General features: G+C 72.0%; 54 protein-coding genes (2 of these 54 only partly in view). 16 read left to right on the top strand and 38 right to left on the bottom strand.

The window, feature by feature from the left end:
• From ilvN to JNO54_RS06825, 3 genes are all read right to left on the bottom strand, one after another.
• On the bottom strand, nt 1–218 hold the 5' portion of the coding sequence (ilvN, locus tag JNO54_RS06835) for an acetolactate synthase small subunit (RefSeq protein ID WP_204143219.1). 295 nt of this gene lie to the left of the window's left edge; 218 of the gene's 513 nt are visible here — the first part of the coding sequence; its start codon is at nt 216–218; its stop codon lies off the left edge, out of view.
• A gap of 10 nt (nt 219–228) precedes the next feature.
• Entirely contained in the window at nt 229–2049 is a 1821-nt protein-coding gene (locus JNO54_RS06830) for an acetolactate synthase large subunit (protein ID WP_233703553.1), read from the bottom strand.
• Between the two features lie 310 nt (nt 2050–2359).
• The gene (locus JNO54_RS06825) at nt 2360–2881 is read right to left on the bottom strand and encodes a SixA phosphatase family protein (protein ID WP_204143218.1); all 522 of its coding nucleotides are present in this window, start codon (nt 2879–2881) and stop codon (nt 2360–2362) included.
• Nucleotides 2882–3055: 174 nt separating this feature from the next.
• Here JNO54_RS06825 and JNO54_RS06820 point away from each other — a divergent pair, with 174 nt between their 5' ends.
• Complete coding sequence (locus JNO54_RS06820) at nt 3056–3724, top strand: DUF937 domain-containing protein (RefSeq protein WP_204143217.1); 669 nt, start codon at nt 3056–3058, stop codon at nt 3722–3724.
• 74 nt (nt 3725–3798) lie between these two features.
• Here the strand turns inward: JNO54_RS06820 and JNO54_RS06815 are convergent, their stop codons facing one another.
• From JNO54_RS06815 to gatC, 4 genes are all read right to left on the bottom strand, one after another.
• Entirely contained in the window at nt 3799–4719 is a 921-nt protein-coding gene (locus tag JNO54_RS06815) for a 2-hydroxyacid dehydrogenase (protein ID WP_204143216.1), read from the bottom strand.
• Nucleotides 4719–6284, bottom strand: a complete 1566-nt coding sequence (gene gatB, locus JNO54_RS06810; protein ID WP_204143215.1) for an Asp-tRNA(Asn)/Glu-tRNA(Gln) amidotransferase subunit GatB — start codon at nt 6282–6284, stop codon at nt 4719–4721. The genes JNO54_RS06815 and gatB overlap by 1 nt, the downstream gene beginning before the upstream one ends.
• Before the next feature lie 3 nt (nt 6285–6287).
• Entirely contained in the window at nt 6288–7802 is a 1515-nt protein-coding gene (gene gatA, locus JNO54_RS06805) for an Asp-tRNA(Asn)/Glu-tRNA(Gln) amidotransferase subunit GatA (protein ID WP_204143214.1), read from the bottom strand.
• Nucleotides 7803–7874: 72 nt separating this feature from the next.
• Entirely contained in the window at nt 7875–8171 is a 297-nt protein-coding gene (gene gatC / locus JNO54_RS06800) for an Asp-tRNA(Asn)/Glu-tRNA(Gln) amidotransferase subunit GatC (protein ID WP_204143213.1), read from the bottom strand.
• 210 nt (nt 8172–8381) lie between these two features.
• On the opposite strand from gatC, the gene JNO54_RS06795 reads away from it, so the two are divergent.
• Complete coding sequence (locus JNO54_RS06795; protein ID WP_204143212.1) at nt 8382–9314, top strand: DUF559 domain-containing protein; 933 nt, start codon at nt 8382–8384, stop codon at nt 9312–9314.
• Between the two features lie 119 nt (nt 9315–9433).
• On the opposite strand, the gene JNO54_RS06790 is transcribed toward JNO54_RS06795, so the two are convergent.
• Together JNO54_RS06790 and JNO54_RS06785 are read right to left on the bottom strand one after the other, a co-directional pair.
• Entirely contained in the window at nt 9434–10234 is an 801-nt protein-coding gene (locus JNO54_RS06790; protein ID WP_307818092.1) for a carbon-nitrogen hydrolase family protein, read from the bottom strand.
• Nucleotides 10227–10760: an SRPBCC family protein gene (locus JNO54_RS06785; protein ID WP_204143211.1), complete on the bottom strand. Its 534-nt coding sequence runs from the start codon at nt 10758–10760 to the stop codon at nt 10227–10229. The genes JNO54_RS06790 and JNO54_RS06785 overlap by 8 nt, the downstream gene beginning before the upstream one ends.
• 30 nt (nt 10761–10790) lie before the next feature.
• Between JNO54_RS06785 and JNO54_RS06780 the strand changes: the two genes are divergently transcribed.
• The 3 genes from JNO54_RS06780 to tpx all read left to right on the top strand — a co-directional run bounded on the left by JNO54_RS06780 (nt 10791) and on the right by tpx (nt 12622).
• Complete coding sequence (locus JNO54_RS06780; RefSeq protein ID WP_204143210.1) at nt 10791–11228, top strand: HIT family protein; 438 nt, start codon at nt 10791–10793, stop codon at nt 11226–11228.
• 61 nt (nt 11229–11289) lie between these two features.
• Nucleotides 11290–12075 carry a hypothetical protein gene (locus tag JNO54_RS06775; RefSeq protein WP_204143209.1) on the top strand — a complete coding sequence of 262 codons (786 nt, stop codon included), beginning with the start codon at nt 11290–11292 and terminating at the stop codon, nt 12073–12075.
• A gap of 52 nt (nt 12076–12127) precedes the next feature.
• Entirely contained in the window at nt 12128–12622 is a 495-nt protein-coding gene (gene tpx / locus JNO54_RS06770; RefSeq protein ID WP_204143208.1) for a thiol peroxidase, read from the top strand.
• Nucleotides 12623–12746: 124 nt separating this feature from the next.
• On the opposite strand, the gene JNO54_RS06765 is transcribed toward tpx, so the two are convergent.
• Nucleotides 12747–13241, bottom strand: a complete 495-nt coding sequence (locus JNO54_RS06765) for a DinB family protein (protein WP_204143207.1) — start codon at nt 13239–13241, stop codon at nt 12747–12749.
• Nucleotides 13238–15448 (bottom strand): NAD-dependent DNA ligase LigA, encoded by a 2211-nt coding sequence (ligA, locus tag JNO54_RS06760; RefSeq protein WP_204143206.1) that lies wholly within the window; start codon nt 15446–15448, stop codon nt 13238–13240. The genes JNO54_RS06765 and ligA overlap by 4 nt, the downstream gene beginning before the upstream one ends.
• Before the next feature lie 217 nt (nt 15449–15665).
• Here ligA and JNO54_RS06755 point away from each other — a divergent pair, with 217 nt between their 5' ends.
• The gene (locus JNO54_RS06755; RefSeq protein WP_204143205.1) at nt 15666–17165 is read left to right on the top strand and encodes a long-chain-fatty-acid--CoA ligase; all 1500 of its coding nucleotides are present in this window, start codon (nt 15666–15668) and stop codon (nt 17163–17165) included.
• A gap of 72 nt (nt 17166–17237) precedes the next feature.
• On the opposite strand, the gene JNO54_RS06750 is transcribed toward JNO54_RS06755, so the two are convergent.
• Together JNO54_RS06750 and JNO54_RS06745 are read right to left on the bottom strand one after the other, a co-directional pair.
• A complete protein-coding gene (locus JNO54_RS06750) occupies nt 17238–18227 on the bottom strand; it encodes a uroporphyrinogen decarboxylase/cobalamine-independent methonine synthase family protein (protein WP_204143204.1) in 990 nt (329 codons plus the stop codon).
• Nucleotides 18220–18594 (bottom strand): MerR family transcriptional regulator, encoded by a 375-nt coding sequence (locus tag JNO54_RS06745; protein WP_204143203.1) that lies wholly within the window; start codon nt 18592–18594, stop codon nt 18220–18222. Before JNO54_RS06745 ends, JNO54_RS06750 begins: the two co-directional genes overlap by 8 nt.
• 173 nt (nt 18595–18767) lie before the next feature.
• Between JNO54_RS06745 and JNO54_RS06740 the strand changes: the two genes are divergently transcribed.
• Complete coding sequence (locus JNO54_RS06740; RefSeq protein ID WP_204143202.1) at nt 18768–20294, top strand: SulP family inorganic anion transporter; 1527 nt, start codon at nt 18768–18770, stop codon at nt 20292–20294.
• 4 nt (nt 20295–20298) lie between these two features.
• Here the strand turns inward: JNO54_RS06740 and JNO54_RS06735 are convergent, their stop codons facing one another.
• From JNO54_RS06735 to JNO54_RS06680, 12 genes are all read right to left on the bottom strand, one after another.
• Nucleotides 20299–20694, bottom strand: coding sequence for a hypothetical protein (locus JNO54_RS06735; protein ID WP_204143201.1), 396 nt, complete (start codon nt 20692–20694; stop codon nt 20299–20301).
• Between the two features lie 351 nt (nt 20695–21045).
• Nucleotides 21046–21960 carry a DMT family transporter gene (locus JNO54_RS06730; RefSeq protein WP_307818091.1) on the bottom strand — a complete coding sequence of 305 codons (915 nt, stop codon included), beginning with the start codon at nt 21958–21960 and terminating at the stop codon, nt 21046–21048.
• Between the two features lie 35 nt (nt 21961–21995).
• Nucleotides 21996–23075 carry a tRNA 2-thiouridine(34) synthase MnmA gene (gene mnmA, locus JNO54_RS06725; RefSeq protein WP_204143200.1) on the bottom strand — a complete coding sequence of 360 codons (1080 nt, stop codon included), beginning with the start codon at nt 23073–23075 and terminating at the stop codon, nt 21996–21998.
• 3 nt (nt 23076–23078) lie between these two features.
• On the bottom strand, nt 23079–24263 hold the full coding sequence (locus JNO54_RS06720; protein WP_204143199.1) for a cysteine desulfurase family protein: 1185 nt from the start codon (nt 24261–24263) through the stop codon (nt 23079–23081).
• A 64-nt stretch (nt 24264–24327) separates the two neighbouring features.
• Nucleotides 24328–25146 carry an undecaprenyl-diphosphate phosphatase gene (locus JNO54_RS06715; protein WP_204143198.1) on the bottom strand — a complete coding sequence of 273 codons (819 nt, stop codon included), beginning with the start codon at nt 25144–25146 and terminating at the stop codon, nt 24328–24330.
• A gap of 122 nt (nt 25147–25268) precedes the next feature.
• Nucleotides 25269–26129 carry a VldE C-terminal domain-containing protein gene (locus JNO54_RS14450; RefSeq protein WP_233703199.1) on the bottom strand — a complete coding sequence of 287 codons (861 nt, stop codon included), beginning with the start codon at nt 26127–26129 and terminating at the stop codon, nt 25269–25271.
• A gap of 169 nt (nt 26130–26298) precedes the next feature.
• A complete protein-coding gene (locus JNO54_RS06705) occupies nt 26299–27258 on the bottom strand; it encodes an electron transfer flavoprotein subunit alpha/FixB family protein (protein WP_204143197.1) in 960 nt (319 codons plus the stop codon).
• Between the two features lie 36 nt (nt 27259–27294).
• A complete protein-coding gene (locus JNO54_RS06700) occupies nt 27295–28074 on the bottom strand; it encodes an electron transfer flavoprotein subunit beta/FixA family protein (protein WP_204143196.1) in 780 nt (259 codons plus the stop codon).
• Between the two features lie 214 nt (nt 28075–28288).
• Nucleotides 28289–28951: an acyltransferase gene (locus tag JNO54_RS06695; RefSeq protein ID WP_204143195.1), complete on the bottom strand. Its 663-nt coding sequence runs from the start codon at nt 28949–28951 to the stop codon at nt 28289–28291.
• The gene (locus tag JNO54_RS06690) at nt 28948–29907 is read right to left on the bottom strand and encodes a class I SAM-dependent methyltransferase (protein WP_204143194.1); all 960 of its coding nucleotides are present in this window, start codon (nt 29905–29907) and stop codon (nt 28948–28950) included. The genes JNO54_RS06695 and JNO54_RS06690 overlap by 4 nt, the downstream gene beginning before the upstream one ends.
• Nucleotides 29907–30686 carry an enoyl-CoA hydratase/isomerase family protein gene (locus JNO54_RS06685; RefSeq protein ID WP_204143193.1) on the bottom strand — a complete coding sequence of 260 codons (780 nt, stop codon included), beginning with the start codon at nt 30684–30686 and terminating at the stop codon, nt 29907–29909. The genes JNO54_RS06690 and JNO54_RS06685 overlap by 1 nt, the downstream gene beginning before the upstream one ends.
• Complete coding sequence (locus JNO54_RS06680) at nt 30683–31231, bottom strand: T3SS (YopN, CesT) and YbjN peptide-binding chaperone 1 (protein ID WP_204143192.1); 549 nt, start codon at nt 31229–31231, stop codon at nt 30683–30685. Before JNO54_RS06680 ends, JNO54_RS06685 begins: the two co-directional genes overlap by 4 nt.
• A 35-nt stretch (nt 31232–31266) precedes the next feature.
• On the opposite strand from JNO54_RS06680, the gene glgX reads away from it, so the two are divergent.
• Nucleotides 31267–33444 (top strand): glycogen debranching protein GlgX, encoded by a 2178-nt coding sequence (gene glgX, locus JNO54_RS06675; RefSeq protein ID WP_204143191.1) that lies wholly within the window; start codon nt 31267–31269, stop codon nt 33442–33444.
• A gap of 114 nt (nt 33445–33558) precedes the next feature.
• Here the strand turns inward: glgX and glgP are convergent, their stop codons facing one another.
• Entirely contained in the window at nt 33559–36138 is a 2580-nt protein-coding gene (gene glgP, locus JNO54_RS06670; RefSeq protein ID WP_204143190.1) for an alpha-glucan family phosphorylase, read from the bottom strand.
• A 174-nt stretch (nt 36139–36312) separates the two neighbouring features.
• Between glgP and JNO54_RS06665 the strand changes: the two genes are divergently transcribed.
• Genes JNO54_RS06665 through glgB form a run of 3 tightly spaced genes read left to right on the top strand, consistent with a single transcriptional unit; the run spans nt 36313 to nt 42037 of the window.
• Nucleotides 36313–38388, top strand: coding sequence for an alpha-1,4-glucan--maltose-1-phosphate maltosyltransferase (locus JNO54_RS06665; protein WP_372430711.1), 2076 nt, complete (start codon nt 36313–36315; stop codon nt 38386–38388).
• On the top strand, nt 38388–39788 hold the full coding sequence (locus JNO54_RS06660) for a maltokinase N-terminal cap-like domain-containing protein (RefSeq protein ID WP_204143189.1): 1401 nt from the start codon (nt 38388–38390) through the stop codon (nt 39786–39788). The genes JNO54_RS06665 and JNO54_RS06660 overlap by 1 nt, the downstream gene beginning before the upstream one ends.
• Nucleotides 39785–42037 carry a 1,4-alpha-glucan branching protein GlgB gene (glgB, locus tag JNO54_RS06655; protein ID WP_307818090.1) on the top strand — a complete coding sequence of 751 codons (2253 nt, stop codon included), beginning with the start codon at nt 39785–39787 and terminating at the stop codon, nt 42035–42037. Before JNO54_RS06660 ends, glgB begins: the two co-directional genes overlap by 4 nt.
• Before the next feature lie 82 nt (nt 42038–42119).
• Here the strand turns inward: glgB and JNO54_RS06650 are convergent, their stop codons facing one another.
• The 4 genes from JNO54_RS06650 to JNO54_RS06635 all read right to left on the bottom strand — a co-directional run bounded on the left by JNO54_RS06650 (nt 42120) and on the right by JNO54_RS06635 (nt 46313).
• Nucleotides 42120–43085, bottom strand: coding sequence for a co-chaperone YbbN (locus tag JNO54_RS06650; RefSeq protein WP_204143187.1), 966 nt, complete (start codon nt 43083–43085; stop codon nt 42120–42122).
• Nucleotides 43086–43119: 34 nt separating this feature from the next.
• Nucleotides 43120–44094: a hypothetical protein gene (locus JNO54_RS06645; RefSeq protein ID WP_204143186.1), complete on the bottom strand. Its 975-nt coding sequence runs from the start codon at nt 44092–44094 to the stop codon at nt 43120–43122.
• Entirely contained in the window at nt 44091–44786 is a 696-nt protein-coding gene (locus JNO54_RS06640; protein WP_204143185.1) for a hypothetical protein, read from the bottom strand. Before JNO54_RS06640 ends, JNO54_RS06645 begins: the two co-directional genes overlap by 4 nt.
• A gap of 108 nt (nt 44787–44894) precedes the next feature.
• Complete coding sequence (locus tag JNO54_RS06635; protein WP_204143184.1) at nt 44895–46313, bottom strand: serine/threonine-protein kinase; 1419 nt, start codon at nt 46311–46313, stop codon at nt 44895–44897.
• Between the two features lie 66 nt (nt 46314–46379).
• Here JNO54_RS06635 and JNO54_RS06630 point away from each other — a divergent pair, with 66 nt between their 5' ends.
• On the top strand, nt 46380–46943 hold the full coding sequence (locus tag JNO54_RS06630) for a hypothetical protein (protein ID WP_204143183.1): 564 nt from the start codon (nt 46380–46382) through the stop codon (nt 46941–46943).
• Nucleotides 46944–47054: 111 nt separating this feature from the next.
• Here JNO54_RS06630 and JNO54_RS06625 read toward each other — a convergent pair whose 3' ends face one another.
• Nucleotides 47055–48254, bottom strand: a complete 1200-nt coding sequence (locus tag JNO54_RS06625; protein WP_204143182.1) for an acetyl-CoA C-acetyltransferase — start codon at nt 48252–48254, stop codon at nt 47055–47057.
• 169 nt (nt 48255–48423) lie between these two features.
• Between JNO54_RS06625 and mce the strand changes: the two genes are divergently transcribed.
• Nucleotides 48424–48858 carry a methylmalonyl-CoA epimerase gene (gene mce, locus JNO54_RS06620; RefSeq protein ID WP_204143181.1) on the top strand — a complete coding sequence of 145 codons (435 nt, stop codon included), beginning with the start codon at nt 48424–48426 and terminating at the stop codon, nt 48856–48858.
• A 130-nt stretch (nt 48859–48988) separates the two neighbouring features.
• On the top strand, nt 48989–50329 hold the full coding sequence (gene ccrA / locus JNO54_RS06615) for a crotonyl-CoA carboxylase/reductase (protein WP_204144589.1): 1341 nt from the start codon (nt 48989–48991) through the stop codon (nt 50327–50329).
• A gap of 66 nt (nt 50330–50395) precedes the next feature.
• Here ccrA and JNO54_RS06610 read toward each other — a convergent pair whose 3' ends face one another.
• Entirely contained in the window at nt 50396–50674 is a 279-nt protein-coding gene (locus JNO54_RS06610) for an Rv1322 family protein (protein ID WP_204143180.1), read from the bottom strand.
• A 170-nt stretch (nt 50675–50844) separates the two neighbouring features.
• Complete coding sequence (locus JNO54_RS06605) at nt 50845–52074, bottom strand: 3-hydroxyacyl-CoA dehydrogenase family protein (protein WP_233703198.1); 1230 nt, start codon at nt 52072–52074, stop codon at nt 50845–50847.
• A 97-nt stretch (nt 52075–52171) separates the two neighbouring features.
• On the opposite strand from JNO54_RS06605, the gene nucS reads away from it, so the two are divergent.
• A complete protein-coding gene (nucS, locus tag JNO54_RS06600; RefSeq protein ID WP_204143178.1) occupies nt 52172–52867 on the top strand; it encodes an endonuclease NucS in 696 nt (231 codons plus the stop codon).
• Nucleotides 52868–53009: 142 nt separating this feature from the next.
• Here the strand turns inward: nucS and JNO54_RS06595 are convergent, their stop codons facing one another.
• The 3 genes from JNO54_RS06595 to JNO54_RS06585 form a co-directional block, all read right to left on the bottom strand.
• Nucleotides 53010–53609 (bottom strand): hypothetical protein, encoded by a 600-nt coding sequence (locus tag JNO54_RS06595; protein ID WP_204143177.1) that lies wholly within the window; start codon nt 53607–53609, stop codon nt 53010–53012.
• A complete protein-coding gene (locus JNO54_RS06590) occupies nt 53606–53962 on the bottom strand; it encodes a PadR family transcriptional regulator (protein ID WP_204143176.1) in 357 nt (118 codons plus the stop codon). The genes JNO54_RS06595 and JNO54_RS06590 overlap by 4 nt, the downstream gene beginning before the upstream one ends.
• 65 nt (nt 53963–54027) lie before the next feature.
• Nucleotides 54028–54363, bottom strand: coding sequence for a hypothetical protein (locus JNO54_RS06585; RefSeq protein ID WP_204143175.1), 336 nt, complete (start codon nt 54361–54363; stop codon nt 54028–54030).
• Between the two features lie 32 nt (nt 54364–54395).
• On the opposite strand from JNO54_RS06585, the gene JNO54_RS06580 reads away from it, so the two are divergent.
• Complete coding sequence (locus JNO54_RS06580; protein ID WP_204144588.1) at nt 54396–55028, top strand: cob(I)yrinic acid a,c-diamide adenosyltransferase; 633 nt, start codon at nt 54396–54398, stop codon at nt 55026–55028.
• On the opposite strand, the gene JNO54_RS06575 is transcribed toward JNO54_RS06580, so the two are convergent.
• Together JNO54_RS06575 and JNO54_RS06570 are read right to left on the bottom strand one after the other, a co-directional pair.
• On the bottom strand, nt 55025–55456 hold the full coding sequence (locus tag JNO54_RS06575; RefSeq protein WP_204143174.1) for a DUF2550 family protein: 432 nt from the start codon (nt 55454–55456) through the stop codon (nt 55025–55027). The two genes, JNO54_RS06580 and JNO54_RS06575, sit on opposite strands and share 4 nt — an antisense overlap.
• 10 nt (nt 55457–55466) lie before the next feature.
• A protein-coding gene (locus tag JNO54_RS06570) for a F0F1 ATP synthase subunit epsilon (RefSeq protein WP_204143173.1) crosses the window boundary here: on the bottom strand, nt 55467–55566 show its 3' end. Its footprint extends 164 nt past the window's final position; 100 of the gene's 264 nt are visible here — the last part of the coding sequence; the start codon falls outside the window, past its right edge; the stop codon is at nt 55467–55469.

Here is a 55566-nt window from a genome sequence, read left to right as displayed (position 1 = left end):
AGCACCTCGACGAGCTTGTTGAGCTGCTTGGTGACCTGCTCCAGCGGCAGCTTCTCGACCTCGACGACGACGGTCATCCGGGAGACGTCGGGCTGCTCGGTGGGGCCGACGGCGAGGCTGTCGATGTTGAAGCCACGGCGGGAGAAGAGCGCGGAGATGCGCGCGAGGACGCCGGGCTTGTCCTGGACGAGGACCGAGAGGGTGTGCCTGCTGCTCATGACTGTCCTGTCACTTCCCGTCGTGGTCCGCGTCGAGGTCCTGCTCGATCGCCTCGGACTCCTCGCGGTCCCACTCGGGGGCCGCGTCGCGGGCGATCTGGATGGCGTCGTTGCTCACGCCGGCGGGGACCATCGGCCACACCATGGCGTCGCGCTCGACGACGAAGTCGACGACGACCGGGCGGTCGTTGATCTCCATGGCCTGGCGGATCGTCGCCTCGACGTCCTCGGGTCGCTCGCAGCGCAGGCCGACGCAGCCGTAGGCGTCGGCGAGCTTGACGAAGTCGGGGATCCGGCGACCGACGGAGGTGTGCAGGTCGGTGTTGGAGTAACGCTCGTTGTAGAAGAGCGACTGCCACTGGCGGACCATGCCGAGGCTGGAGTTGTTGATGATCGCGACCTTGATCGGGATGTCGTTGATGACGCAGGTCGCGAGCTCCTGGTTGGTCATCTGGAAGCAGCCGTCGCCGTCGATCGCCCACACGACACGGTCGGGCTCGCCGACCTTGGCGCCCATGGCGGCCGGCACCGAGTAGCCCATCGTCCCGGCACCGCCGGAGTTGAGCCACGCGTTCGGGCGCTGGTAGCCGATGAACTGGGCGGCCCACATCTGGTGCTGCCCGACACCGGCGGCGTAGATCGCCTCGGGGCCGGCGATCTCGCCGAGCTTCTCGAGGACGTACTGAGGAGCGAGCGCCTCGGGGTCCTCGCTCGGGGTGTAGCCGACGGGGTAGCTCTGCGCCCAGCCCTGCGTGCGGGTCACCCAGGCGGAGTAGTCGCCGCGGCGCGCGTCGGGGGCGCTCACGGCCGCGGTGAGCTCGGCGATGATCGCCTTGGCGTCACCGACGATCGGCACGTCGGCGACGCGGTTCTTGGAGATCTCCGCGGGGTCGATGTCGGCGTGGATGACCTTGGCGTCCGGGGCGAAGGAGCTCAGCTGGCCGGTGACACGGTCGTCGAAGCGGGCACCGAGGGCGATGATGAGGTCGCTGCGCTGGAGGGCGGTGACGGCGGCCACGGAGCCGTGCATGCCGGGCATGCCGAGGTGGAGCGGGTGCTCGTCGGGGAAGGCGCCGCGGGCCATGAGCGTGGTCACGACGGGGATGCCGGTCGTCTCGGCGAGGGCCTTGAGCTCCGCGTACGCGCCGGCCCGGATGACGCCGCCGCCGACGTAGAGGACCGGCTGGCGGCTCTTGGCCATGAGCTTGGCCGCCTCGCGGATCTGCTTGGCGTGCGGCTTGGTCACCGGGTGGTAGCCGGGCAGGTCGATGCGCGGCGGCCAGGCGAAGGTCGTCTTGGCCTGCAGCGCGTCCTTGGAGATGTCGACGAGCACGGGGCCGGGCCGGCCGGTGCTCGCGATGTGGAAGGCCTCGGCGATGACGCGCGGGATCTCGGCGGGGTCGGTGACGAGGTAGTTGTGCTTGGTGATCGGCATGGTGATGCCGCGGATGTCCGCCTCCTGGAAGGCGTCCGTGCCGATGGCGGCCGAGGCGACCTGGCCGGTGATGGCCACCATGGGGACCGAGTCCATGTGCGCGTCGGCGATCGCGGTGACGAGGTTCGTCGCACCCGGGCCGGAGGTGGCCATGCAGACGCCGACCTTGCCGGTGGCGCTGGCGTAGCCCTCGGCCGCGTGGCCGGCGCCCTGCTCGTGGCGCACGAGGATGTGGCGGACCTTGACGGAGTCCATGAGCGGGTCGTAGGCGGGCAGGATCGCGCCGCCCGGGATGCCGAAGACGACCTCGGCGCCGACCGACTCGAGCGAGAGGACGAGGCTCTGCGCCCCTGTCACGGTCGCAGGGGGCGCGCTGGCCTGCGCCTGCCGGGCCATGCTGGCCGGGCTCGGCGCCGCGCGCCCCGCGGTCGACTGCTCGCTCACGGTGTCGCTCACGACTGACTCCACTTCTCGTCCGACTCGGTCGGTCCATCATCCGCCCCATGAAAAAGCCCTCCAGTCCCGGGGTCAGGACGTGAAGGGCGCGCGCTGCTGGTGAGCGTCTCGCTCAGGCAGCGCGCCGGGGAACTACAACGATGAGGGCCATGCGGCAACTCTCGCCCTCACGCCGCCACCGTGTCAATAATTGAGACAACCCCGTCCACGATGCGGGACGCGGTCTACCCAACCCCAACACCAGGACCGGTCAGGGGGCGCGGAAGCCGACGAGGGTCGCCTGGCCGAAGTCGAGGTCGGACCAGTGCCCCTGGTAGCGCAGGACGGCCGCGGCGCCGGGCGGGAAGCCCTGGCAGAGCTGCTCGTGGGCCGCCTCGTCGCCCTCGCCGTCGGCAAGCAGGCTCGCGGCCGCCGGGACCGACGGGGCGTGACCGACGACGAGGACGATGTCGGCGTCGCTCGTCGCCTCGCGCAGGACCTGGAGGACGTCGGACTCGCGTCCGTTGTACAGCTTCTCCTCCACCTGGATCTCGGCCTCCGAGCAGCCACCGCAGGCAAGCCCCTCGACGGTCTGCCGGGCCCGCAGCGCCGTGGAGGTGATGACCTCGTCGCAGCCCATGCCCTGGTCGTGCAGCCAGCGACCGAACTCCTCCGCGGCCTGCTGGCCCTGCGCCGTGAGCGCGCGTCCGTGATCTGCCTCGCCCGGCGGGGAGGACACCGCCTCCGCATGACGCACCAGCACGATCGTCCTCGGCTCCGCTGCACGGGTCATGACCCCAGTCTCGCGCTACGGGGGCCGTCTGCGCCAGAGAACCACCGACGACCAGACCACGACCGTGGCCGCAACCCCCGCACGGCCGGCCCGGCGGGTAGCGTCGGCGAGCAACGGCAGCGCACCCCGCTGCCCCGCACCCGGGCCCGCCCGGACCTCACCGAGGAGAGATGTATGTCTGACATCGACCGCCTGCTCCAGCAGCTCCCCACCGACGCCATCGCGGCTCAGCTCGGCGAGGACCCTGCCTCCGTCGACGCCGCGGCCCGGGCCGCGCTCCCCGCCCTCTTCGGCGGGCTCCAGGCCAACGCGGCCAACCCGGCCGGCGAAGCCTCGCTCCTCGAGGCGCTCCAGCAGCACGACCCCTCGCTCGTCGAGGGCGGCATCGACCTGAACGCGGTCGACACCCGTGACGGCGAGGCCATCACGCACCACATCTTCGGCCCGAACGAGGACGAGGTCGTCAACCGCCTCGGCGCGGCCGGCGGCGGCGGCGCGGGCTCGGCCCTCGTCAAGAAGCTCCTGCCGATCCTCGCCCCGATCGTCCTGTCCTACCTCATGGGCAAGCTGCAGCAAGGTGGCGGCGGCGCGAGCTTCCCCGGATCCGCGGGAGGCGGCCAGGGCGGGCGCGAGGGCGGCGTCCTCCCGGGCACCAACCCGCCGGCCGACACCGGTGCCGGGCCGGCGGCCGGTCCCACCGGTGGCGGCCTCGGCGACATCCTCGGGTCGATCCTCGGCGGCGCCGCGGGCGGCGCCCCGACGCAGCAGCAGGGTGGGATGCCAAGCACCGGCTCGATCCTCACCGACCTCCTCGGCGGGCTCCTCGGGGGCGGCCGCCGCTGACCCCTTCGAGGACGAGGACGAAGGGGGTGGACCGTCCGGTCCACCCCCTTTCGTCGTACCGTGCGCGGCGGACGTCAGGCCGGATGGACCACGTTAAGCGGGTCGCCCCCGCCCACGAGCGCCTCCAGCTGACGGCGCAGCAGCCGCACCGCACGCGGACGGAAGGCGGTCGTCACCCCACCGACGTGCGGGGTGACGAGGACACCCGGGGCGGACCACAGCGGGTGGTCGGCCGGCAGCGGCTCGGGGTCGGTGACGTCGAGGGCGAAGGAGAGCCGCCCCGCGTGCCGCAGCATCGCGTCGGTGTCGACGACCGGGCCGCGGGCGACGTTGACGACGAGTGACCCGTCGGCCAGGGCCGAGAGGAAGTCGTCGTCGACGAGGTGCCGGGTGTCGTCGGTGAGCGGCACGACGAGCACGACGACGTCGTGGTCCGGCAGCAGCCCGGGCAGCTCGTCGATGCCGTGGACGCGCTCGACGAGGTCGTCGCCGCCGCGCGCCCGGGAGGCCACCGCGGTGAGCGACACCTCGAAGGAGCCGAGCCGGCGCGCGATGGCCCGGCCGATCGATCCGTAGCCGACGACCAGGACCCGGCTGTCTGCGAGCGAGCGGCGGACGCGACGACCCGGCCACTCCCCCTTCGTCATGTCCCGGGCGGCGTCGTCGATGCCGCGCAACGACGCCAGCGCCAGGCCGACGGCAAGCTCGGCGGTCGAGTCGTCATGCACCCCGGCGGCGTTGGCCAGCGCGACGCCCTCCGGCAGCACCGGCACGACGTTGTGGTACCCCGCGGACAGCAGCTGGACGAGACGCACGGAGGGCTTCTCGGCGACGACCGCGACCTGGTCGGGGCCACCCATGTACGGCGCGACGTAGACGTCGACGTCCTCCTCCGGCACCGGGCCCTCCGGGGCCCAGACGACCGAGGTCACCCCGTCGACCGGGCCGACCGCGTCGAGCCACTGCTCGTCGGGGAAGGACGCGACGAGCGCCATCAGCTCGTCAGCTTGCCGAGGATGAGCTCGCGCGCCTTGCCGGCGTCGCCCTGGCCGCGCATCTCCTTCATCACCTGACCGATGAGGGCGCCGACGGCCTGGACCTTGCCGTCGCGGATCTTGTCGGCGATGTCGGGGTTCGCGGCGATCACGTTGTCGACGGCCGCCTCGAGGGCACCGTCGTCCTGGACGAGCTGGAGGCCGCGCGCGTCGGCGACCTGGGTGGGCCCCCCTTCGCCCTCGAGGACGCCCTCGAGGACCTGACGGGCCAGCTTGTCGTTGAGGCGACCGGCGGTGACCATCGAGTCGAGCTCGGCGACATGGGCCGGGGTGAGCCCGACCTGACCCGCGTAGGTCACGAGGTCGACGCCCTCGGTGTTGGCCCGGCGCGACGGCTCGCCGAGCCACCACTTCCGGGCAGCCTGCGGCGTCGCGCCCGCCGCGACCGTCTCCTCGATGAGCTCGACCGCACCGGCGTTGAGGACGTCACGCATCTCGAGGTCGCTGTAGCCCCAGTCGCCCTGGAGACGCTTGCGGCGCTCGGCCGGTGGCTCGGGCAGGGTGGCCCGCAGCTCCTCGACCCACTCGCGGCTCGGCGCGACGGGGACGAGGTCGGGCTCGGGGAAGTAGCGGTAGTCCTCGGCGTCGGACTTGGCCCGGCCGCTCGTCGTCATCGAGGTGTCCTCGTGCCAGTGGCGGGTCTCCTGGAGGATCGAGCCCCCGCCGGAGAGCACCGCGGCGTGCCGGCAGATCTCGTAGCGGACCGCACCCTCGACGCTGCGCAGGCTGTTGACGTTCTTCGTCTCGGTCCGGGTCCCCATCGGGACCGCGAGCTGCTCGGCGCTGCGCGGGCCGTCGCCGGCCTTGGGGCGCAGCGAGAGGTTGACGTCGCAGCGCATCGAGCCCTGCTCCATCTTGACGTCGGAGACGTCGAGCGCCCGGAGCAGGTCACGCAGCGCGGAGACGTAGGCCTTGGCGACCTCGGGGGCGCGCTCGCCGGCACCGACGAGCGGCTTGGTGACGATCTCGATGAGGGGGATGCCCGCCCGGTTGTAGTCGACGAGGGAGAACTCGGCGCCGTGGATGCGGCCGGTCGACCCGCCGATGTGCAGGCTCTTGCCGGTGTCCTCCTCCATGTGCGCGCGCTCGATCTCGACCCGGTAGATCTCGGTGCCCTCGCCGCCCGCCGCCGGGATCTCGACGTCGAGGTAGCCGTCGAAGGCGATCGGCTCGTCGTACTGCGAGGTCTGGAAGTTCTTCGGCATGTCCGGGTAGAAGTAGTTCTTCCGGGCGAAGCGGCACCAGTCGGCAATCTCGCAGTTGAGCGCCAGCCCGATCCGGATCGCCGACTCGACACCCGTCGCGTTGACGACGGGCAGGGCGCCGGGCAGGCCGAGGCACACCGGGCACACCTGGGTGTTGGGCTCGGCGCCGAACGTCGTCGCGCAGCCGCAGAACATCTTCGTCGCGGTGCCGAGCTCGACGTGCACCTCGAGCCCCATGACGGGGTCGAAGGAGGCGAGCGCCTCGTCGTAGCCGAGGACCTCGTCGGTCGTGGTGCTCATGGGTCAGGCTCCCTTGGTCTGCAGGGCGGGCAGGCGGTCGAGGAGGTGGCCGCCCCAGGCGGTGACGAGGCGCTGCTCGAGCGCGGCCCCGACGGAGTAGAGGCGGTCGTCGGCCATCGCCGGCGCGAGGATCTGGAAGCCGGCGGGCAGCCCGTCCTCGTCGGCGAGACCGCTCGGGAGGGACATGCCGGGGATGCCGGCGAGGTTCGCAGGGATGGTCGCGATGTCGTTGAGGTACATCGCCATCGGGTCGTCGGTCTTCTCGCCGAAGCGGAAGGCGGTCGTCGGCGCGGTCGGGCTGATGAGGACGTCCGCCTGGCCGAAAGCCGCGGCGAAGTCGTCGGCGATGAGGCGACGCACCTTCTGGGCGCTGCCGTAGTACGCGTCGTAGTAGCCCGACGAGAGGGCGTAGGTGCCGAGGATGATCCGGCGCTTCACCTCGTCGCCGAAGCCGGCGTCACGGCTGGCCGCCATGACCTGCTCCGCGGAGGGCGCGTCGACCCCCTTCGGCCCGACGCGCCGGCCGTAGCGCATGGCGTCGAACTTCGCGAGGTTGCTGCTCGCCTCGCTCGGGAGGATGAGGTAGTAGGCGGCGAGGGCGTACTCGAAGCTCGGGCAGGACACCTCGACGACGTCGGCACCGGCGTCGATGAGGTGCTGGACGGCCTCGTCGAAACGGGCCTGGACGCCGGCCTGGAAGCCCTCACCCGTGAGCTCCTTGATGATGCCGATCTTCATGCCGGACACGTCGGCGCGCTCGGCGGCGGCGACGACTCCGGGCACAGGAGCGTCGATGGAGGTCGAGTCCATCGGGTCGTGCCCGGCCATGACCTCGTGGAGCAGGGCGGTGTCGAGGACGGTCCGCCCGCACGGGCCGGCCTGGTCGAGCGAGGACGCGAGGGCAACGAGCCCGTAGCGCGAGACCCCGCCGTAGGTCGGCTTGGCGCCGACGCTGCCGGTGACGGCCGCGGGCTGACGGATCGAGCCGCCGGTGTCGCTGCCGATCGCGAGCGGCGCCTGGAAGGAGGCGACGACCGCGCTCGAGCCACCACCGGAGCCGCCGGGGGTCCGGTCGAGGTCCCACGGGTTGCGGGTCACGCCGTAGGCGGAGTGCTCGGTGGAGGAGCCCATCGCGAACTCGTCCATGTTGGTCTTGCCGAGGATCGGCATGCCCGCGGCCTTGAGCTTGCTCACGACGGTGGCGTCATACGGCGGCACCCAGCCCTCGAGCATCCGGCTGCCGCACGTCGTCGGCATCCCGGTCGTCGTCATGACGTCCTTGACGGCGATCGGCACGCCGGCGAGGCGGTGCAGCTGCTCGCCCTGGGCCCGACGGCCGTCGACCTCACGGGCGGTGGCAAGCGCGGACTCCCCCGCGACGTGGAGGTAGGCGTGGACGCCCTCGTCGACCTCGGCGATCCGGTCGAGGTGCGCCTGGGTGGCGTCGGCGGCCGAGAGGTCGCCGGAGGCGAGCGCGGCGGCGAGGTCCGCCGCGGGGAGGCGGGTGATGTCGGTCAAGTCGGGTCCTTCGTCGAAGGGGGCGTGGCTGGGTCGGCAGGGCGAAGGGGGTCCGTCACGGTCCCCCGTCGGTCACTCCTCGTCGAGGATGCGCGGGACCGAGAAGCGCTGCTCCTCGGCGAGCGGGGCGCCGGCGAGCGCCTGCTCGGGGGTGAGGGAGGGACGGACCTCGTCGGGCCGGGTGACGTTGACGAGCGGGAGCGGGTGGCTCATCGGCTCGACGCCGTCGGTCGGCGCCTGCTGGACCCGGGCCACCGAGGTGAGCACGACGTCGAGCTCGCCGACGAGGCGGTCGAGCTCCTCGGGCTCCAGCTCGATCCGGGCCAGCGAGGCGAGGTGGGCGACGTCGTCGCGGCTGAGGTCAGGCATGCCCGCCAGTCTACGGACCCCCGCACCGTCCTCGCCCCACCCCCGATGCCTCAGGTGACCCGCGGGTACAACGACCGTTGCGCATCTCGATCCCGGCTGCTGTCCCTACCCAGAGGGCCGCCGCGCACGCGTAGGCCGGCAATGGTCGTCGTTGCAGTGCCTGTGGATGACGACATCCCGGCATCGAGCAATGTCGGCAGGCTGGGTCACGTGCTGGTCGAGGACGTGCTCACGCAGCAGGGTGGGGTGGCCACGCGGAGCGAGATCCTCCGCGAGGTCACCGAGGCGTCCTTGCGTGCCGCTCTCGCGCAGGGACGCCTGGTCCGCCTCTCGCGTGGTCGATATGCGCTGCCCTCCGTCGACGTCGGCGCGCCCCGCTGGGACGAAGCCCTCAAGGTCACCGCGGAGCGGTCCCGTCGGGCCGCCCACGAGCTGAGCGGAACCTCGGTCCTGCTCAGCGCGGCCGCCCGATGGGGCTGGCGCTGCAAGTGGGTGCCGAGGCGGCCGCAGGTCGTCGTCCCCCGGGGGCGCAAGGTCACCGCGACGAGACAGCAGCGGTATGAGATGCACTGGCGCGCGATCCCGCGGGGAGATGTCGTCGACGGCTGGGTGACCGACCGTGTGCGGACCGCTGTCGACTGCGCCGCGACCCTGCCCCCGGACGAGGCGCTCTGCGTCCTGGACTCCGCTCTGCGCGAGGGGATGGTGACCCGTGACGAGATGCTCCTCGCGTGCGCGGGGCTGGCCCCGAGGTTCCGACGCAGGGCAGAGGAGAGCATCCGCCTGGCCGACGGGTCGTCCGACAACCCCTTCGAGTCGGTGCTGCGGTGGATCGCGCTCGGGGTCCCCACCCTCGCGGTGCAGACCCAGGTACGGATCGATGACCCCGCAGGTTTCGTGGGTCGGGTGGACCTCGCCGACGAAGAGCTCCGGATCGTGCTCGAGGCGGACTCGGTCGAGTTCCACTCCGAGCCGGAGCAGCTGGAGCGCGACTGCATCCGGTACACCCGCCTCGTCGCCGACGACTGGCTCGTCCTGCGCTTCACCTGGAAGCAGGTGATGAACGACCCGGAGTGGGTGCGCGACGTCATCATCCGTACGGTCGCGGTCCGGCGGGCACAGCGCGCGCTGCCGGCAGCCTGAGGACCGCGCGGGACGAACGACCGTTGCCACGACCCACGCTCGGCGTGGCCTCGCAGCGACACGGGTGATCGCCCGCAGGTCCCAGGCAATGGTCGTCGTACCCGCGGGTCACGTCTGGCTCAGAGGATGGGGACGCGCTGACGGGTCTCGGCGACCTTGTCGCGGTCGATGTCCGCGAGCAGGATGCCGGGTCCGGCGTCGAGGCGGCTGCGGACCGCCCCCGTCGGATCGGCGAGCGCGGAGCGGCCGATGCCGAAGGGCCCCTCGGTCGAGCGCGGGGTCCAGGCCTGACCGACGGCGAGCAGCCACGCCTGAGCGTCGTGGGCGCGGGCCTGGACCAGCAGGTCCCACTGCTCGGCCTTGCCGGGCCCGTCGCCCCACGAGGCCGGCAGCACGACGAGCTCGCTGCCGCCACGGCCCAGCTCGGTGAAGAGGTCGGGGAAGCGGACGTCGAAGCAGGTGGCCAGGCCGACCGTCCAGCCGTCGACCTTCGCGGTGACGACCTCCTCCCCCGGCGCCACCGTGTCGGACTCCCGCGTCGTGAAGGCGTCGAAGAGGTGGATCTTGCGGTACGTCGCCTCCTCGACCCCGGCGCCGGTGAGCAGCAGGGTGTTGTGCACCCGGCGCCGCGGGCCGCGGTCGGTCTCGACCTCGTCGGCCGGGGTGAACATCCCGACGACGGCGACGACCCCGTGCTCCTGGGCCGCGGCCCGCACCCCGTCGGCGAAGGGACCGTCGAGCGGCTCGGCGGCCGTGTCGAGCCGTCGGGTGAAGGGGGCCATCGTCGCCTCGGGGAAGACGACGAGACGGGCGCCGAGGTCGCCCGCGCGCCGGATGCCGTCGCGGACGAGGCCGAGGTTGTCCGCGGGGTCCTCGGTGCTCTCGACCTGGACGCCCGCGACACGCAGCAGGTCAGGCACCCTGGGCCTCCTGCGCCTCGATGCGGGCACGCGTGACCATGTCGGCCCGAGCCGCGGCCAGGACCTGCTCGTCCGCGCACGCGGCGGCGAAGGCCTCGATCCGCGCCTGGATCTCACGGCCGAGCAGCCACTGCCCGATGACGTACCCGACCCGTCGCACGAGGGGGGGCCCGACGAGGTCGTAGGTGTACTTCCACACCGCTCGGGTCCCCTCCCCTTCGCCCTGGAAGCGCCAGCCACCCCCGAAGCGGGAGAAGACGCGCGGCCCATCGACCATCGTCATGCCGACCGAGGTCGGCGGGCGCCACGAGACGTACTCGGTCACCATGCTCGGGCTGAGCGGACCGAGGAAGTCGGCCCGGGTGAAGGTGCGCACACCCACAGCCGGCTGCTCGGCCTCGCCGAGGAAGTGCTGCTGCCGGATGAAGGGGTCCCACCCCCGGCGGATCGTCCCGTGCGTCATCGAGACGGCATAGGCCAGCTCGGGCGGGATCGGGACGTGGACGTCGGCGCTCACCTGAGGCATGACCCCACCGTAGAACCTAGGGTGGACGGCATGCCGACTCTCTTCACCAAGATCATCGAGGGCGAGATCCCGGGCCGGTTCGTGTGGGCCGACGACGTGTGCGTCGCCTTCCTGACGATCGAGCCGCTCACCGACGGCCACTGCATGGTCGTGCCGCGCGCCGAGATCGAGCAGTGGACGGACGCCGACGACCAGACCTGGACCCATGTCCAGCGCGTGGCCAAGATCATCGGTCAGGCGCAGCAGGCCGAGTGGGGCACACCGCGGGTGGGCATGCTGCTCGAGGGCTTCCTCGTCCCCCACCTGCACGTCCACGTGTGGCCGGCCGCGAGCCCCGACGACTTCGACGCGCACTCCCCGATGCAGGGCGTGAGCGACGAGACCTTCGACGCCAACGCGACCCGCCTGCGCGAGCGGCTCACCGCGCTGGGGCACGGCGAGCACGTCGCGCGGCCGGGAGGGCTCTGATGAGCGGACGGCCGACGGTCGGGCGACGGAGGCGGCTCGGCGCGCTGCCGGTCGCCCGCTGATGGCAGCGGTCACGTCGCGCACGGGGCAGCTCCTCGTGCTCAGCCTCATGCTGCTCATCTTCGGCGTGGGGATGTTCGGGGTCGGCACGTGGGCCCTCTGGCGGAGCGCCGGTACCGGCTTCGCGCTGCTGTGGGTCGCGGTCCTCACGCCCGTCGTCGGCGTCCTGCTCTGGGCGCTCGTCACGCTCGCTCGCCAGGGACGTCCTCCCCGACAGGGAGACCTGCGCGACGTCCCCGCCCTCACGCGGACCCCGTCGGGCAGCCGGTGGTCCTTCGACGAGCTCGCCGGGGCGCTCGCCGCCCGCCTCGCCGACACCCCCTGCACGGTGCGTGGCGACGACCAGACCATCGTCATCGCGGCCGACCTGGCCGACGCCCGCTGGCGCCACCTGGCCATCGTCCGCGACCTCCAGGACGCCTTCGTCGTCACCCTCGAGCGGGTCGGCGAGGGCACGGTCCGCCGCACCGACCAGACCCGGATCGTCGAGTGGCACGCGGGTGCCCCCAGCGTCGGCGGAGCGCAGGCCACGTTGCGCAGCGGACGCGAGTGGTCCCACCGCAAGCGGGTGTCCTACGGCGTCACCGAGCGAGGCGTCGAGAAGCCCGTCGACTACACCTTCTCGACCCGTGACATCAACGCCCCGCTGCGATCCGTCCTGCGGCAGGCAGGGTGGAAGACCGCCCTGCCCACCGACGCGAAGGCCGGCCTGCTCATGGCAGGGGTCGTCGTCGCGGGCGGGGTCCTCGTCGGGATCTGGGCGCTCGTCACCCAGGTGCTCGTGTAGCCAACCCTGACCCGGGGTGGTCAACGACGCTCACGTGCTGTTGGCTGGGGGCATGGCTACCACTGCGCTCAAGGGCAACCCCGTCCAGACCTCCGGCGACCTCCCCGCCGTCGGCTCCAAGGCCCCGGCCTTCGACCTCGTCGGCGAGGGCCTCTCACCCCTCACCTCCGACGAGCTCTCCGGCCGCGTCGTCCTCAACATCTTCCCGAGCGTCGACACCGGCGTCTGCGCGCAGAGCGTGCGCACCTTCAACGAGCGGGCCGCCGGCCTCGACAACACGACCGTGGTCAACGTCAGCCAGGACCTCCCCTTCGCCCAGGCCCGCTTCTGCGCCGCCGAGGGCATCGACAAGGTCAAGGTCGGCTCGGCCTTCCGCTCCTCCTTCGGCGAGGACTACGGCGTCCGCCTGACCGACGGGCCGATGGCCGGCCTGCTGGCCCGCGCGGTCGTCGTCCTCGACGAGGACGGCCAGGTCATCCACGCGCAGCTCGTCGACGAGATCACCACCGAGCCGGACTACGACGCGGCGATCGCCGCCCTCGGCTGAGCGGAGCTCTCCGCACGAAGGGGTGAGCCACCGATCCCGGTGGGCTCACCCCTTTCGGCGTCCTCACCCCTTTCGGCGTGTGCACGGACCGCTGTCCTGCGGTCGCCGCCACGAGATATCGGTGTCACCGACCGTCAGAGCTCGGTCCGTGCACGCCGGCGCGCAGGAGGTCGACGGTCAGGTCGATGTGCCCGAGGTGCTGGAAGAGCTCTTCGATGACGTGGAGGACGACGAAACCCTGGGTGATGACCTCGGGGTCACCCTCGTCGCGGTGGTCCGGACCGGCCGGCTGCGCCCCGGCGTCGTAGCCGCGCAGGTCGTCGAGCCAGCGTCTCCGCTGAGCGGCGACACGCTCCTCGAGCTGGGCGATCGTCCCGGTCGCCGCGAGCTCGGCGGCGCGGTCGCGGTTGATCGTGCGGCCCGCGACGACCTCGCCGCCCCAGCGCTCCAGCACCCCGCAGCAGTGGGTGACGATCGCGAAGACGCTGTTGGCGCCCTCGAGGTCGGGCCGCACGGAGACGAGGTCGTCCCCGAGCTCGTCAGCGCGGCTGAGCATCTTCGCCAGCGCGGTGTCGACGTACCACTGGACGGTCGCCCGGTCGATGCCGCCGGTGGTCACCCGGCCTCCCCGTCGGCGTCCTCAGCCTCGGCGAAGGCCGCGACCGTTCCGGTCTCGAGCAGCTCGCGGAACTGCGCCTCGTCGAGGATGCGCAGTCCGAGCTCCTCGGCCTTCGTCGCCTTGGACCCGGCGTTGTCGCCGACGACGACCCAGTCGGTCTTCTTGCTCACCGAGCCGCTCGCCTTGCCGCCCCGGCTGAGGATCGCCTCCTTGGTCTCGTCTCGGCTGAAGCCCTCGAGCGAGCCGGTGACGACGACGGTGACCCCCTCGAGCGTGCGCGGCGTGCTCTCGTCCCGCTCGTCCTCCATCCGCACCCCGGCGGCGGCCCAGCGGTCGACGATCTCGCGGTGCCACTCGTTGCCGTCGCCGTCGAACCAGTCGCGCACGGAGTCGGCGATCGTCGGGCCGACGCCCTCGACCGCGGCGAGCTGCTCCTCGGTGGCGGACCGGATGGCCTCCATCGTCCCGAAGTGCTGGGCCAGCGCGCGCGCCGCCGTCGGGCCGACATGCCGGATCGAGAGGGCGACGAGGACGCGCCAGAGCGGCTGGGTCTTGGCCTGCTCGAGGTTGGCGACGAGCTTGGCGCCGTTGGCCGAGAGGACGCGCCCGTCGACGACGGCGTCCTCGGGGTCGTTCTTCTTCGCCGCGCGGGTGTAGAGCGGGACCCGGATGATGTCGTCGGCGGTGAGGTCGAAGAGGGTCGACTCATCGGTGAGCACCCCGGACTCGAGCAGCGCCGTCGCCCCCTCCTCGCCGAGCGCCTCGATGTCGAAGGCTCCTCGCCCGGCGAGCCCGAAGAGCCGCTCGCGCAGCTGGCTCGGGCAGGACCGGCTGTTGGGGCAGCGGATGTCCTTGTCGCCCTCCTTCTGCTGGCCGAGGGTCGCACCGCACGACGGGCACTCGGTGGGCATGACGAACTCTCGCTCGCTGCCGTCACGCAGGTCGACGACCGGGCCGAGGATCTCGGGGATGACGTCGCCGGCCTTGCGCAGCACGATCGTGTCGCCGATGAGCACGCCCTTGCGCACCACCTCGTGCGCGTTGTGCAGCGTCGCCATCGACACGGTCGACCCGGCGACGGTCACCGGCTCCATGACGCCGAAGGGGGTGACCCGGCCGGTCCGCCCGACGTTGACCTGGATGTCGAGGAGCTTCGTCGTCACCTCTTCCGGCGGGTACTTGTACGCGATCGCCCAGCGGGGCGCCCGGGAGGTCGAGCCGAGTCGTCGCTGGGTCGCGATCTCGTCGACCTTGACGACGACGCCGTCGATCTCGTGCTCGTAGTCGTGCCGCGCCTTCTCCACCTCGATGATGAAACGCTTGACCTGCGTCATCGAGTCGAAGACCCGGTAGTGCGGTGAGGTGGGCAGCCCCCATGCCCTCATCAGCTCGTAGGCGTGGCTCTGGCTGTCGATGTCGAAGCCCTCGCGCCGGCCGATGCCGTGGACGAGCATGTGCAGCGGCCGGGTGGCGGTGACCTTGGGGTCCTTCTGCCGGAGCGAGCCGGCGGCGCTGTTGCGCGGGTTGGCGAAGGGGGCCTTGCCGGCCTCGACGAGGCTCGCGTTGAGCTCCGCGAAGCCCTCGAGCGGGAAGAAGACCTCGCCCCGGATCTCGACGAGCGCCGGGACGTCACCGGCCGCGTCGTCCAACCGCTCGGGGACGTCGGCGATGGTCCGGACGTTCATCGTCACGTCCTCGCCGGTCCGGCCGTCGCCGCGGGTGAGCGCGCGGGTGAGCCGTCCCCCTTCGTAGAGGAGGTTGACGGCGAGGCCGTCGACCTTGAGCTCGCAGAGGTAGTGGACGCCCTCGCCGACCTCGCGCTCGACCCGGGCCGCCCACTCGTCCATCTCCTCGGGGCTGAAGGCGTTGTCCAGGCTGAGCATCCGCTCGAGGTGGTCGACCGCCTGGAAGTCCGTGGAGAAGGCCGCTCCCCCGACCTGCTGGGTCGGCGAGTCAGGCGTGCGAAGGGAGGGGTGCGCGTCCTCGATGTCGGTCAGCTCGCGGATCAGGGCGTCGTACTCGCCGTCGCTGATCGTCGGCGCGTCCTTGACGTGGTAGGCGAACTGGGCCTCGGTCGCCTGCTCGGCGAGCTCGGTCCATCGCTCGCGGATCTCCTCGGGCACCTCGGCGGGCACCTCGGGGGCCGGCGCGTCGGTGGCGGCCTGCGGGATCTGGTCGTCGGAACCGCTCGGGTCGATCGTGCTCACCCGGCCAATCCTGCCTCAGTGCCCCGACAACGACCTGGCGCTGCCACGGGGACGCTGTCGGCCCTTCCGTCGCGGGACGAGCGACGGATCCACCGCTCGGCCCACCTGACCCCCTCCCCCTCCCCCCTTCGTCCTGCCGGCCTGCCCGAAACCCTTCCCATTCCCCTTCGCAGCAGTGAGGATTGGGGTACCCACCCCCTTCGAGCAGGAGTCATCGATGACGAACCTCGCGAGCAACCTCGTCGCGACCGCCCAGGCCCACCCCGACAAGGTGGCGATCAAACTCGACGACGCCGAGCTGACCTGGAGCCAGCTGCACGGCCTCGCCGCCCAGGCCGCCGGCGCGATGCGGCAGGCCGGTCTCGAGCCCGGCGACCGCGTGGCGCTCATCCTGCCGAACGTCCCGGCCTTCCCCGTGCTCTTCTACGGCGCCCTGCTCGCCGGCGGCACGGTCGTACCGATGAACCCGCTGCTCAAGTCCGGCGAGATCGAGTACTTCTTCTCCGACAGCGGCGCCAAGCTCGCCTTCGTCTGGGGCGACTTCCTGAGCGAGGCCGTCGCCGGCGCCGAGTCGCTCGAGACCAAGGTCATCCAGTCCGGCCCGATCGGCCCGAGCGCCGAGGACCTCCCGGCGGGCGAGCCGATCGGCAGCCCCGTCGAGCGCGCCGACGACGACACCGCCGTCATCCTCTACACCTCGGGCACGACCGGCCGGCCCAAGGGCGCGGAGCTGACCCACCGCAACCTCGACCTCAACGCGAAGCGCTCCTCGGCGGACATCATGCGGATGCTCCCCGAGGACGTCATCATGGGCTGCCTGCCGCTCTTCCACGTCTTCGGCCTGACGTGCGGGCTCAACGCCGCCGTCCGGTGCGGCGCGACGCTCACCCTCATCCCCCGCTTCGACCCGGCGAAGGCGCTCGAGGTCGTCCAGCGCGACAAGGTGACGATCTTCCAGGGCGTGCCGACGATGTACGGCGCGATGCTCCACCACCCCGACGCGGCGACCGCCGACACCTCCAGCCTGCGCGTCTGCGTCTCCGGCGGGTCGGCCCTGCCGGAGCAGACGATGCGCGAGTTCGAGGAGAAGTTCGACGCGCAGATCCTCGAGGGCTACGGCCTCTCCGAGACCTCCCCCGTCGCGTCCTTCAACATGCTCGACCGGCCGACGAAGCCGGGCACCATCGGCCGCGCCATCCCCGGCTGCGAGATGAAGCTCATCGACGCCGACGGCAACGACGTGCCCGCCGGTGACGGCGTCGGCGAGATCGCGATCCGCGGCGACAACGTCATGAAGGGCTACTGGGGCAAGCCCGAGGAGACCGAGGCTGCGATCCCGGACGGCTGGTTCCGCACCGGTGACCTCGCGACCGTCGACGACGACGGCTACTACACCATCGTCGACCGCAAGAAGGACCTCATCATCCGCGGCGGCATGAACATCTACCCGCGCGAGGTCGAGGAGGTCCTCTACACCCACCCGGACGTCGTCGAGTGCGCGGTCGTCGCGGTGCCGCACCCCGAGCTCGGCGAGGACGTCGGCGCGGCGGTCTCGCTCAAGCCCGGCTCGACGGCCACGCTCGAGGACGTCCAGCAGTACGTCAAGGAGCGGATCGCGGCCTACAAGTACCCGCGGCAGATCTGGCAGCTCGACGAGCTTCCCAAGGGCCCGACGGGCAAGATCCTGCGTCGCTCGGTCTCCCCGCCGACCACCTGACGCACCGCGAGAGGGCCCGCCTGGACGTCCGGGCGGGCCCCTTCGCATGTCCGAGGCAGACGACGAAGGGGGTCAGGTGAGGTCGTCGGCGATCGCCCGGGCGGCGTCGACGACGGCGCGCTGCGCGCGGACTGCGGACGAAGGGGTGAGCCCGGCCAGTCCGCACGCCGGGGTGAGCGTCACCCGGCCGAGCAGCGCCGGGTCGAGGCCGAGCCGCTGCCACGGCCCGGTGAGCCGGTCCGCGACGGCGCGGAAGTCGGCGGCGTCCTCCGTGGTGGGCAGCGCCCCGGCCCACACCTGACCACCGGACTCGACGTGCTCGGCGAGCACCTCCCAAACGGGTCCGCCGACGAGGGCGAGGTCGACGGCGAGCGCGCCGGCGCCCGCCTCACGGATCAACCGCAGCGGCGCGTCCGGCGCGCAGCAGTGGACGGCGGTGGACCGCTCCCCCGCCGCGGCGAGGAGGTCGCGCAGCCCGTCGCGCACCTCCGCGGGGTCGACGGCGCGCAGCCGCCCGTAGCCGGACTGGGTCGGCAGGCGCCCCTCGATGACGGCCGGCAGGGCGGGCTCGTCGACCTGGAGGACGACCTGCGCTCCGGGGACGAGGCGCTCCACATCGGCGAGGTGACGGCGGACCCCTTCGGCGAGGGACCCGACGACGTCATGACGGGCGCCGTGGTCGCTGACGGACCGCTCGCCGCGGGTCAGCTCGACGCTCGCGAGCAGCGTCCACGGGCCGCAGACCTGGACCTTGAGCGGCCCGGCCCACCCGTCGTAGGCCTCGGCGAGCTCGTCGAGGTCCTGCCGCAGGTAGGCCGCGGCGCGTCCCTCGTCGGCCCCCGGCCGGTCGACGAAGCGCCAGCCGTAGGGCTGGGTCTCGACGTGCAGCCCCTCGAGCATCGCCCCGGCGCGTCCCACCATCTCGGCGCCGGCGCCGCGGCCCGGCAGCTCGGGCAGGTACGGCACCGCGTCGGTGAGCAGGTCGCGCACAGCCCGGACCGCCTCGCGCGGGTCGGTCCCTGGCCAGCTGCCGATGCCGCTCGCGGCGACCCGTTCAGTCATGGCGGGAGCGCAGCTGGTCCAGGAACTCGTCGGCCATCTCGACCTTCGCCTGCAGCTGGGCACGGCGCGCCTCGGCCTCCTCGACGAGCGGGCTCAGCGCCTCCGCGGTACCACCCGCGCGGACGACGCGAAGGACCTCGCCCATCTCCTCGAGGGTGTAGCCGAGCGGCTTCATCCGTCGGATGAGGAGGAGGTCGGCGAGGTCGGCGTCGGTGTAGAGACGGAAGCCACCAGGGGTCCGGTCGCTCGGGGTGATGAGGCCGATCTCGTCGTAGTGCCGCAGGGTGCGCACCGACAGGCCCGTCCGCTCGGCGACGTCACCGATCCGCCACGCCCCGGCGACCGCCGGCTCCGAACCATCCTGCACTCGTCCGCACCCCGCCCGTCTCGTCTTGCAGGCAAACCTCTCGTAACGGTAGGTTTGTCCGCGGCCGTTCTCGACGGCAGCGCGTGCATCGTCGCACACCCCTTCGCATCCCGCCCGGGCCCAGCTCCGCCAACGCCCGCCCCCCCTGCCCTCGCCACCGCCAAGGACCCCGTATGACCGACACCTCCGTCCTCCCCGCGCCCGCGCCCGACCTCCTGCCGCACGAGTACACGGTCCGCCGGGCGCTGCGCTCACCCCGCGTGCTGCGGACCGAGGTGCTCGCCGGCCTCGTCGTCGCTCTCGCGCTCATCCCCGAGGCGATCTCCTTCTCGATCATCGCCGGGGTCGACCCGCGAGTCGGCCTCTTCTCCTCCTTCGTCATGGCGGTGACGATCGCCGTCGTCGGCGGGCGCCCCGCGATGATCACCGCCGCGACGGGAGCCATCGCCCTCGTCATCGCTCCCGTCGCCCGCGAGCACGGCTTCGACTACTTCATCGCCACGGTGCTCCTCGCGGGTGTGCTGCAGATCGTCCTCGCCGTCCTTGGCGTCGCCCGGCTCATGCGCTTCATCCCGCGCTCGGTCATGGTCGGCTTCGTCAACTCGCTGGCGATCCTCATCTTCGTCGCGCAACTCCCGCACCTGCGCGACGTGCCGTGGGTGGTTTACGCCCTCGTCGCCGTGGGGCTCGTCGGGCTCTTCTTCCTCCCCCGCGTGACCACCGCCGTCCCCGCCCCACTCGTCGTCATCGTCGCGCTCACCGCGTACGTCTGGCTCTCCGGCACCGACGTCCCGGAGGTCAGCGACATGGGCGAGCTGCCCGACTCCCTGCCGTCGCTCTTCGTCCCGGACGTGCCGCTCACCCTGGAGACGCTGCAGATCATCGGTCCCTTCGCCCTGGGCATGGCCCTCGTCGGGCTCCTCGAGTCGCTCATGACCGCCAAGCTCGTCGACGACATCACCGACCTGCACACCGACAAGACCGTCGAGGCCCGGGGCCAGGGCATCGCCAACATCGCCTCCGGCCTCTTCGGCGGCATGGGTGGGTGCGCGATGATCGGCCAGACGATGATCAACGTCAAGGCATCCCGCGCCCGGACGCGGGTCTCGACCTTCGTCGCCGGCGCAATGCTCCTCGTCCTCGTCGTCGGCCTCGGAGACCTCGTCGGCCGGATCCCCATGGCGGCGCTCGTCGCGGTGATGATCCTCGTCTCCGTCGCGACCTTCGACTGGCACAGCGTCGCCCCCTCGACGCTGCGGCGCATGCCGCGCTCGGAGACGGTCGTCATGCTCGTCACCGTCGTCGCGGTCGTCATCACGCACAACCTCGCCATCGGCGTCGTCCTCGGGGTCGTCACCGCCAGCGTCCTCTTCGCCCGCCGGGTCGCGCACATGGCCCAGGTGGAGCGCGAGCTCGTCGAGACCTCGGACGGGACAGTGCACGCCCTCTACCGCGTGACCGGCGAGCTGTTCTTCGCCTCGAGCAACGACCTCTACAGCCAGTTCCACCCGAGCGAGGACCCCGACCGCATCGTCATCGACGTCTCGGACTCGCACCTGTGGGACGCCTCGACGATCGCCGCCCTGGACGGGGTGGAGGCGAAGTACGCCTCCCGCGGCAAGACCGTGGAGATCACCGGTCTCAACGAGGCGAGCGCCTCGATGCACGGGCGGCTGTCCGGGACGCTGCCGTCCCACTGACGGCTCAGCGCACGGTGAGCGTCAGTGCCGAGTGGTCGCTCAGCCCGCTCGCCCGCGGCGCGTCGTCGAGGTCCGCGGCGAGCACCTCGACGTCCTCGCTCACGAAGGCGTGGTCGTAGCGGCAGCCGGCCCCGGTGTGGTCGACCCACGACGGCGCGTCCTCGGTGTGCCGCTCGCGGTAGGCGTCCCGCAGGCCGTGCCGGGAGGACAGTGCCTCGTAGGTCGCGACCTCCTCGGGGAGCACGTAGGGCAGCGGGTCGGCGTGGTCGGGGTCGACGATGTTGAGGTCGCCGAGGAGCGCCCCCGGGCCCGGCCGGGCCGCCCACTCGTCGACGAGCCCGTCGAAGGCGGCGAGCCACTCCCGCTTGCGGGCGCGCTGGTCCTTGCTGCTGTAGCGCACGGGGTCGCTCGCCGCGCCGTAGACGGCCAGCAGCCGAAGGGGGGTCTGCCTCGCCGAGGACGAGGGCGGCGACCCGTCCGGGGAGGAGGGGCGGCGGCGTGACCGGCTCCAGCCGCAGCGGCTCGGTCCGGGAGACGACGAGCAGCCCGAGGTCGACTCGGTCGGTGTCCACCACTGCGTACCCCGCGGCCCGGCAGACACGGAGCATCAGGGCGCTGCCCTCCCCGCGCCCCGCCTCGGTGAGCACCCAGACGTCCTCGTCCCGGGTCCACAGCCAGTGGAGCAGCCGCTCGGCGCGGTCCTTCGGCGGGTTGGCCACGTTGAGGGTCAGCAGGCACCGGAGGGCCGCCCTCATCGGACCCGCTCCGGCCGGCCGATGAGCAGGGCAGCCACAAGCACCACGGCGAAGCCGCTCACCTGGGCGGGGCCGAGACGTTCACCGAGGAGCAGCACACCGAGCGCGATCGAGACGATCGGGATGAGGTAGGTGACGGATGTGGCGACGACCGGTCCGGCCGCGACGACGACGTCCGCCTGGAGCTTGTAGGCGAGCCCGGTCCCCACGATGCCGAGCACGAGGACGGCGCCCACCGCGACCGCGACGGAGTGCTCCCCGGTGGACGCGACCGACCACGGGAGCGACCTCTCGTCCTGGAGGAGCCACCAGCCGAGGAGCATCGGGACGCTGAGCACGGACGCGGCCGTGAGGATGGCGGCAGGCTGGGCGAAGGGGCCGAAGCTCACGTCACCGAGGAAGCGCTTGAGCCAGGTCCAGCCGAGTCCGTAGCTCACGCCGGCCAGGAGCGCCATCCCGAAGCCGGCGGGGTCCGGGGGGTCGAGGGCCCATGGCTCGGCGATGACCAGGACGCCGACGAGACCGAGGAGGACGGCGCCGATCCTCGCCGGGGTCGGGCGAGCGTGCGGGAGGAGCAGGAGGCTGAAGATCACCGACGCGATGGGGGTCGTCCCGTTGCCGATGCCCGCCAGCGCTGAGCTGATCCTGGTCTCCGAGAGGGCGAAGAGGGTGAAGGGCAGCGGTCCCAGGAAGAAGCTGCAGAGGAGCACGTGGGCGAGCACCCGGCGCTCGCGGGGCAGCCGACCTCCCGCCAGTCGCATGAGGACGAGCAGGACGACCGCACCGGAGAGGATCCGCGCCGTCGCGATCTGGACGGGGGCGAGCGCCGCGAGCCCGACCATCATGAGGAGGAAGGACGAGCCCCACACGAGGACGAGGAGGACGAACTTCGCCGGCCAGGTCTCGCGCACGGCAGTCTGCAGAGGGGCCGGCGACGCGAGGCCGGTCACCGGGAGGTCTCGCTGATCGTCGCTGAGCCGACGACGCGCGTGCCCTTGTAGAGGACGACGGACTGCCCGGGTGCCACGCCGCGGACCGCGGCGTCGAGATCGACGACGAGGCGCGAGCCCTCCTCGACGCGGGCCACGGCCGGCACCTCCTCGCCGTGGGCCCGCAGCTGCGCCCCCACGCTCACCTCGCCGGTCGGTGCCGGGCCGCACCAGCGCACCGAGTCGCCGACGACCTGGCGCACGCCGAGGAGGTCTGGCGTCCCGATGAAGACCCGGTTGGCCGACGCGTCGACCCGCGTGACGAAGCGTGGCGAGCCGTCGAGCGAGGACCGGTCGAGGCCGAGCCCGCGTCGCTGCCCGACGGTGAAGCCGTACGCGCCCTGGTGCGCCCCGACGACCTCGCCGCTGCCCTCGTCGACGATCTCGCCGGGCCGCTCCCCGAGCCGGCCCGCAAGCCAGCCTCGGGTGTCCCCGTCGGCGATGAAGCAGATGTCGTGGCTGTCCGGCTTCTTCGCGACGGCGAAGCCGCGGGCGGCCGCCTCCTCGCGGATCTGCGGCTTCGTCGTGTCGCCGAGGGGGAAGAAGGAGCGGGCGAGCTGGTCGGCGTCGAGCACCCCGAGCACGTAGGACTGGTCCTTGGCCATGTCGACGGCGCGGTGCAGCTCACGCCCCTGCGCCCCCTCGACGACCTGCGCGTAATGCCCCGTCGCGACGGCGTCGAAGCCCAGGGCCAGCGCCTTGTCGAGCAGGGCGGCGAACTTGATCTTCTCGTTGCAGCGCAGGCAGGGGTTCGGGGTGCGTCCGGCTTCGTACTCGGCGACGAAGTCGTCCATGACGTCCCGCTGGAAGGCCTCGGCCATGTCCCAGACGTAGAAGGGGATGCCGAGGCGGTCGGCGACCCGGCGGGCATCACCGGCGTCCTCGATCGTGCAGCACCCTCGGGCGCTCTCCCGGAGGGTGGCAGCGCTGCGCGAGAGCGCGAGGTGCACGCCGACGACGTCGTGACCGGCGTCGAGCATCCGGGCGGCGGCGACGGCGGAGTCGACCCCACCGCTCATCGCGGCGACGACACGCATGGCTCAGGCGGCCCCCGCCGCGCGGCGCGCGCGGTCGATCGCGTCGGGCAGCGCGGCGAGGACGGCGTCGACGTCGGCGTCGGTGGAGGTCCAGCCGAAGGAGACGCGAAGGGAGCCACGCGCCTCCTCCTCCGTGCGCCCCATCGCGATGAGGACGTGGCTCGGCTGCGGGACTCCTGCGGTGCAGGCCGACCCGGTAGAGCACTCGATGCCGGCGGCGTCGAGGAGGTAGAGGAGCGAGTCGCCCTGCGCGCCGGGGATGGTGATGTGCGCGTTGCCCGGCAGCCGGGTGGTCACATCGCCCTGCTCCCAGCAGCCGGAGATCCGGATGTCGCGGCCGAGCTGCTGCGTCGCGGCGAGGAACCGGTCGCGCAGCGCGGCGACCCGGGTGGCCTCGAGCGTCATGCCGTCGACAGCCTCGGTGAGCGCCGCCGCCAGCCCGGCCACCCCGGCGGCGTTGAGCGTGCCGCTGCGCAGCGAGCGCTCCTGCCCGCCGCCGTGGCTCGTCGGGACGATCGCGACGTCGCGGCGCGCGAGGAGGACGCCGGCCCCCATCGGCCCGCCGAACTTGTGCCCGCTCGCCGACAGCAGGTCGACCTGGGCCGCCGCGAAGTCGACCGGCACGTGCCCGACGGCCTGCACCGCGTCGGTGTGCATGGGGATGCCGTGCTCGGCGCAGATCGCCCCCATGGCGGGGATGTCCTGGACCGTGCCGACCTCGTTGTTGGCCCACATCACCGAGACGAGGGCCACCGTCCCGGGGTCCTCCTCGATCGCGGCCCGCAGCGCCTCGGGCTGGACGGTGCCGCACTCCCCCGGCTCGACGAAGCTCACCCGGGCGCCGCGGCTCTTCGCGAGGTGCATCGCGGGGTCGAGCACCGCGTGGTGCTCGACCCCGGAGATGATGATCCGGTCGCGCGCAGGGTCCTTCGCCTGGGCCGCCTCGTACGCGCCGAGGACCGAGATGTTGTCCGACTCCGTGCCGCCCGAGGTGAAGACGACCTCCGAGGGCCGGGCGCCGAGCGCCTCCGCGACGGCCTCGCGCGACTCCTCGACGACCCGCCGGGTGAGGCGACCGGCGCCGTGCAGGCTGGACGCGTTGCCGACGTGCTCCATCTGCGCCAGCACCGCGTCCCGGGCTGCCGGGCGCATGGGGGTCGTCGCCGCGTGGTCGAGGTACGTGCTCACCCGCTTGAGTCTAGGCGCGACCGGACCGGCCGACCGGCCCGCCCTCTCTCCCTTCGCCCCCGGCTCAGGCCGCGAGGACGCCCGTACCGAGCAGGGCGAAGAGGACGAGCGCGAGGACGATCCGGTAGATGACGAAGATCGAGAAGTTGTGCGTCGAGATGTAGCGCAGCAGCCAGGCGATGACGGCGTAACCGATGACGAAGGAGACGACCGTCGCCCCGAAGATCGGCCCCCACGCGGGCTCGACCGGGTCGCTCGCGATGTCGAAGAGCTGCTCGAAGCCGGAGAGCAGCACGGCCGGGATCGCAAGGAGGAAGGAGTAGCGCGCCGCGGCCTCACGGGAGTAGCCCATGAAGAGACCACCGGCGATCGTGCCGCCGGAGCGGGAGACGCCGGGGATGAGCGCGAGCGCCTGCCAGAGGCCGTACCTCACGCCGTCGCCGACGGTGAGGTCGCGGATCTCCTTGACCTGCGAGGCCTTCCGGTCCGCGTACGCGATGACGAGGGCGAAGACGAGCAGCATCGTCGCGGTGATCCAGAGGTTGCGCGCGGGCCCGGTGATGAAGTCCTTGAACGCCAGCCCGAGCACGCCGATCGGGATCGACCCGACGATGACCATCCAGCCCATCCGCGCGTCGGGGTCGCTGTGCGGGATCTTGCCGGCCACGGCCTTGAACCACGCGGCGATGATGCTCGCGATGTCCTTGCGGAAGTAGACGAGGACGGCCGCCTCGGTCCCGAGCTGGGTAATCGCGGTGAAGGCCGACCCGGGGTCCTCGCCGAAGAACCGGCCGACGATCGACTGGTGCGCGCTCGAGCTGATCGGCAGGAACTCGGTGAGTCCCTGGACGATGCCGAGGACGATCGCCTGCAGCCAGTCCATCGTGGCTTCTCCTGGGTGGTCGTGAGGGGTCGGGCGAAGGGGGGGCCCGCCGGGTGGTGCACCGGCGCGGGCAACGCTGACCCCGGGCCGGAGGTTCCCGGCCCGGGGTCAGCGTAGGTGGGTCAGTTGACGGAGACGTGCACGTGGTCGTAGTGGTTGGCCGTGGCGCTGCCACGGTCCTCCATGAACCGCCACGAGCTGCCCGGCTGCCAGTACTGCTGCTTCCAGATGAGGTACTTGATGTTGAGCCGGCCGGCGTTGGCCTGCAGGTACGAGGCGATGGCGTCGCCGGTGGAGCCGGTGACCATGATGTCGACGGCGCGACCGGTGCCGTGGTCGCCCGGGTCGCCGGCGCGGTAGCCGCCGATGTTCGTCACGCTGGGGAACTGCGTGCGCACCGCGGAGTAGACGCCCGAGGCGTTGGGGCCGAGGCCGATGGCGCTGGCCTGGGCGGAGAAGCCCGTGGTGTTGACCGAGGACGGAGCCGGAGCCGCGGGGGCGGCCGGCGGCGCGGCAGAGGCGGCAGGGCCGGCAGAGCTGCTGGCGGGCGTGCTACCAGAGCGGCTGCTCGCCTGCGAGGACGTGCTCGGCTCGGCGGCCTGCGGGGCGGGCTGGGGCTTCGGCTTCGGCTTCGGCTTCGGCTTGGCGACCGCGGTGATGCCGAGCTCGCCCGCGTCGGCGGTGCTCTCGCGCAGGGGTGCCGGGACCTGGGCGGGGGCGCTGACCGCGGTGCGCGCGGTGCTGCGCTGCGCCGCGGTGCTGCCGCGCCCCTCGAGCATGGCGTCCGCCTGAGCGGCCGCAGAGACCTGCGCCGTCGGCTCCTTGGGTGCAGCGGAGGTCGCCGAGGGCGCGGCGAGGAGTGCGCTCGCGCCGACGACGAGGCCGAGGCCGGTGGCGGTCTTGGCGGCCGCCTTCGTCGTGATCTTCGAGGCCCGCCTGCCGGCGCCGGGGGCGTGGGAGGAGTGCCGGGAGAGCTGGGTCACAGGGGAGAGACCTTCGCGTCGGGTGCAGATGACGACCCGGCTCCAGGAGCCGGGCCACGATCCAATGTAGCGAGCAGACCCGCTCGTGTCACGTTTCGATAACGCGACGTGACGCACCTCGCCCCCGGCCGGGTGGGCCGGGGGCGATCGGTGCGGCGGGTCGAAGGGGTCAGCCCTTCTTGCCCTTGACCGCCTCGGTGGCCTGCGGCAGGACCTGGAAGAGGTCGCCGACGACGCCGAAGTCGACGAGCTCGAAGATCGGCGCCTCCTCGTCCTTGTTGACGGCGACGATCGTCTTGGAGGTCTGCATGCCGGCGCGGTGCTGGATCGCGCCGGAGATGCCGGCGGCGACGTAGAGCTGCGGGCTGACCTGCTTGCCGGTCTGGCCGACCTGGCTGGTGTGCGGGTACCAGCCGGCGTCGACGGCGGCGCGCGAGGCGCCGACGGCCGCGCCGAGGCTGTCGGCGAAGCCCTCGACCGGGCTGAAGTCGCCACCGGTGCCACGACCACCGGAGACGACGATCGCCGCCTCGGTGAGCTCGGGCCGGCCGGACGCCTTCTTCGGCTCGGACGCGGTGATCTTCGCGGCCTTGGCGGCGTCGGAGATCTCCGGGGTCAGCTCCTCGTAGGCGCCGGCACCGCTGGCCTGCTCCGGCGCGGCGGAGTTCGGCTTGACGGTGATGATCGCCGCGCCCGTGGTGACCCGCGACTTCACGGTCCAGCTGCCGGCGAAGACCGACTGCGTGGTGACGGCCTTGCCGTCGTCGCCGGACTGGACGTCGACGGCGTCGGTGATCAGGCCCGAGCCGGTCTTGACGGCGAGGCGGGCGGCGATCTCCTTGCCGGCCGGGTTGCTCGGGATGAGGACCGCGGCGACGTCGCCGGCCTCGACGAGCTGGGCGAGGATCTCGGCCTGCGGGGCGACGAGGTACTCCGTGACCGACGGGTCGGAGACGGAGATGATCTTCTCGGCGCCGTAGCGGGCGAGGAGGTCCTTGGCGGTCTCGGCGCCGGGGCCGATGAAGACCGCGGTCGGCTCGCCGAGGCGGCGGGCGATGGTCAGCATCTCGGCGGCCGGCTTCTTGACGACGCCCTGGGCGTGGTCGACGAGAACGAGTACTTCAGCCATGTCTGGTGTCTTCTCTCTCTGCTCTGCGCGGCCGGATCAGATGAACTTCTGGGCGGCGAGGAACTCGGCGAGCTTGGTGCCGCCGTCGCCCTCGTCCTTGACGATCTCGCCCTGCTCGCGCGGGGGGCGCTTGGTCGTCTCGAGGACCTCGGTCCAGGAGTTGGCCTGGCCGACCTGACCGGCGTCGACGCCGAGGTCGGCGAGGCTCCACGTCTCGACCGGCTTCTTCTTGGCGGCCATGATCCCCTTGAAGGAGGGGTAGCGCGGCTCGTTGATCTGGTCGGTGACCGAGATGAGGGCGGGCAGCGAGGACTCGATGGTCTCGCTCGCGGTGTCGCCGTCACGACGGATCTTCGCGGTGCCGCCGTCGACGGTCAGCTCGGAGGCGAAGGTGACCTGGGGCAGGCCGAGACGCTCGGCGAGCATCGCCGGGACGACGGACATCGTGCCGTCGGTCGAGGCCATGCCGGTGAGCACGATGTCGGGGGTGCCGATCTTCTTGATGGCCTCGGCCAGGACGAGCGAGGTCGCCGGGGCGTCGGAGCCCGCGATCGCGTCGTCGAGGATGTGCACACCCTTGTCGGCGCCCATCTGGAGGGACTTCTTGACCGCGTCGGCGGCGGACTCGGGTCCGACGGTGACGACGGTGACCTCGCCCTCGCCGGCCTCGACGAGCTTCAGGGCCTCCTCGACGGCGTACTCGTCGAGCTCGGAGAGGAGCCCGTCGACACCCTCACGGTCGGTGGTGTTGTCCTCGGTGAACGTGCGGTCGGACTGTGCGTCCGGCACGTACTTGACGCAGACGACGATGTTCATCGTTGGCTCGTCCTCTTCCTCGTGTTAGGTCAGTGGTCTGCCAAGTCTCCCAGGCGGTCCCCCGGGGCGTAAGCCCGGGGCGTCGTGAGACCCGACACGAGGACGACGGTAGTGCTCGCCCCTGGCAGCACCCTCATCGAGGACCCATGACCCTCGCCACATGCCGGGACAGATCCAGCGGTCGATGTATCACCGACCGCCTAGCCGGTCGCGGTTACCTCGACCGCGGCGCCCGGGTGCGGACCACCCGGCCCGGCACGCCGGCGACGATCGAGCGCGCCGGGTAGACCCCCCGCGCGATCGTGCCCGCCGCGAGGACCGACTGGTCGCCGACGTCGGTGCCGCGGATGATGACGCACTTCGTCGCGACCCAGACGTCGTCGCCGACCCGGACCGGGCTCTTGACGATGCCCTGGTCCTTGATCGGCACGTCGAGCGAGTCGGTGACATGGTCGAAGTCGCAGACGTAGATGTCGTCGGCGAAGATGCAGGCCTGCCCGATCTCGATGTCGATCCACGTGTTGATCGTGTTGCGGATGCCGATGACGGTCTTGGCGCCGATGCGCAGGGTGCCCTCGTGCGCGCGCAGCCGGGCGTGCGGGCCGATGTGGACGAAGGGGCCGACGACGAGCCGCCCGTAGCCCTCACGGACCTCGAAGCGCACGTCGTTGCCGATGAAGCAGGGCCCCTGGAAGACGAGGCCCGGGTTGGCCCGGCGGGCGCGCGCCATCCGCGCGTAGGAGACGAGGTGGTGCCGGGTCCACGCCCGGTTGCTCAGCACCCAGCCGACCCAGCGGCGCACGCCCCACGGCGCGTCGAGCACCGGGGCGGGCGGCGCCGCCGGGCGGCGGAGGCGGGAGAGCAGGGTCGTCGTCACCGAGGTGGCTTCACGCCGGTCACCCCGACGTTGTAGTAGAAGCGCTGCGGCACGACGTGGGCGAGGACGTCGTCGACGCGCATGAGCCGCTGCCAGCCGTTGTAGGCGAACATCGCCCAGCGGAACCCGAGGGCCTCCTCCTTGACGGCGTACTCGAAGGTCCGCACCGGCCAGCCGAAGAAGGCGCTCGTCAGCTCCTCCGTCGCGGTCCCCACCTGCTCGGCCCCGGCCCGTCGCGCGGTCCGCGCGAGCTCGCCGGGGTCGAAGGTGTGCAGGTCGACGACGGCCTCGAGGGCGGCCGCCCGGGACGACTCGTCGAGCTCGGCCTGCGGCCGGGCCCACCGCTGCCGCAGGGGCGGCAGGGCCGCGACCCGGGTCGCGGTCTCCCACGTCAGCCGGCCCAGCGCCCGGGCGTAGCGGTGGCCGATGGTGGTCGGCTCACCGGCGATGACGAAGCGGCCGCCAGGCTTGAGCACCCGGACGATCTCGCGCAGGGTGCGCTCCACGTCGGGGATGTGGTGGATGACCGCGTGGCCGACGACGATGTCGAAGGTGTCGTCGTCGTAGGGCAGCGACTCCGCGTCGGCGACGCGCCCCTCGACGGTGAAGCCGAGCCGCTCGGCGTTGGCCTGGGCCGCCTCGACCATCCCCGGGGACAGGTCGGTGACGTGGACCTCGTCGAGGATGCCCGCGAGCTTGAGGTTGAGGGAGAAGAAGCCGGTGCCGGCACCGAGCTCGAGCGCGGTGCCGTACGGCAGCTGCTCCCCCGGCTGGAGACGGCCCGTGACGATGCGCAGGAAGCGGTCACGCACGACGGCCTGGCAGCGCTCGTCGAAGCTGATCGACCACTTCTCGTCGTAGGTCTGCGCCTCCCAGTCGTGATAGAGCACCTGGGCGAGCTTGTTGTCCTCCCAGGCGCGCGCCACGTCCTCGGCGCTCGCGGGCGTCTGCCCCATCAGGCGCCCTCGAAGGTCGCCTTGCCGGGACCGTTCTCGACGAAGGACTCCATCCCGATGGCGCGGTCCTTCGTGGCGAACATCCCGGTGAAGAGGTGCCGCTCGATCTCCAGGCCGGTCTCGAGGTCGACCTCGAGGCCCTTGTCGATGGCCTCCTTGGCCGCGCGCAGCGCGAGGCGGGGGCCGCCGACGTACTGGCGCATCATCGCCCTCGCGGCGTCGAGCACCTCGGCCGCGGGGACGACCTGGTCGACGAGACCCATGTCGAGCGCCTCGGCAGCGTCGACGAAGCGGCCCGAGTAGATGAGGTCCTTCGCCTTCGAGGGGCCGACGAGTCGCGCCAGCCGCTGGCTGCCGCCGAAGCCGGGGATGACGCCGAGGAGCATCTCGGGCTGGCCGAGCTTGGCGTTGTCGGCGGCGATCCGGAAGTCGCACATGAGGGCCAGCTCGCACCCGCCACCGAGGGCGAACCCGGTGATCGCCGCGACGGTCGGCTTCGGGATCGCCGCGACGGCCCGGCTGAACTGCTGGAGCAGGACGCCGTTGTCGGCCATGTCGGAGTACGACATGTCGGCCATCTCCTTGATGTCCGCCCCGGCGGCGAAGACGCGCTCCCCGCCGTAGACGATCACCGCGGCGATGTCGTCGCGCTCGGTCACCTCGGCCGCGGCCGCGATGATCTCGCGCTGCAGCTGGGTGTTGAGGGCGTTCATCTTCGGCCGGTCGAGCCGGATGATCCCGAGGCCGTCCTCGACCTCGACGCGGACGAGCTCGCTCACTCGGAGACCTGCTCGCCCTCGGGGGACCCGCCCTGCGCACCGCCCGGGACCTGCCCGGTCGCGCGCTGGTGCCAGAGCTGGACGCCCTGGATGACGAGCGGGACGGCGACGCCGAGCAGTCCGCGGACGTCGGCGCCGCGCGGGAGGATGTGCTCGCTCGTCACGAGGAGGGTGTCGTTGGCGACGGCAGCCTTGACGAGGTTGAAGGCGACGTTGACGTCGTTGCTCACCTTGAGCCGCTCGAGCTCGTCGGTCGGCACCGGGTCCTCGAGGGACCACTGGCCGAAGACGCGCAGCACGTTGGACTCGTTGTCCGTGCGGACGAAGAGCTGCTGGTCCTCGAAGGCGAAGGCGACGTCGCCGTCGTCGTCGATCTTCGCCTCGACCCCGAGCTCGACGAGCGCGTCACGGACGCGGTCGCTCAGGGGGGCCTCGGTGATCTGCTCGCCGGGCTCGGCGGTGAGGCCGGTCTGGTTGCCGCCCTGCTGGCCGCCGGTGGGGCCGCTCGGGGGCGTGAGGTTCGGGAGTGCGGTGGGATCGCTCATGGGTGACAACGTACCTACTGCCTACAGTTGCGGCTATGTCGCCTGACGCACAGCCCGTCGACGCCCTGACGCTCGACCGGGTGCCCTCCCCCGGGGCCCACCTCGTCGCCGGCGGGCTCGAGGTCGCCGTCCACGCCCCCTTCGCCACCGCCGTCACCCTCTGCCTCTTCGGCACGACGGGGGATCCCGCCACCGAGCGCCGGGTCCGGCTCACCCAGCGGCGCAAGGGCTGGTGGTACGGCCGGGTCGAAGGGGTCGGTGCCGGTGAGCGCTACGGCTACCGGGTCGACGGTCCGTGGGACCCGCAGGCGGGTCACCGGCACAACCCCGCCAAGGTCCTGCTCGACCCGTACGCCCGGATGGTCGACCGGACCCTGACGCAGTACCCGCCGGCGCTCTACGGCCACCACGTCGAGGAGTCCGGGACCGGCGACCTCGCGAGCCGCAGCGAGCTCGACTCCGCCGGGCTCGCGCCGCTCGGGGTCCTCGTCGACGAGGGCTTCGACTGGGGCGAGCACCCGCGCCCGCACCACGAGCTCGCGGACAGCGTGATCTACGAGGTGCACGTCAAGGAGATGACCGCGACCCTCCCCGGCGTCCCCGAGAACCTGCGCGGAACCTACGCCGGGCTCGCCCACCCGGCGACGATCGAGCACCTCCGGGCGCTCGGCGTGACCGCCGTCGAGCTGCTGCCGATCCACCACTTCACCACCGAGCCCGAGGTCGGGCGGCGCGGGCTCGTCAACCACTGGGGCTACAACACCCTCGGCTTCTTCGCCCCGCACCTGCCCTACGCGTCGACCGACGACCCGCAGGAGGCGCTCGCCGAGCTCAAGGGCATGGTCAGGCTGCTCCACGAGGCCGGCATCGAGGTCATCCTCGACGTCGTCTACAACCACACCGCCGAGCAGTCCGTGGCCGGGGCGACGCTGTCGTGGCGGGGGCTGGGGGCGAGCACCTACTACCGCCTCGACGAGCGCGGGCTCGACGTCGACGTCACCGGCTGCGGCAACACCCTCGACCTGCGCGAGCCCGTCGTCCAGCGGATGGTCCTCGACTCGCTGCGCTACTGGGTCGTCGAGTGCGGCATCGACGGCTTCCGCTTCGACCTGGCCGTCGCGCTCGCCAGGGGCACCCACGACGACTACGACCCGGGCCACCCCTTCCTCACCGCGCTGAGGACCGACCCCGTCCTCTCCGACGTCCACCTCATCTCAGAGCCGTGGGACGTCGGCCCGCACGGCTGGCGGACCGGCCAGTTCCCCACCCCCTTCGCCGAGTGGAACGACCGCTACCGCGACGCCGTCCGTGAGTTCTGGCTGCCCGACCTCGCCGTCGCGCGGGGCGCGCGCGGCGGCGCGATCATGCACGGCGTGCGGCACATCGCGACCCGGCTGGCCGGCTCGCAGGACCTCTTCGGCGACCCCGAGCGAGGGCCGGAGGCGTCGATCAACTTCGTCACCGCGCACGACGGATTCACCGTGGCCGACCTCGTCGCCTACGACCACAAGCACAACGGCGCCAACGGCGAGGAGGGCCGCGACGGCACCGATCACAACCTCTCGTGGAACCACGGCGTCGAGGGCGAGAGCGACGACCCTGCGGTGCTCGGGCTGCGCCGCCGGTCGCAGCGCAACCTGCTCGCGACGCTGCTGCTGAGCACCGGCGTGCCGATGCTCGCCTCCGGCGACGAGATCGGGCGCAGCACCCGCGGCAACAACAACCCCTACTGCCAGGACGGGCCGCTCACCTGGCTCGACTGGGAGCTCTCCCCCGAGCAGGAGGACCTGCTCGCGACGACCCAGGCGCTCGTGCGGTGGCGGCGCGAGCTGCCGACGCTGCGGCAGCGGCGCTTCTTCACCGGCAACCCGGTCGACGACGACGGCTCGACCGACATCGCCTGGTACGACGAGGCCGGCGCCGAGATGGGACATCAGTGGGGCGAGTCCTCACGCCGGACGCTGCAGATGTACCTCAACGGCGTGCACCTCGGGCACCGACCGGTGCTCCTCGTCCTCCACGGTGAGGGGCACGACGGCCAGGTCACCCTCCCTTCGCCCCCCGGGGTCAGCAGTTACCGGCTGCTCTGGGACAGCTCGTGGGAGCGCCCGGCCGACGACGAGTCGGCCCTGCCGACCGTGCCGTTGGACGCCCGCACGGTCGACGTCGCCGCCGCGACGATCCGCATCTACCTCGCCGACGACGCGACCTGAGGTCCGTGCCCCTTTATCGGGTTATCCGAGAAAGGGGCACGTGACCCGGCAACGGTTCCCGGGTGAGGCGCACCTTTATCGGGTTATCCGATAAAGGTCCGCGAAGGGGGATCGTCAGGCGTTGGCGACGAGGCCGAGCGAGGACTGGAAGGCCAGGTGCTCGTGCTGCGGGAGCACCCGCACGGTGTACCCGAACTGACCGGTCCGCTCGATGGCGATCTGGCCCGAGTACTTCGTGATCCCGTCGTGGTAGCGCTCGACGAAGGCGAGCGACTCGGTGGTCCAGTCGCTGAGGTCGTCGGAGCCGATCGCCGCGGTGCCCATGACGACCTGGACGTCGACCTCGCCGGGCTCGAGCCCGTCGAGCCGGACGTAGGCGTCGACGTGGAGGGTCTCCCCCACCTCGGGCATGTCCGAGAGCCCGTGCGCCTCGACGTGGTCGACCGAGATGCTCGGCCAGGCCGCGTGGACCTTCGCCTTGTACGCGGAGAGGTCGCGGGCACCGGCGTGACCGTCGGCGCTCACCGCGGCGTTGCCCTGCGCGGTCGGCGTGTAGAGCTTCTCGGTGTAGTCGCGGACCATGCGGGTCGCGAGGACCTTCGGGCCGAGGGTGCTCATCGTGTGGCGCAGCATCGCGATCCAGCGCTGCGGCAGCTCGTCCTCGTCCCGGTCGTAGAAGAGCTTCGTGACGTGCTTCTCGATGAGGTCGTAGAGCGCCGAGGCCTCGATGTCGTCGCGGCGGTCGGGGTCCTCGACCCCGTCGGCGGTCGGGATGGCCCAGCCGTTCTCACCGTCGAACCACTCGTCCCACCAGCCGTCGAGGATGGAGAGGTTGAGCCCGCCGTTGAGGGCGGCCTTCATGCCCGAGGTCCCGCAGGCCTCGAACGGGCGAAGGGGGTTGTTGAGCCAGACGTCGCAGCCCGGGTAGAGGTCCTTGGCCATGCCGATGTCGTAGTTCGGCAGGAAGACGATGCGGCCCCGGACCTCGGGGTCGTCGGCGAAGCGGACCATCTGCTGGATGAGCTGCTTGCCGGTCTCGTCGGCGGGGTGGGACTTGCCGGCGATGACGAGCTGGACCGGGCGCTCCGGGTGGTTGAGCAGGGCCTTGAGCCGCTCGGGGTCGCGGAGCATGAGGGTGAGGCGCTTGTAGGTCGGCACACGGCGGGCGAAGCCGATGGTCAGCACGTCGGGGTCCAGGACGCTGTCGGTCCAGCCGAGCTCCGCCTCGGTCGCGCCGCGCTTGAGCCAGCTCGCGCGCAGGCGGCGGCGGACCTCGAGGACGAGCTGCTCGCGCATCTCGCGCTTCGTCGCCCAGATGTGGTCGCCCGGGACCTTGCCGATCTGGTCCCAGCGGTCGTTGGCCTCGACGTCGCGGCCCCCGAGGAAGTCGCGGGCGAGGGCATAGACCTTGTCGTCGACCCAGGTCGGGGCGTGGACGCCGTTGGTGATCGAGGTGATCGGGACCTCGGTGTCGTCGAAGCCCGGCCACAGCCCGTCGAACATCTCGCGGGAGACCTCGCCGTGGAGCTGCGAGACGCCGTTGGCGCGCTTGGCGAGGCGCAGGCCCATGACGGCCATGTTGAAGATGCCGTCCTTGCCGCCCTCGTAGCTCTCGGCGCCGAGCGCGAGCAGCCGGTCGGTCGGGATGCCGGGCAGCGCCTGGCCGTCACCGAGGTAGAGCCGGACGAGCTCGGCGTCGAAACGGTCGATGCCGGCCGGGACCGGGGTGTGGGTGGTGAAGACGGTGCCGGCGCGGGCGGCCTCCATCGCCTCGTCGAAGGTCATGTCGCTCGACTGCGTGAACTCGCTGATCCGCTCGATGCCGAGGAAGCCGGCGTGGCCCTCGTTGGTGTGGAAGACCTCGGGCGCCGGGGCGCCGGTGAGGCGCGACCAGGCACGCAGGGCCCGGACGCCGCCGATGCCGAGGAGCATCTCCTGCTGCAGCCGCTGCTCTCCCGCGCCGCCGTAGAGCCGGTCGGTGACACCGCGCATCGCCTCGTCGTTGCCGGGGACGTCGCTGTCGAGGAGGAGCAGCGGCACACGGCCGACCTGGGCACGCCAGACGTGGGCGTTGAGCTCGCGCCCCTCGGGCATGGCGAGCGTGATGACGACGGGGTTGCCGTCCTCCTCGCGGAGCAGCGAGAGCGGCAGGCCCTGCGGGTCGAGGACCGGGTAGTCCTCGTGCTGCCAGCCGTCCCGGCCCAGCGACTGCTCGAAGTAGCCGGTCTTGTAGAACAGACCGACGCCGACGATCGGCACGCCGAGGTCGCTCGCGGCCTTGAGGTGGTCGCCGGCGAGGATGCCGAGGCCGCCGGAGTACTGCGGCAGCACCTCGGTGATGCCGTACTCGGGGCTGAAGTAGGCGATGGCCTGCGGCGCGTGCTCGGTGCGCTCGGCGTACTCCTGGTACCACTGGCGGGCGCCGAGGTAGGCGTCGAGGTCGGCCTTGGCCTCCCGTACGCGGCCGACGAAGGCCTCATCGGTGGCGAGCGCGTCGAGCTCGCTGCGGCTCAGCGCGGAGAGCAGGCGGACGGGGTCGTGGCGCACCGTCTCCCACCGCTCGGCGTCGATGCTCGCAAAGAGCTCGCGGGCCGGCGTGTACCAGCTCCAGCGCAGGTTGGTCGCGAGCTCGCCGAGGGCGGCGATGGGCTCGGGCAGGACGGTACGGACGCTGAAACGACGGATGGCCTTCACGGGGTCCAGACTACGGCCCCCACGGGGGGCAACGCCAAGTTCTTGCAATCGCTGCCGAGTCCTTGCAAACCGCCTCTCCCCCAGCCCTGTGACGAAGGGGGATCCGCCCCTTCGTCGCAGTCGGCCTGGGCATCCCGTGCATGGGCCGCCGTCCCGGCCGGTAGCGTCGGCCGGGTGAGGACAGACGCGACCCCCGAGCAATCGTCCACCCCCGCTCCCCGTGCCCGCACGCCGCGCAGCCGGGCCCCCCAGGTTCCCCTGGGGCGGATCCCGGTGCTCGACGTCCGGCCGTGCATCGACCACGGCGACCGGCCGGCGAAGTCCGTCGTGGGCGAGCCCTTCGACGTCACGGCGACGGTCTTCCGCGAGGGCCACGACGCGGTGGGCGCGACCGTCGTCCTGACCGCCCCCGACGGCACCGAGACCCTCGTCCCGATGACCTGCGTCAACCCCGGCCTGAGCCACTGGGTCGCCGAGGTGAGCGCCGACGCCACCGGCTGGTGGACCTACCGCGTCGAGGGATGGTCCGATCGGTGGGGCACCTGGCTGCACGACGCGACCGTCAAGATCGACGTCGGTGTCGACGAGGAGCTCATGCTCGCCGAGGGCGTGACGCTCCTCGAGTGCGCCCTCGAGGTGCCTGGGCGCACGCCCCACGGCCGCCAGCTGATCCGCGATGCCGTCGACGCGCTCACCGCCCCCGGCGAGCACAGCGCCCGGGCCCGCCTCACCGCGGCCACCGGCGCCGAGCTGCGCGAGGAGCTCGAGGTGACCCTCCCGCTGCGCGAGCTCGTGACCGCCAGCGACGACCTCCCGCTGCTCGTCGAGCGCGAGCTGGCCCTGGCCGGGAGCTGGTACGAGATCTTCCCGCGCAGCGAGGGCGCCTACCTCGACGAGGCCACCGGCCGCTGGGTCTCCGGCACGCTGCGGACCGCCGCCGAGCGGCTGCCGGCGATCGCCGACATGGGCTTCGACGTCGTCTACCTCACCCCGATCCACCCGATCGGCACGACCGCGCGCAAGGGCCCGAACAACACGCTCGACGCCGGCCCCGAGGACCCGGGCTCCCCCTACGCCATCGGCTCCCCCGACGGCGGGCACGACGCGATCCACCCCGACCTCGGGACCTTCGAGGACCTCGACGCCTTCGTCGCGCGGGCCCGGGAGCTCGGCCTCGAGGTCGCGCTCGACATCGCGCTGCAGTGCTCCCCCGACCACCCGTGGGTCACCGAGCACCCGGAGTGGTTCACCACCCGCGCCGACGGCACGATCGCCTACGCGGAGAACCCGCCGAAGAAGTACCAGGACATCTACCCGCTGAACTTCGACAACGACCCCGCTGGGGTCTACGCCGAGGTGCGCCGCGTCATCCAGGTGTGGATCGACCACGGCGTCACGCTCTTCCGCGTCGACAACCCGCACACGAAGGCCGTCGAGTTCTGGCAGTGGCTCATCGCGGACGTCGCCCAGGACCACCCAGAGATCATCTGGCTCTCCGAGGCCTTCACCAAGCCCGCGATGATGCACACGCTCGCCAAGGTCGGCTTCCAGCAGAGCTACACGTACTACGCGTGGCGCAACACCCCCTCCGAGCTCGACGAGTACGTCACCGAGCTCTCCGGCGAGGCCGCCGCGTACATGCGACCGAGCTTCTGGCCGACGACGCACGACATCCTCACGCCGTACATGCAGTTCGGCGGGCCCGCGGCGTGGAAGGTGCGCGCGGCGCTGGCCGCGACGCTCGTGCCGACGTGGGGCATCTACGCCGGCTACGAGCTCATGGAGCACGTCGCGCGCCCGGGCGCCGAGGAGCAGATCGACAACGAGAAGTACCAGTACAAGGACCGGCGCTGGGCCGACTACGAGCCCGGCGGCGAGCGCGAGGGCCAGTCCCTCGCCGGCTGGCTGACGATGCTCAACCGCGTCCGGCGCGAGCACCCCGCCCTGCGGCTGCTGCGCAACTACGTGCGCCACCACGTCGACGACGAGAACTTCCTCGCCTTCAGCAAGTCGCGCACGCTCGCGGACGGCAGCACCGACACGGTCATCGTCGTCGCCAACCTCGACCCCCACAGCACCCGCGAGTCGACGCTGCGGCTCGACATGGGCGCGCTCGGGATGGAGCACTGGGAGCGCTTCGAGGTCGAGGACCTCGTGACCGGCGCCGTCTGGGAGTGGGGCCAGGAGAACTTCGTCCGGCTCGGCGTCGACGGCGAGCCGGTGCACGTCGTCGCGGTCAGGGGCCGCTGATGGCGACCATCCACGACGCCACCCTCACCCCCGGCAAGGACGACCTCGTCGCCGCCTGGATCGGCGAGCAGCGGTGGTACCAGGCGAAGGGGCGATCGCCTCGCCTGCGCCGGCTGGACGGCTGGCGCCTCGACGACCCGGCCGGCGAGGTCGGGATCGAGACGCTCGTCTACGTCGACGAGTCCCCCGAGCCGGTGACCTACCAGGTGCCGCTGACCTACCGGGGCGCCCCCCTGCCCGGTGCCGAGCATGCTCTCGTCGGCGAGATGGAGCACTCCGTGCTCGGCCACCGCTGGGTCTACGACGCCCCGCACGACCCGGTCTACGTCGCGCAGCTCATGGCGCTCGTGCGCGGGCGGGCGGAGCCGCAGCACAGCACGGAGTCCGGCACGCCGCGGCAGGACATCGTCGGCGTCCCCGACCTCTTCTGGAGCGGCGACCCCGAGGTCGTGAGCAGCGCGGTCCTGCGCGGCGAGCAGTCCAACACCTCGATCATCGTGGAGACGACCTCGACCCCGGTGATCCTCAAGGTCTTCCGCACCCTCTCGCCCGGCGACAACCCCGACATCGCGCTCCAGAGCGCGCTCTCCTCCGCCGGGTGCCCCGCCGTGCCGCTGAGCGTCGGCCACGTCGCCGGCATCTGGGCCGGCCCCGACGGTGATCCCCTCGTCGGTCAGCTCGCCGCCGCGCAGCAGTACCTCCCCGGCTCGCGTGACGCCTGGCGGGTCGCCCTCGAGCGGGCCGCGACGGGCTCCCCCTTCGTCGAGGAGGCACGAGCGCTCGGCCGGGTGACCGCCGAGATCCACTCCACCCTCGCCCGGGTCCTCCCGACCCAGCCCGCCGACGCCGCCCTCGTCGCCGCCCAGGTCGCCGGCATGCGCCGACGCGCCTCGGCCGCGGTCTCCGAGGTCCCCGCGCTCGCCGAGCACGAGGCGCGGATCGAGACCCTCCTCGGCGCCGCCGCCGAGGCGAGCTGGCCGGACCTCCAGCGGGTCCACGGCGACTACCACCTCGGGCAGGTCCTCGACGTGCCCGACGACGGCGGGACGCGCTGGGTCGTCATCGACTTCGAGGGCGAGCCGCTGCGGCCCCTCGACGAGCGCAACGCGCCGGACTCCCCCCTTCGTGATGTCGCCGGGATGCTCCGCTCCCTCGACTACGCCGCTGCGGCGGCCGAGCTGCCCGACGACGAAGCCGCCCGGTGGGCCGAGGAGGCGCAGGCCGCCTTCCTCGAGGGTTACGCGGAGGCCGGCCACCGCGTTGCCGCCGGCGACCCCGTCCTGCGCGCCCTCACCCTCGACAAGGCCCTCTACGAGGTCGTCTACGAGGCCCGCAACCGACCTGCATGGCTCCCGATCCCGGTCCGAGCCGTGACCCGACTCCTCAAGGAGGACGCGTGACCCCGATCCCCGAGCAGTCCCTCCCGGGTGCCCTCTGGGCCCTGGCCCACGGCCGCCACAGCCAGCCCCACGACGTGCTCGGCCAGCACCTCGTCGCCGACGGGCTGCGGGTGCGCGTCATGCGCCCGCTCGCAGAGCGGGTCCGTGTCCGCTTCGAGGACGGCGAGACCATCGAGCTCGAGCACGAGGAGCACGGCATCTTCGCCGGCACCCGCCCCGGCGCGACGACGACGATGGACTACCGCATCCTCACGACGTGGGACGGCGTCGAGGTCGAGCAGGACGACCCCTACCGCTTTGCGCCGACGCTCGGCGAGCTCGACCGGCACCTCGTCAACGAGGGCCGTCACGAGGAGCTGTGGACCGTCCTCGGCGCGCACGTGCGCCGCTACCCCGGCCCGATGGGCGAGGTCACGGGCGTCTCCTTCGCGGTGTGGGCGCCGCGGGCCAAGGCCGTGAGCGTCATCGGCGACTTCAACGGCTGGCACGAGAGCAGCCACCCGATGCGCCTGCTCGGCACCTCGGGCATCTGGGAGCTCTTCGTGCCCGGGGTCGGCGCGGACGCGCTGTACAAGTTCGCGATCCGCGGCGCCGACGACGTGCTGCGGCACAAGGCCGACCCGATGGCCCGGCGCGCCGAGATCGCGCCCGCGACGAGCTCGGTCGTCACCGAGAGCACCTACGCGTGGCGTGACCAGGCGTGGATGACCGACCGTGCACAGCGTGACCCGCACACCGGGCCGATGAGCATCTACGAGGTGCACCTCGGGTCGTGGCGCCAGGGGCAGACCTACCGCGACCTCGCCGAGCACCTCGTGAACTACGTCGCCGACCTCGGCTTCACGCACGTCGAGCTGCTGCCGGTCATGGACCACCCGTACCCGCCGTCGTGGGGCTACCACGTCACGAGCTACTACGCGCCGAACTCGCGCTTCGGCTCGCCCGACGACTTCCGCTACCTCGTCGACGCCCTGCACCAGGCGGGCATCGGCGTCATCCTCGACTGGGTCCCGGGGCACTTCGCGACGGACGAGTGGGCGCTCGTGCGCTTCGACGGGCTGCCGCTCTACGAGCACCCGGACCCGCGCCGCGGCTGGCAGCCCGACTGGGGCAGCTACGTCTTCGACTTCGGCCGGCTCGAGGTGCGCAACTTCCTCGTCGCCAACGCGCTGTACTGGCTCGAGGAGTTCCACGTCGACGGGCTGCGCGTCGACGGTGTCGCGTCGATGCTCTACCTCGACTACTCGCGCAAGGCCGGCGAGTGGATCCCCAACAGCCACGGCGGCCGCGAGAACCTCGAGGCGATCGGGCTGCTCCAGGAGACCAACGCGACGGCCTACAAGCGGGTCCCCGGCATCGTGACGATCGCCGAGGAGTCGACGGCGTGGCCCGGTGTCACCAAGCCGACGAGCGAGGGCGGTCTCGGCTTCGGCCTGAAGTGGAACATGGGCTGGATGAACGACTCCCTGAGCTATCTGCACGAGGAGCCGATCAACCGGCAGTACCACCACAACTTCCTGACCTTCGCGATGATGTACACGTACAGCGAGAACTACCTCCTGCCGATCAGCCACGACGAGGTCGTGCACGGCAAGGGCTCGCTGCCGAACAAGATCCCAGGCACGCAGGACGACCAGCTCGCGACGCTGCGGGCCTTCCTCGCGTACATGTGGGCGCACCCCGGCAAGCAGCTGCTCTTCATGGGCGCCGAGTTCGCCCAGACGAGCGAGTGGGGCGAGGGCCGCTCGCTCGACTGGTGGCTCCTCGACCACCCCGCGCACTACCGCGTGCACGCTCTCGTCAAGGAGCTCAACGCGGTCTACACGCACGACGGGGCGATGTGGGCGCTCGACACCGAGCCGGCAGGCTTCGAGTGGCTGGACGCCGACGACAACGCCGGCAACACGCTGTCCTTCCTGCGCTTCGGCGGTCACGACCGCTCGAGCGACCCGGTCGTCGCCGTCGTGGTGAACTTCGGCGGCGCCGACCGTGACCCGCTGCGCATCGGCCTGCCGCGCGGTGGTGAGTGGGAGGTCGTCGTCGACACCTCCGGGTTCGACGCGCACAGCTCGCCGAGCCAGGGCGGCCTCGTGCTCACCGCCGAGGACGTGCCGTGGCAGGGCCAGCCGCACTCGGTCGAGCTGAGGGTCTCGCGCCTCAGCGCGGTCTACCTGCGCCCCGTGGAGGCGGTCGAGAGCGACGTGGTCGCGTCCACGGTGAGCGAGACCGAGGTGGCCGAGGAGGACTGACCGGCGATCCCCCTTCGCCCGGGTCGACGAGGGCTCGTCACCTCGAGGTGACGAGCCTTCGTCGATCCGTGGGGGGTACCGCTCAGAAGAGGGCGCTCATGAGCGAGGTACGACCGCGCCGGACGCGCTCGTCCTGGTTGCCGACGACGGCGAAGAGGTCGAGCAGGTGCGCCTTGACCCGGTCACGCTCCTCCCCTGCCGTCGCGCGGACCACGTCGATGAGCCGGGTGAAGGCGTCCTCGACATGCCCGCCGAGGACGTCGAGGTCGGCGACCATGATCGCGGCATCGACGTCGGTCGGGTTCGCGGCCGCGGCAGCGCGCGCCTCCTGGAGGTCGACGCCCTGGGTGCGTGCCATGAGCGAGACCTGGGCGAGCCCGAGCCGGGCGTCCTCGTCCGCGGGGTTCTCGGCGAGCGCCCGCTCGTAGGCGGACGCGGCGGCATCGAGGTCGCCACGCTCGATCGCGGCGTAGGCCTCCTCGTGCAGCGGCGAGAGCTCGTCTGCCTGATCGCCCTGCGAGCCCGGCAGCTCGATGCGGCCGGTGACACCCTGCTGGACGGCGACGGAGAGCAGCTCGTCGAGGACGCGCTCGAGGTCCGGCTGCGCGGGCAGCCCCTGGAAGAGCGGGATCGCCTGCCCCTTGAGCAGACCGAGCGAGACCGGCAGCTGCGGGGGCTGGATCGCCTGAGCGATCCCTGGGTTGGTCGCGACGTCGATGGCGACCACCTGCAGCCGGCCCTCGCGCCGCTCGGCGACCGCGACGACAGCCTCGAGGACGGCCTGGGTCTCCGGCGCCTGCGAGGTCCACAGGACGGCAACGGCCGGCACCGACACCGAGCGCTGGACGAGGGTGTTGAAGCTCGCATCGTCACCGACGACGACGACCGGGGAGGCGAAGGGGTCACCGCCGGGGTCGCCGTCCGGCCCACCGGGGCCGACGGTCCCGTCGGCGGCGGGCGGGGCGGCCGGCGTCGAGGGGCCGGGTCGGGACGAGCCGAGGGCACCGAGGTCGACGGCGCCACGGAGCGAGGAGAACGGTTCGGTCATGCCTCGATCCTCCCAGATGGGCGGCGGCTCGTGCTCAGCTGCCCTTCGCGTCCGCGAGCTGCTCGGACGCGGCGACGACGCTGCTCTTGCCGTCGCCGGGCGTGACGATGGCGACGGTCTCCAGGTGGGAGACGGTGAGCTCCTCGGTGATCTTGTCCTTGCCGAGGACCTTGGCGATCTCGGAGGGCATCCGCAGCTCCTTGGCGCGGTTGGTCGCGGTGACGGTGTCCTTGCGGGTCAGGCCGGCGATCGTCAGGGTCCCGCCGTCGGCGAGCGAGAAGACGATGCCGTCCTTGCCGACGGCGTGCGCGACCTTGTACGTCGCGAGCTTGCCGAGCGACTTCTGCTGGGCCGCGGCGTTGTCGCGCAGCGCGGAGGAGAAGGTGTCGTCGAGGGCGATCCCGCCGGGCTGCTTCTTGGGTGCCGGGTGGGCGACGGCCTGGGCCCAGGTCTGCACGACCTTGAGGTCCTTCTCGGTGACCGCCTTGGGGGGCTTGACGGCGACGCCGTCCTGCGGGTCGGCGAAGGCGGGGATGCTCGCGCCCGCGGCCATGGGCACGGTGGCGAAGAGCCGGTAGGGCGAGGTCGGCCCCTCCGCGACGAGGACGTGGAGCAGCTGCTCCTCCCCCTGCCGAGAGGTGGCCAGGATGGAGCGCGGCCACCCGGTCCCCCGGCTGACGGCCAGGACCCGGGCCTCGGCCTTGGGGGCCAGCGAGCCCGGCCCGTCGTCGCCCCGACTGACCCGCTCGCGCGCCTCGGCGGCGGCGAGCGCCGGTCCGGTGAGGACCGCCTTGCGGCTGGCGTCGGCCTGCTTGCCGGTGAGGTCGAGGGCGACCGCGGTCTCGGAGAGGACGCGCTGGGTCACCTCGGCGCCCGCGGTCTGGCTGATCGAGGGACCATCAGGGACCTCGCTGGGTGCGTCGTGGACGCCGGCCACGGATGCACAGCCGGCCAGGGCCACCGGGAGGGCTGCCACGAGGGCCACGAGTCGGGTGCGTCGGGTGCTCATCGGGTGCTCCCCTCGGTCGGCTCGGTCTGGGCCGGCTCGGTCTCGTCGGCCGCGATCTCGTCGGTCGACGTCTCGTCAGGCTCGGCCCCGCCCTCGTCGGTGACGGAGGAGCGCGACCGGAGGACGAGGTAGGCCGCGGCGGCGAGGAGCACGAGCCCGATGATCGTGAGCACGACCGCGCGGGTGAACCACCCACTGTCGCGCACCGTCATCGTCACGGACTCGATCTCCTGCCCCTCCTCGGCGGCGACGACGAGGGTCTGCGGGGCGGCGTCCTGCGTGACGGTGATGCTCGCGCTGCCGTTGCCGGAGCGCTTCGCCTGCCACAGGTCGTAGCTCGCCGGGTCGGCGGTCTCACCGCTGCCGGTCGCCACCGTCTCGAGCTCCCACGAGGGGACCGACACGGTCGTCGCCCGGACCACCTTCGCGTCCTTCATCACCGACTCGGCGTCGGAGGGACGCGCCAGGCCCATCCACACGGCGCCGGGGGCGCGGGCCTCCAGGACGACGTCGGAGTCGACCCGGTTGAGGATGTCGGGGTGGACGACGAGGGTCTGGCTGCCCGGCTCGGCCGAGAAGGTGGCCCGGCCGTCGGTGCCGAGCTGGCTCATGAACCACACGCCGGTCACCGCGCAGACGGCGCCGAGCGCGGCGAGGACCGCCGCGAGGACGCGGGAGAAGAGTTGAGGCACGAGTGCTTCCTGTCGGTGAGTCACGGTCGCGGGGTGCCACGACCGGCCATCCACTGTCGCAAAGACCGGCGAAGGTCACAAATTCGTAAAGGCTCGCCCTGCGGACGGTCAACCGGTGGCGGCGATCCTCAGGCCGTCTCCGGCCCGCACCACGGTGATTGCCTGACGGCTCGTCGTCGGCGGCTCGGACCCCTTCGTCCGGCTCAGGGTGAAGGTGACCCGGCCGCTCTCCTCGTCCACCTCGATCTGCTCCGCGGCCACCGTCGAGTACGCCGACCAGAGGTCGGTGTAGGCCTGCTCGCCGCCCGCGACCTGCTGCATCTCAGGGGTCAGCGAGTCCCACGACGTCGCGGGGTCGCTCGCCAGCCGGCTGTAGTGCTCGGCGACGAAGGCCGTCACCTCGTCCGCGGGGAAGGCCGGCTCCTCGGGCTCGGACGGGCTCTCGCTGCTCGGCTCGGAGGTGGCGGTGGTCGCGGCGGCGGGGGGCGGGGTCGCGCCGCTCGTCGCCTCGGCACCCCGGTCCCGCAGGAGCGCGGCGGCCAGCCCGGCGAGGAGCACGAGGACGACGGCTCCGACGAGCCACGGGACGAGGCGGCCCGGGCGGCGCTCGTCCTCGGACGAAGGGGGCGCGTCGCGGGGCGGGGGTGGGCCGGCGGGGCGGGGCGGTCGGGTCGTCGTGACAGGGGCCGTCGGCAGCTCCTCCCCCTCGGCGACGAGCCGGAGCTCGTCGCGGACCTGGGCCGCGGTGCCGCGCTCTCCCGGGATCCGCGACATGAGCCGCTCGATGATCGGGCCGAGCGCTCCTGCCTGCTGCGCCGGCTCGGGGTCGGTCGTCGCGATGTGCCGCAGCGTCGCCAGGGCGTTGCCCCGCGACGAGTACGCGTCCCGGCCCTCGACGGCGAGGTAGAGCGTCGCCCCGAGCGCCCACAGGTCGGACGCCTCGGTCGGGGGGTGACCGTCGGCGACCTCGGGGGCCATGTAGGTCGGGGTCCCGGTGACCAGCCCCGTCCCGGTGTGCTGCTCGTCGGTCCCCGCCCGCGCGGTCCCGAAGTCCGCGAGCTTGGCCCGGCGGTCACCGATGAGGACGTTGGCCGGCTTGATGTCACGGTGGACGACCCCGGCGGCGTGGGCTGCGGCCAGCGCCGCCGCGAGCTGCGCCCCGAGGTCGGCGGCGCCCCGAGGCCGCAGGGGTCCCCGGTCGCGCACGGCCTGGGCCAGGGTGGGGCCGTCGACGTGCTCCATGACGAGCCACGACGAGCCCTCGTGCTGGACGACGTCGAAGACCGAGACGACGTTGGGGTGGTTGAGCGCCGCTGCGTGTCGCGCCTCGCGCAGGGCCCGCGCGTCCGCCGCACCGGCGCCGGGGACCGCCGCGAGCCGCTTGATCGCGACCGAGCGCCCGAGCCGCTCGTCGGTCGCCAGCCAGACCGTCCCCATGCCACCCTGGCCGATGGGCCGCACGGTCCGGTAGCGGTCGGCGACGAGGCCGGGGTCGGTCTCGGTGCTGCGCGTCGCGTCGTTGGTCATCCCGGCCACGATAGGACGCGGGGGCCGTACATTGCCCATCAGACCAGCACGAGCAGGGGAGCCCGCATGTCTGACCAGCAGCAGCCCTCCCACCCGCAGGGCCAGCCCGACCCCTACGGCCAGCCGGCGCCCTACGGCCAGGCTGCGCCCTACGGCGCCCCGCCGCGCAAGGACAACACCCTCCTCTGGGTGCTCGTGACCATCGCCGTGATGATCTTCCTGTGCTGCTGCGGGGTGCTCGGCATCGTCGGGTGGGCCGGGTGGGTGGCCCAGGACGAGGTCCGCTCGGCGGTCTCGTCGGTCTCCGAGCAGGCGGAGGAGGCGCAGGGAGCACCGGTCGTCGAGGGCGAGGGGGTGAGCGTCGACGGCGGCCTCGTGTCGGCGGGCTGGCGCATCGCCGAGGGTGAGCGCGGGTACGTGCCGGTCGACGTCACGGTGACCAACGACGGTGAGCACCCGCAGTCCTTCAGCTTCTACGTCAACTTCCGCCGCGACGGCGTCGAGATCGACGACTCGCTGTGCACCACCCCGACCATCGAGCCGGGGGGCACCGGTCCGGCGAGGTGCAGGGAGACCGTCGACGCGGTCGACGCCGTCACCTACGACGCGCTGACGATCTCCGACTACTGACGGCTCCGCGACCACGACGCAGGGCCCCTCACCCGATCGGGTGAGGGGCCCTTGTCACAGCGACCCGGGCGAGGTTCACACCAACCCGGGCAAGGGTGCGCCGGAGGTCCGTCAGGCGGAGGGCACGCGCACGATGAGAGCGTCACCCTGGCCGCCGCCGCCGCAGAGGGCGGCCGCGCCGACGCCGCCACCGCGACGCTTCAGCTCGTGTGCCAGGGTGAGGACGACACGCGCACCGGACATCCCGAGCGGGTGACCCATGGCGATCGCGCCGCCGTTGGGGTTGACGATGTCGGCGTCGAGGCCGAGCTGCTTGGCCGAGGCGAGACCGACGGCGGCGAAGGCCTCGTTGATCTCGACGACCTTGAGGTCGGAGGGGCTGATCCCCTCCTTGTCGCAGGCGGCCTGGATCGCGTTGGCCGGCTGGGCCTGGAGCGTGCTGTCCGGGCCGGCGACGACGCCGTGAGCGCCGATCTCGGCGAGGTAGTCCAGCCCGAGCTCCTCGGCCTTGGCCTTGCTCATGACGACGACCGCGCAGGCACCGTCGGAGATCTGCGAGGCCGAGCCAGCGGTGATCGTGCCGCTCTTGTCGAAGGCGGGACGCAGCCGGCCGAGGGACTCGGCCGTGGTGTCGGCCCGGACCCCTTCGTCGTTCTTGAAGACGACCGGGTCGCCCTTGCGCTGCGGGATCTCGACCGCGACGACCTCGTCGTCGAACTTGCCGTCGGCCCAGGCCTGGGCGGCCTTGGTGTGGCTGCCGGCGGCGAACTCGTCCTGCTCCTCGCGGCTGAAGCTGTCGCCGCCCTGGTTGGTGGTCTCGGTGAGCGAGCCCATCGCCTGGTCGGTGATGACGTCGTGGAGACCGTCGTAGGCCATCGAGTCCCTGAGCTGGACGTCGCCGTACTTGAAGCCGTCACGGCTCTTCGGCAGCAGGTGCGGGGCGTTGGTCATCGACTCCTGGCCACCGGCGACCACGATGTCGAACTCGCCGGCGCGGATGAGCTGGTCGGCGAGCGCGATCGCGTCGATGCCCGAGAGGCAGACCTTGTTGACGGTCAGGGCCGGGACGTTCAACGGGATGCCGCCCTTGATCGCGGCCTGGCGGGCAGGGATCTGGCCCTCGCCGGCCGTGAGCACCTGGCCCATGATGACGTAGTCGACGTCCTCACCCTTGACACCGGCCTTCTCCAGGGCTCCCTTGATGGCGAAGCCACCGAGGTCGGAGCCGGAGAAGCCCTTGAGCGAGCCGCTCATGCGGCCCATCGGGGTACGGGCGCCCGCGACGATGACGGAGACGGGACGGTCAGACATACCTGGGTCCTCCATGAGGTTCGGGATGGCGCCGGCTGCGGGCCGGCTCTCCTCGCACTCTAACGACGCGGGGGCGAAGGGGGGACCCCCTGGGTCGGAGGTCACAGCGGCCGTGGCCTTCGCCACGACTCACCGCCGCGGCCACGGCGCGCGGGCTAGCGTGCACGACATGACTGCTGACCTCTTCACCCACATCGACCACGTGGGCGTCGCCGTCCCCGACCTCGACGACGCCATCGCCTTCTACCGCGACACCCTCGGCATGGAGCTGGCGCACGAGGAGGTCAACGAGGAGCAGGGCGTCCGCGAGGCGATGATGCGTGTCGGTGCCTCCGGCTCGTGCATCCAGCTGCTCGCGCCCCTCTCCCCCGAGTCGACGATCGCGAAGTTCCTCGACCGCAACGGCCAGGGCATCCAGCAGCTCGCCTACCGGGTCGACGACATCGACGCCGTGTGCGACACCCTCCGCGAGCGCGGACTGCGCCTGCTCTACGACACCCCGAAGCGCGGCACGAGCAACAGCAGGGTCAACTTCATCCACCCCAAGGACGCCCGCGGCATCCTCGTCGAGCTCGTCGAGCCCGCCACCGACGCCGCCCACTGAGAGCAGGGTCACCTGGTGACCGCCCTCTCAGGGCCACCAGATCACCCCTTCGCCCGGCTACGTTGTGCCGCGAGGCACGTCGTGCCGTCCCGACCGAACCACCAGGCCGAGGAGCCCCCCAACCATGGCAATGGACCAGATCCGCGACGCGATCCTCTCCGGAGACCGCTCCGAGGAGACCTACGCAGGCATCGAGCTGCCCCAGACGTACCGTGCTGCGACCGTCCACAAGGACGAGATCGGCATGTTCGAGGGCCTCAAGAGCCGCGACAAGGACCCGCGCAAGTCGCTGCACATCGACGACGTCGAGATCCCCGAGCTCGCGCCGGACGAGGCCCTCGTCGCCGTCATGGCGAGCGCCATCAACTACAACACCGTGTGGACCTCGATCTTCGAGCCCGTCCCGACCTTCGGCTTCCTCGAGCGCTACGGCAAGCTCAACGAGTGGTCCAAGCGCCACGACCTGCCCTACCACGTCGTCGGGTCCGACCTCTCCGGCGTCGTCCTGCGCACCGGCGGCAGCGTCTCCAAGTGGAAGCCCGGCCAGGAGGTCGTCGCCCACTGCCTCTCCGTCGAGCTCGAGGAGCCGGACGGCCACGACGACACGATGATGGACCCGCAGCAGCGGATCTGGGGCTTCGAGACGAACTTCGGCGGCCTCGCCGAGCTCGCCATCGTCAAGGCCAACCAGCTCATGCCCAAGCCGGACCACCTCACCTGGGAGGAGGCCGCGGCCCCCGGCCTGGTGAACTCCACGGCCTACCGCCAGCTGATCTCCAAGAACGGCGCCGCGCTCAAGCTCGGTGACCGCGTCCTCATCTGGGGGGCCTCGGGCGGCCTCGGCTCCTACGCCACGCAGATGGCGCTGGCCGCCGGCGCGACCCCGGTCTGCGTGGTCTCCAGCCCGGACAAGGCCGAGATCTGCCGCAAGATGGGCGCCGAGCTGATCATCGACCGCCGCGCCGAGGACTACAAGTTCTGGAACGAGGAGGGCACCAAGCAGAACCCGAAGGAGTGGCAGCGCCTCGGCAAGAAGATCCGTGAGCTCACCGGCGGCCACGACGTCGACATCGTCTTCGAGCACCCGGGCCGCGAGACCTTCGGCGCCTCGGTCTACGTCGCGCGCAAGGGCGGCAAGATCGTCACCTGCGCGTCGACCTCGGGCTACATGCACGAGTACGACAACCGCTACCTGTGGATGAACCTCAAGAGCATCATCTCCAGCCACTTCGCGAACTACCGCGAGTCCTGGGAGGCCAACGAGCTCGTCAACCGCGGCCTCGTCCACCCGACGCTGTCGAAGACCTACGCCCTCGAGGAGGTCGGCCAGGCGGCGCTCGACGTCCACCACAACCTCCACCAGGGCAAGGTCGGCGTGCTCACCCTCGCCCCCGAGCCGGGCCTGGGCGTCACCAACCCGGAGAAGCGGGCGAAGTACGAGAACCAGATCAACGCCTTCCGTAACGTCTGATCTCACCCGTCCCACGACGAAGGGGGGTGACCCGGCCGACTCGGCCGGGTCACCCCCTTCGCGTTGCTAACGTCCCCGGCGGGCGCGCCAGCAGGCCGTGTGCCAGTGCCGGCGGTCGTCGACGGAGCCGAGGCCGTCGTCCGGCCAGACGACGACGTGGGCGGTCCCCGGCGGGAGCGGGTGGTGGCACCCGGGGCAGGTGTAGGTGCGCGTCGAGCTGGCGCCGGAGAGAGCCCGGGTCACCCACGTGCGGCCCCGCCAGGTCACGCGCTGCTCGCCGCCGCGATGGACGGCGGGCGGCAGCGGTGGCAGGTCGTCACGACGACGTCGGTTGGCACGAGGCACGCACCCATGATGCCGCCCGGACGTAGAAGAGGCCCACGCCGGCAGGGCGGCGTGGGCCTCATCTCCTCCCCCCGGAGGCGTGCGAGGTGTCCCTCACTCCTACGACGCGCTCACCCTGAGGATCCGCTGCATCGTCCGGGAACTTCTTCTGGGAGGTCCTGCGTGAGGGCTCAGTACGTGCGGAAGCCCTGCTTCGTCTTGCGGCCGAGGTGGCCGGCCTCGACGAGCTCGACGAGACGGGGGGCCGGCGTGAGCTCGGGGTGGCCGAACTCGGCGAGGAGCTCCTCCTGAATCGCCAGCGAGACGTCGAGACCGACGACGTCGAGCAGGGCGAAGGGGCCCATCGGGTAGCCGTAGTGCTCGGTGATCGCCGCGTCGATCTCGTCCTCGGTGCCCTGGCCGGCCTCGAGTGCCTTGACGGCGTCGTTGAGGTAGGGGAAGAGCAGCGCATTGACGATGAAGCCGGAGCGGTCGGCGCAGGACACGGCAACCTTGCGGGTCTTGGCGCAGAGGTCGCGGACCGTGTCGAGGACGTCCTGGGCGGTCTCGTCGGTGTTGATGACCTCGACGAGCTTCATGACCGGCGCGGGGTTGAAGAAGTGCATGCCGACCACGTCCTGCGGACGGCTCGTCTGCGCACCGAGGTCGCTGATCGGGAGCGAGGAGGTCGTCGTCGCGAGGATCGCCCCCTGCTTGCAGATACAGTCGAGGTCGCGGAAGAGCTCGGTCTTGATGCCGATCTCCTCGGCGATGGCCTCGACGACGATGTCGGCGTCGGCGAGGGCCTCGCGCTCGGTCGCGCCGGTGAGGCGGCCGAGGACCGCGTCGGCGTCCTCCTGGGTGGTCTTGCCGCGCTCGACGGCCTTGGCCAGCGACTTCTCGATCGCCGCCCGGACCCCGTCGACCTTGTCCTGGGACCGCGCGACGTAGGTCACCGGGTAGCCGGCCTGGGCGAAGACCTGGATGATGCCGGTCGCCATGGTGCCGGAGCCGACGACGCCGACCGTGGAGATCTCGCGGACCTTCTCGTCACCGGAGGCGCCCGCGGGCGTCGTGTCGTCGGCGACGACCTCGTCGGACCCGGCCGAGGCGTAGGTGTAGAAGCCGGCGCCGGAGGCCTGGCCGGTCCGGCCGGCGGCGACGAGCTCGTCGAGGACCGGACGCGGGCGGTGCATCTCCTGGCCGCTCTCGGCGTGCATGGCGGCGAGCGTGTCGCGGACGACGTCGACGCCGAGCTCGTCGATGACGGTGAGCGGGCCCTTGGGCAGGCCGCAGCCGAAGCGCATGCCGTTGTCGATGTCCTCACGGGAGGCGTAGCCCTCCTCGGACATCGAGGCGGCGTGGTTGAGGTAGGGGTAGACGAGCGAGTCTGCGAGAGCGCGGGATCCGTTGGCTGACATGGCTCCAGTCTCGCCGGGGCAGCGCGGTGCTGACAGGCGTTCCGGGCGTGATGGTCGCCACCCGCGTCCTCGCCCGGGGGACATAGGGTGGGTCGGCGTGAGACTCGTCATCGCGACCTGCAGCGTCGACTACGACGGCCGCCTGTCGGCGCACCTCCCCCTGGCCACGCGCCTGCTCCTCGTCAAGGCCGACGGGTCGGTGCTCGTGCACAGCGACGGGGGCTCGTACAAGCCGCTCAACTGGATGTCGCCGCCGTGCGCCATGGCCGAGGTCGAGCCGGACGAGACCGAGGCGGCCGAAGGGGTGACTCTGGTCTGGAACGTGCAGCACGCCAAGTCCGAGGACCGGCTGCGCGTGAAGATCCACGAGGTCCACCACGACAGCGCCCACGAGCTCGGTGTCGACCCCGGGCTCGTCAAGGACGGCGTCGAGGCGCACCTGCAGAAGCTGCTCGCCGAGCACATCACCACGCTCGGCGAGGGGTGGACGCTGACCCGCCGCGAGTACATGACGGCGATCGGCCCCGTCGACATCCTCTGCAAGGACGCGAGCGGCACCACCGTCGCCGTCGAGATCAAGCGCCGCGGCGAGATCGACGGCGTCGAGCAGCTGACCCGCTACCTCGAGCTGATGAACCGCGACCCCCACCTGCGTCCGGTGACCGGCGTCTTCGCCGCCCAGGTCATCAAGCCCCAGGCCCGCACGCTCGCCGAGGACCGCGGGATCCGTTGCGTCACCCTCGACTACGACGCGCTCAAGGGCATCGACGACGTCGACTCCCGCCTCTTCTGACACCCACACCCCGCACGAGCCAAGGCTCGTACGCCCCACACCCCGCACGAGCCTTGGCTCGTACGCCCCCTCCGCACGAGCCAAGGCTCGTACGCCCCTCACTCCGCACGAGCCTTGGCTCGTGCGGAGGGGGGACGGGCCGTCAGAGCATCGGCTCGCCGGTCACCGGGTCGGTGATCCGCTGGGTGCGCGCGGCCCGGATCGTCCACCAGATCATCCCCGCGAGGAGCGCGAGCGCCGTCACCAGCGCGAGCGCTGCCGGCAGGTCGAGGAGAGGCTGCGGCAGCCAGAGACTGAGGACGACGGCGAGCGCGACCCCGCCGCCGGCGACGGCGAAGCTGGGCAGGAGCGGCTTGCGCCGGGGGAAGACGATCGTCACGACGAGCAGGGCCGCGGCGACGAGGACCGCCGCGCCGGCGAGGTCGCCCACGGTCACCGTGACCGGGCGCCCCTCGATGAGCCCGAGGAGCCCCTCGACGAGCAGGAGGCCCGCGAGCAGCCCGACGACGGCCGCGGGCAGCAGGGTGGACAGCTCGTCGCGGGCCTTCGGCGCCTCGGGCGCGATCGTGATCGCGTACTCGGTCGGGTCGCCGAAGGCCTCCTCGGCCGGCTCGCCGGACTCAGCGCAGTGGGTCTCGACGATCTTCAGCTGGTCGGCGATGCGCTCCGGCGGGACGTCACGCATCCTCAGCGCGACGACGAAGGCGTCGCGCCACCGTGGGTCGATCGTGGACATGGTCATGGTGCTGCCTCCCGTGTCGTGGCGCCGTGGAGCATGTCGCCCACGAGCGTGCTGAACTCCCGCCACCGCCGGCTCTCGGAGTCGAGGTGGGCCTCCCCTGCGGAGGTGAGCTCGAAGTACTTGCGGCCCGGCCCGCCGTCGCCCGGCTCCCAGTGCGCCGTGATCAGCCCGTCGCCCTCGAGACGGCCGAGCAGCGGGTAGAGCGTGCCGCCCTTGACCTTGCCGATCCCCCGCGCCTCGAGCTCGGCGGCGACCGCGTAGCCGTAGGTGGGGCCGGACGCGAGTGCCCGGAGGACGAGGAGCGACAGCGCACCGCGCAGCCACTCGCTCGGCCAGGGCGCACTCTCGGTCATGACATGATCGTATGACTATCTAGTCAGCCTGTCTATCTATATCGCCACGCTTGCCGCGCACGTGCTCAGTCCAGAGTCCCCCGCGTCACGATCCCGTCGTCCCCGACGTCGACGGTGATCGACCGCTCGAGCGCCCCGCGCGGGGCGATGACGAGCACGCTCTCCCCGCGGTGCAGGTCGGCGATCTCGACGAGCGCCTCGGTCCAGCGGCCTAGCTCGGCCAGCGTGGCCACCTCCTCGACCGGGCACCCGAGGTCCGTGGCCGCACGCTCGGCGACCGCGCTCTCCCCTGGCGCCGCGCAGACGGCCGCCACCCGCTCGCTGCGCACCGAGGCGACGACCGGGGAGACCGGGTCCTCCCCCTTCGCCAGGATCAGTCTGGCTGGGCAGTGCAGGCTCATCCCGTCAGGCTAGACCTGCGACGATGGCACCCATGGTCAACCTCACGAAGATCTACACCCGCACCGGCGACGACGGCACGACCGCGCTCGGCGACTTCAGCCGGACCCGCAAGACCGACGCCCGCCTGGCGGCGTACGCGGACGCCAACGAGGCCAACGCCGCGATCGGTGTGGCCATCGCCTGCGGGAACCTGCCGGAGGACGTGCGGGAGACCCTGCTGCGGGTGCAGAACGACCTCTTCGACCTCGGGGCCGACCTCTCCACCCCGCTGGCCGCCAAGCCCGAGCACCCACCCCTTCGCGTCCTCCAGCAGTGGGTCGACGAGCTCGAGGCGGACTGCGACCGCTACCTCGAGCGGCTCGAGCCGCTGCGCTCCTTCATCCTGCCCGGCGGCAGCGCCGGCTCGGCCTTCCTGCACGTCGCGACGACGGTGGTCCGGCGGGCCGAGCGCTCGGCGTGGGCGGCCGTCGAGGCCTACGGCACGGAGGAGTCCACGGAGCGAGGCGAAGGGGGGATCAACCCGGTCGCGGTGGCCTACCTCAACCGGCTCTCGGACCTGCTCTTCGTCCTGGCCCGGGTGGCGAACCTCGACCACGGCGGAGACGTGCTGTGGCAGCCCGGCGGCGGGCGTGCGGAGCGGCCGGAGCGCAGGCGGCGCCGCTAGGCGACGTTGACGTCCTGGCCGGGCGGGCTCGACTCGAGCCAGGAGCGCATCGCCACGTAGATCCTCCACTCGACGGCCAGCGGGGTCTGTGCGCTCGTCGTGGGGTCACCGACGTCGACCCGCACGGCACCGGAGAGGCCCGGGATCGAGATCGTCTCGGAGGTGGGCGTGGAGAGCTCGAGGTGGGCGCGGTCCCACTCGAGCCGGGGGCGGGTGCTCAGCGCCACCACGGGGTACCAGCCCAGCGAGGTCGGGCCGAGCCGCAGCAGCCCGAGACGCCAACGGCGCTCGTCGCGGCTGACCGCGGCGAGCGCCATGGGATATCCGGCGGCGATGGCTCGGCGTCGCCAGATCATGCCGACGACGAGCAGCAGCGTCGTGAGCAGCGCACAGGCCAGGACCAGCTCGGCCACCAGCAGCGCGCTCACGAGGTCGGGGTCAGCGCGAGGACTCGGTGACCGTCTCGGCGACGATGGTCACGGTGTCGTGGTCGACGGAGAGGAAGCCGCCGTCGACGGTCGCGACGCGCTCGCCCGAC

The sequence above is a fragment of the Janibacter endophyticus genome (assembly GCF_016888335.1).
Taxonomy (GTDB): Bacteria; Actinomycetota; Actinomycetes; order Actinomycetales; family Dermatophilaceae; genus Marihabitans; species Marihabitans endophyticum.
This window is presented reverse-complemented; position numbering and strand designations above follow the sequence as displayed.

What these genes read in the sequence shown, in the direction of transcription:
- JNO54_RS06830 (WP_233703553.1), bottom strand. Translation starts at nt 2,049, where the DNA reads ATGGCCCGGCAGGCGCAGGCCAGCGCGCCCCCTGCGACCGTGACAGGG.
- JNO54_RS06825 (WP_204143218.1), bottom strand. Translation starts at nt 2,881, where the DNA reads ATGACCCGTGCAGCGGAGCCGAGGACGATCGTGCTGGTGCGTCATGCG.
- JNO54_RS06820 (WP_204143217.1), top strand. Translation starts at nt 3,056, where the DNA reads ATGTCTGACATCGACCGCCTGCTCCAGCAGCTCCCCACCGACGCCATC.
- JNO54_RS06815 (WP_204143216.1), bottom strand. Translation starts at nt 4,719, where the DNA reads ATGGCGCTCGTCGCGTCCTTCCCCGACGAGCAGTGGCTCGACGCGGTC.
- gatB (WP_204143215.1), bottom strand. Translation starts at nt 6,284, where the DNA reads ATGAGCACCACGACCGACGAGGTCCTCGGCTACGACGAGGCGCTCGCC.
- gatC (WP_204143213.1), bottom strand. Translation starts at nt 8,171, where the DNA reads ATGCCTGACCTCAGCCGCGACGACGTCGCCCACCTCGCCTCGCTGGCC.
- JNO54_RS06785 (WP_204143211.1), bottom strand. Translation starts at nt 10,760, where the DNA reads ATGCCTCAGGTGAGCGCCGACGTCCACGTCCCGATCCCGCCCGAGCTG.
- JNO54_RS06780 (WP_204143210.1), top strand. Translation starts at nt 10,791, where the DNA reads ATGCCGACTCTCTTCACCAAGATCATCGAGGGCGAGATCCCGGGCCGG.
- JNO54_RS06775 (WP_204143209.1), top strand. Translation starts at nt 11,290, where the DNA reads ATGGCAGCGGTCACGTCGCGCACGGGGCAGCTCCTCGTGCTCAGCCTC.
- tpx (WP_204143208.1), top strand. Translation starts at nt 12,128, where the DNA reads ATGGCTACCACTGCGCTCAAGGGCAACCCCGTCCAGACCTCCGGCGAC.
- JNO54_RS06755 (WP_204143205.1), top strand. Translation starts at nt 15,666, where the DNA reads ATGACGAACCTCGCGAGCAACCTCGTCGCGACCGCCCAGGCCCACCCC.
- JNO54_RS06750 (WP_204143204.1), bottom strand. Translation starts at nt 18,227, where the DNA reads ATGACTGAACGGGTCGCCGCGAGCGGCATCGGCAGCTGGCCAGGGACC.
- JNO54_RS06740 (WP_204143202.1), top strand. Translation starts at nt 18,768, where the DNA reads ATGACCGACACCTCCGTCCTCCCCGCGCCCGCGCCCGACCTCCTGCCG.
- mnmA (WP_204143200.1), bottom strand. Translation starts at nt 23,075, where the DNA reads ATGCGTGTCGTCGCCGCGATGAGCGGTGGGGTCGACTCCGCCGTCGCC.
- JNO54_RS06715 (WP_204143198.1), bottom strand. Translation starts at nt 25,146, where the DNA reads ATGGACTGGCTGCAGGCGATCGTCCTCGGCATCGTCCAGGGACTCACC.
- JNO54_RS06705 (WP_204143197.1), bottom strand. Translation starts at nt 27,258, where the DNA reads ATGGCTGAAGTACTCGTTCTCGTCGACCACGCCCAGGGCGTCGTCAAG.
- JNO54_RS06700 (WP_204143196.1), bottom strand. Translation starts at nt 28,074, where the DNA reads ATGAACATCGTCGTCTGCGTCAAGTACGTGCCGGACGCACAGTCCGAC.
- JNO54_RS06690 (WP_204143194.1), bottom strand. Translation starts at nt 29,907, where the DNA reads ATGGGGCAGACGCCCGCGAGCGCCGAGGACGTGGCGCGCGCCTGGGAG.
- JNO54_RS06680 (WP_204143192.1), bottom strand. Translation starts at nt 31,231, where the DNA reads ATGAGCGATCCCACCGCACTCCCGAACCTCACGCCCCCGAGCGGCCCC.
- glgX (WP_204143191.1), top strand. Translation starts at nt 31,267, where the DNA reads ATGTCGCCTGACGCACAGCCCGTCGACGCCCTGACGCTCGACCGGGTG.
- JNO54_RS06660 (WP_204143189.1), top strand. Translation starts at nt 38,388, where the DNA reads ATGGCGACCATCCACGACGCCACCCTCACCCCCGGCAAGGACGACCTC.
- JNO54_RS06650 (WP_204143187.1), bottom strand. Translation starts at nt 43,085, where the DNA reads ATGACCGAACCGTTCTCCTCGCTCCGTGGCGCCGTCGACCTCGGTGCC.
- JNO54_RS06645 (WP_204143186.1), bottom strand. Translation starts at nt 44,094, where the DNA reads ATGAGCACCCGACGCACCCGACTCGTGGCCCTCGTGGCAGCCCTCCCG.
- JNO54_RS06635 (WP_204143184.1), bottom strand. Translation starts at nt 46,313, where the DNA reads ATGACCAACGACGCGACGCGCAGCACCGAGACCGACCCCGGCCTCGTC.
- JNO54_RS06630 (WP_204143183.1), top strand. Translation starts at nt 46,380, where the DNA reads ATGTCTGACCAGCAGCAGCCCTCCCACCCGCAGGGCCAGCCCGACCCC.
- JNO54_RS06625 (WP_204143182.1), bottom strand. Translation starts at nt 48,254, where the DNA reads ATGTCTGACCGTCCCGTCTCCGTCATCGTCGCGGGCGCCCGTACCCCG.
- mce (WP_204143181.1), top strand. Translation starts at nt 48,424, where the DNA reads ATGACTGCTGACCTCTTCACCCACATCGACCACGTGGGCGTCGCCGTC.
- ccrA (WP_204144589.1), top strand. Translation starts at nt 48,989, where the DNA reads ATGGACCAGATCCGCGACGCGATCCTCTCCGGAGACCGCTCCGAGGAG.
- JNO54_RS06605 (WP_233703198.1), bottom strand. Translation starts at nt 52,074, where the DNA reads ATGTCAGCCAACGGATCCCGCGCTCTCGCAGACTCGCTCGTCTACCCC.
- JNO54_RS06595 (WP_204143177.1), bottom strand. Translation starts at nt 53,609, where the DNA reads ATGACCATGTCCACGATCGACCCACGGTGGCGCGACGCCTTCGTCGTC.
- JNO54_RS06590 (WP_204143176.1), bottom strand. Translation starts at nt 53,962, where the DNA reads ATGACCGAGAGTGCGCCCTGGCCGAGCGAGTGGCTGCGCGGTGCGCTG.
- JNO54_RS06585 (WP_204143175.1), bottom strand. Translation starts at nt 54,363, where the DNA reads ATGAGCCTGCACTGCCCAGCCAGACTGATCCTGGCGAAGGGGGAGGAC.
- JNO54_RS06580 (WP_204144588.1), top strand. Translation starts at nt 54,396, where the DNA reads ATGGTCAACCTCACGAAGATCTACACCCGCACCGGCGACGACGGCACG.